Annotated in this window: 48 protein-coding genes; 12 read left to right on the forward strand and 36 right to left on the reverse strand. The window is 37.9% G+C overall.

Annotated features, from left to right (window positions below):
* Window positions 1-1,485: 1,485 nt before the first annotated feature.
* The 5 genes from ACOH2D_RS12205 to ACOH2D_RS12225 all read right to left on the reverse strand — a co-directional run bounded on the left by ACOH2D_RS12205 (window position 1,486) and on the right by ACOH2D_RS12225 (window position 11,115).
* A complete protein-coding gene (locus ACOH2D_RS12205) occupies window positions 1,486-3,426 on the reverse strand; it encodes a putative porin (RefSeq protein ID WP_449535402.1) in 1,941 nt (646 codons plus the stop codon).
* Window positions 3,427-3,564: 138 nt separating this feature from the next.
* Complete coding sequence (locus tag ACOH2D_RS12210) at window positions 3,565-5,523, reverse strand: S8 family serine peptidase (protein WP_449535403.1); 1,959 nt, start codon at window positions 5,521-5,523, stop codon at window positions 3,565-3,567.
* Window positions 5,524-5,643: 120 nt separating this feature from the next.
* Window positions 5,644-6,279: a hypothetical protein gene (locus tag ACOH2D_RS12215; protein ID WP_449535404.1), complete on the reverse strand. Its 636-nt coding sequence runs from the start codon at window positions 6,277-6,279 to the stop codon at window positions 5,644-5,646.
* Window positions 6,280-6,372: 93 nt separating this feature from the next.
* Entirely contained in the window at window positions 6,373-7,848 is a 1,476-nt protein-coding gene (locus ACOH2D_RS12220; protein ID WP_449535405.1) for a RagB/SusD family nutrient uptake outer membrane protein, read from the reverse strand.
* A 12-nt stretch (window positions 7,849-7,860) separates the two neighbouring features.
* On the reverse strand, window positions 7,861-11,115 hold the full coding sequence (locus ACOH2D_RS12225; RefSeq protein WP_449535406.1) for a SusC/RagA family TonB-linked outer membrane protein: 3,255 nt from the start codon (window positions 11,113-11,115) through the stop codon (window positions 7,861-7,863).
* A gap of 601 nt (window positions 11,116-11,716) precedes the next feature.
* On the opposite strand from ACOH2D_RS12225, the gene rnhB reads away from it, so the two are divergent.
* The 4 genes from rnhB to ACOH2D_RS12245 all read left to right on the forward strand — a co-directional run bounded on the left by rnhB (window position 11,717) and on the right by ACOH2D_RS12245 (window position 17,536).
* Entirely contained in the window at window positions 11,717-12,319 is a 603-nt protein-coding gene (gene rnhB / locus ACOH2D_RS12230; protein ID WP_449535407.1) for a ribonuclease HII, read from the forward strand.
* 24 nt (window positions 12,320-12,343) lie between these two features.
* On the forward strand, window positions 12,344-14,773 hold the full coding sequence (locus ACOH2D_RS12235; protein ID WP_449535408.1) for a ribonuclease HII: 2,430 nt from the start codon (window positions 12,344-12,346) through the stop codon (window positions 14,771-14,773).
* A 116-nt stretch (window positions 14,774-14,889) separates the two neighbouring features.
* Window positions 14,890-16,224, forward strand: a complete 1,335-nt coding sequence (locus tag ACOH2D_RS12240) for an OmpA family protein (RefSeq protein ID WP_449535409.1) — start codon at window positions 14,890-14,892, stop codon at window positions 16,222-16,224.
* Between the two features lie 262 nt (window positions 16,225-16,486).
* Window positions 16,487-17,536, forward strand: a complete 1,050-nt coding sequence (locus ACOH2D_RS12245; protein ID WP_449535410.1) for a nucleoid-associated protein — start codon at window positions 16,487-16,489, stop codon at window positions 17,534-17,536.
* A 524-nt stretch (window positions 17,537-18,060) separates the two neighbouring features.
* Here the strand turns inward: ACOH2D_RS12245 and ACOH2D_RS12250 are convergent.
* The 3 genes from ACOH2D_RS12250 to ACOH2D_RS12260 form a co-directional block, all read right to left on the reverse strand.
* The gene (locus ACOH2D_RS12250; protein WP_449535411.1) at window positions 18,061-18,540 is read right to left on the reverse strand and encodes a hypothetical protein; all 480 of its coding nucleotides are present in this window, start codon (window positions 18,538-18,540) and stop codon (window positions 18,061-18,063) included.
* Between the two features lie 2 nt (window positions 18,541-18,542).
* Window positions 18,543-19,259, reverse strand: a complete 717-nt coding sequence (gene lipB, locus ACOH2D_RS12255; RefSeq protein WP_449535412.1) for a lipoyl(octanoyl) transferase LipB — start codon at window positions 19,257-19,259, stop codon at window positions 18,543-18,545.
* Between the two features lie 528 nt (window positions 19,260-19,787).
* Entirely contained in the window at window positions 19,788-19,946 is a 159-nt protein-coding gene (locus ACOH2D_RS12260) for a YqaE/Pmp3 family membrane protein (protein WP_449535413.1), read from the reverse strand.
* A 287-nt stretch (window positions 19,947-20,233) separates the two neighbouring features.
* Between ACOH2D_RS12260 and lysS the strand changes: the two genes are divergently transcribed.
* The 3 genes from lysS to ACOH2D_RS12275 all read left to right on the forward strand — a co-directional run bounded on the left by lysS (window position 20,234) and on the right by ACOH2D_RS12275 (window position 25,753).
* Window positions 20,234-21,922, forward strand: a complete 1,689-nt coding sequence (gene lysS, locus ACOH2D_RS12265) for a lysine--tRNA ligase (RefSeq protein ID WP_348036298.1) — start codon at window positions 20,234-20,236, stop codon at window positions 21,920-21,922.
* A 220-nt stretch (window positions 21,923-22,142) separates the two neighbouring features.
* A complete protein-coding gene (locus ACOH2D_RS12270) occupies window positions 22,143-22,829 on the forward strand; it encodes an endonuclease/exonuclease/phosphatase family protein (RefSeq protein ID WP_348036299.1) in 687 nt (228 codons plus the stop codon).
* Between the two features lie 449 nt (window positions 22,830-23,278).
* Entirely contained in the window at window positions 23,279-25,753 is a 2,475-nt protein-coding gene (locus ACOH2D_RS12275) for a zinc-dependent metalloprotease (RefSeq protein ID WP_449535442.1), read from the forward strand.
* Between the two features lie 1,136 nt (window positions 25,754-26,889).
* Here the strand turns inward: ACOH2D_RS12275 and ACOH2D_RS12280 are convergent.
* Together ACOH2D_RS12280 and ACOH2D_RS12285 are read right to left on the reverse strand one after the other, a co-directional pair.
* Window positions 26,890-27,447, reverse strand: a complete 558-nt coding sequence (locus tag ACOH2D_RS12280) for a GDYXXLXY domain-containing protein (RefSeq protein ID WP_449535414.1) — start codon at window positions 27,445-27,447, stop codon at window positions 26,890-26,892.
* A gap of 10 nt (window positions 27,448-27,457) precedes the next feature.
* Window positions 27,458-28,741, reverse strand: a complete 1,284-nt coding sequence (locus ACOH2D_RS12285; protein ID WP_449535415.1) for a DUF2157 domain-containing protein — start codon at window positions 28,739-28,741, stop codon at window positions 27,458-27,460.
* A 315-nt stretch (window positions 28,742-29,056) separates the two neighbouring features.
* Here ACOH2D_RS12285 and ACOH2D_RS12290 point away from each other — a divergent pair, with 315 nt between their 5' ends.
* Complete coding sequence (locus tag ACOH2D_RS12290; RefSeq protein WP_449535416.1) at window positions 29,057-29,539, forward strand: DUF4890 domain-containing protein; 483 nt, start codon at window positions 29,057-29,059, stop codon at window positions 29,537-29,539.
* Between the two features lie 321 nt (window positions 29,540-29,860).
* Here the strand turns inward: ACOH2D_RS12290 and hemL are convergent, their stop codons facing one another.
* From hemL to ACOH2D_RS12310, 4 genes are read right to left on the reverse strand one after another with little or no spacing between them, the layout of a single operon-like run.
* Complete coding sequence (gene hemL, locus ACOH2D_RS12295; RefSeq protein ID WP_348035172.1) at window positions 29,861-31,147, reverse strand: glutamate-1-semialdehyde 2,1-aminomutase; 1,287 nt, start codon at window positions 31,145-31,147, stop codon at window positions 29,861-29,863.
* Window positions 31,148-31,155: 8 nt separating this feature from the next.
* Entirely contained in the window at window positions 31,156-31,992 is an 837-nt protein-coding gene (locus ACOH2D_RS12300; RefSeq protein WP_449535417.1) for a glucosaminidase domain-containing protein, read from the reverse strand.
* A gap of 5 nt (window positions 31,993-31,997) precedes the next feature.
* A complete protein-coding gene (locus ACOH2D_RS12305) occupies window positions 31,998-32,909 on the reverse strand; it encodes a 1-aminocyclopropane-1-carboxylate deaminase/D-cysteine desulfhydrase (RefSeq protein ID WP_449535418.1) in 912 nt (303 codons plus the stop codon).
* The gene (locus ACOH2D_RS12310) at window positions 32,906-33,238 is read right to left on the reverse strand and encodes a hypothetical protein (protein WP_449535419.1); all 333 of its coding nucleotides are present in this window, start codon (window positions 33,236-33,238) and stop codon (window positions 32,906-32,908) included. Before ACOH2D_RS12310 ends, ACOH2D_RS12305 begins: the two co-directional genes overlap by 4 nt.
* A 49-nt stretch (window positions 33,239-33,287) precedes the next feature.
* Here ACOH2D_RS12310 and ACOH2D_RS12315 point away from each other — a divergent pair, with 49 nt between their 5' ends.
* The 4 genes from ACOH2D_RS12315 to ACOH2D_RS12330 all read left to right on the forward strand — a co-directional run bounded on the left by ACOH2D_RS12315 (window position 33,288) and on the right by ACOH2D_RS12330 (window position 37,921).
* The gene (locus ACOH2D_RS12315; RefSeq protein WP_348035168.1) at window positions 33,288-33,449 is read left to right on the forward strand and encodes a C1orf53 family protein; all 162 of its coding nucleotides are present in this window, start codon (window positions 33,288-33,290) and stop codon (window positions 33,447-33,449) included.
* A 14-nt stretch (window positions 33,450-33,463) separates the two neighbouring features.
* Window positions 33,464-35,458, forward strand: coding sequence for a urocanate hydratase (hutU, locus tag ACOH2D_RS12320; RefSeq protein ID WP_449535443.1), 1,995 nt, complete (start codon window positions 33,464-33,466; stop codon window positions 35,456-35,458).
* Window positions 35,459-35,583: 125 nt separating this feature from the next.
* Complete coding sequence (locus ACOH2D_RS12325; RefSeq protein ID WP_348035167.1) at window positions 35,584-36,123, forward strand: DUF4136 domain-containing protein; 540 nt, start codon at window positions 35,584-35,586, stop codon at window positions 36,121-36,123.
* 127 nt (window positions 36,124-36,250) lie between these two features.
* Entirely contained in the window at window positions 36,251-37,921 is a 1,671-nt protein-coding gene (locus tag ACOH2D_RS12330; protein WP_449535420.1) for a SulP family inorganic anion transporter, read from the forward strand.
* 44 nt (window positions 37,922-37,965) lie between these two features.
* Here the strand turns inward: ACOH2D_RS12330 and ACOH2D_RS12335 are convergent, their stop codons facing one another.
* The 22 genes from ACOH2D_RS12335 to paaE all read right to left on the reverse strand — a co-directional run bounded on the left by ACOH2D_RS12335 (window position 37,966) and on the right by paaE (window position 57,576).
* On the reverse strand, window positions 37,966-38,205 hold the full coding sequence (locus tag ACOH2D_RS12335) for a hypothetical protein (protein WP_348038256.1): 240 nt from the start codon (window positions 38,203-38,205) through the stop codon (window positions 37,966-37,968).
* 62 nt (window positions 38,206-38,267) lie between these two features.
* The gene (locus ACOH2D_RS12340; protein WP_449535421.1) at window positions 38,268-40,394 is read right to left on the reverse strand and encodes an alpha-ketoacid dehydrogenase subunit alpha/beta; all 2,127 of its coding nucleotides are present in this window, start codon (window positions 40,392-40,394) and stop codon (window positions 38,268-38,270) included.
* A gap of 278 nt (window positions 40,395-40,672) precedes the next feature.
* Window positions 40,673-41,989 carry a dihydrolipoamide acetyltransferase family protein gene (locus ACOH2D_RS12345; RefSeq protein WP_449535422.1) on the reverse strand — a complete coding sequence of 439 codons (1,317 nt, stop codon included), beginning with the start codon at window positions 41,987-41,989 and terminating at the stop codon, window positions 40,673-40,675.
* A gap of 272 nt (window positions 41,990-42,261) precedes the next feature.
* A complete protein-coding gene (locus ACOH2D_RS12350; protein ID WP_449535423.1) occupies window positions 42,262-42,876 on the reverse strand; it encodes an acyltransferase in 615 nt (204 codons plus the stop codon).
* Window positions 42,877-42,937: 61 nt separating this feature from the next.
* A complete protein-coding gene (locus tag ACOH2D_RS12355; RefSeq protein WP_449535424.1) occupies window positions 42,938-43,312 on the reverse strand; it encodes a four helix bundle protein in 375 nt (124 codons plus the stop codon).
* Between the two features lie 52 nt (window positions 43,313-43,364).
* A complete protein-coding gene (locus ACOH2D_RS12360) occupies window positions 43,365-44,114 on the reverse strand; it encodes an enoyl-CoA hydratase/isomerase family protein (protein ID WP_449535425.1) in 750 nt (249 codons plus the stop codon).
* 102 nt (window positions 44,115-44,216) lie between these two features.
* Window positions 44,217-44,501 carry a GIY-YIG nuclease family protein gene (locus tag ACOH2D_RS12365; RefSeq protein ID WP_348062723.1) on the reverse strand — a complete coding sequence of 95 codons (285 nt, stop codon included), beginning with the start codon at window positions 44,499-44,501 and terminating at the stop codon, window positions 44,217-44,219.
* 85 nt (window positions 44,502-44,586) lie between these two features.
* The gene (gene paaZ, locus ACOH2D_RS12370) at window positions 44,587-47,085 is read right to left on the reverse strand and encodes a phenylacetic acid degradation bifunctional protein PaaZ (protein WP_449535426.1); all 2,499 of its coding nucleotides are present in this window, start codon (window positions 47,083-47,085) and stop codon (window positions 44,587-44,589) included.
* Window positions 47,086-47,147: 62 nt separating this feature from the next.
* Window positions 47,148-47,480, reverse strand: coding sequence for a type II toxin-antitoxin system PemK/MazF family toxin (locus ACOH2D_RS12375; protein ID WP_449535427.1), 333 nt, complete (start codon window positions 47,478-47,480; stop codon window positions 47,148-47,150).
* Complete coding sequence (locus ACOH2D_RS12380; protein WP_348036901.1) at window positions 47,477-47,722, reverse strand: ribbon-helix-helix domain-containing protein; 246 nt, start codon at window positions 47,720-47,722, stop codon at window positions 47,477-47,479. The genes ACOH2D_RS12375 and ACOH2D_RS12380 overlap by 4 nt, the downstream gene beginning before the upstream one ends.
* A 149-nt stretch (window positions 47,723-47,871) precedes the next feature.
* Window positions 47,872-49,077, reverse strand: a complete 1,206-nt coding sequence (pcaF, locus tag ACOH2D_RS12385; protein ID WP_348036903.1) for a 3-oxoadipyl-CoA thiolase — start codon at window positions 49,075-49,077, stop codon at window positions 47,872-47,874.
* 104 nt (window positions 49,078-49,181) lie between these two features.
* A complete protein-coding gene (ypfJ, locus tag ACOH2D_RS12390; protein ID WP_348036905.1) occupies window positions 49,182-50,042 on the reverse strand; it encodes a KPN_02809 family neutral zinc metallopeptidase in 861 nt (286 codons plus the stop codon).
* A gap of 58 nt (window positions 50,043-50,100) precedes the next feature.
* On the reverse strand, window positions 50,101-50,508 hold the full coding sequence (locus ACOH2D_RS12395) for a PaaI family thioesterase (RefSeq protein WP_449535428.1): 408 nt from the start codon (window positions 50,506-50,508) through the stop codon (window positions 50,101-50,103).
* 85 nt (window positions 50,509-50,593) lie between these two features.
* Window positions 50,594-51,823: a 3-hydroxyacyl-CoA dehydrogenase NAD-binding domain-containing protein gene (locus ACOH2D_RS12400; protein WP_449535429.1), complete on the reverse strand. Its 1,230-nt coding sequence runs from the start codon at window positions 51,821-51,823 to the stop codon at window positions 50,594-50,596.
* A gap of 7 nt (window positions 51,824-51,830) precedes the next feature.
* Window positions 51,831-52,190, reverse strand: a complete 360-nt coding sequence (locus ACOH2D_RS12405) for a four helix bundle protein (protein ID WP_449535430.1) — start codon at window positions 52,188-52,190, stop codon at window positions 51,831-51,833.
* A 53-nt stretch (window positions 52,191-52,243) separates the two neighbouring features.
* Complete coding sequence (locus tag ACOH2D_RS12410; RefSeq protein ID WP_348035692.1) at window positions 52,244-53,023, reverse strand: enoyl-CoA hydratase-related protein; 780 nt, start codon at window positions 53,021-53,023, stop codon at window positions 52,244-52,246.
* Between the two features lie 95 nt (window positions 53,024-53,118).
* On the reverse strand, window positions 53,119-53,619 hold the full coding sequence (gene paaD, locus ACOH2D_RS12415; protein WP_348035690.1) for a 1,2-phenylacetyl-CoA epoxidase subunit PaaD: 501 nt from the start codon (window positions 53,617-53,619) through the stop codon (window positions 53,119-53,121).
* Window positions 53,620-53,705: 86 nt separating this feature from the next.
* Window positions 53,706-54,458, reverse strand: coding sequence for a 1,2-phenylacetyl-CoA epoxidase subunit PaaC (gene paaC / locus ACOH2D_RS12420; protein ID WP_449535431.1), 753 nt, complete (start codon window positions 54,456-54,458; stop codon window positions 53,706-53,708).
* Window positions 54,459-54,573: 115 nt separating this feature from the next.
* Window positions 54,574-54,843 (reverse strand): four helix bundle protein, encoded by a 270-nt coding sequence (locus tag ACOH2D_RS12425; RefSeq protein WP_449535432.1) that lies wholly within the window; start codon window positions 54,841-54,843, stop codon window positions 54,574-54,576.
* A gap of 137 nt (window positions 54,844-54,980) precedes the next feature.
* A complete protein-coding gene (gene paaB / locus ACOH2D_RS12430; RefSeq protein ID WP_449535433.1) occupies window positions 54,981-55,268 on the reverse strand; it encodes a 1,2-phenylacetyl-CoA epoxidase subunit PaaB in 288 nt (95 codons plus the stop codon).
* 87 nt (window positions 55,269-55,355) lie between these two features.
* A complete protein-coding gene (gene paaA / locus ACOH2D_RS12435; RefSeq protein ID WP_449535434.1) occupies window positions 55,356-56,312 on the reverse strand; it encodes a 1,2-phenylacetyl-CoA epoxidase subunit PaaA in 957 nt (318 codons plus the stop codon).
* Between the two features lie 190 nt (window positions 56,313-56,502).
* On the reverse strand, window positions 56,503-57,576 hold the full coding sequence (gene paaE / locus ACOH2D_RS12440) for a 1,2-phenylacetyl-CoA epoxidase subunit PaaE (protein ID WP_348037204.1): 1,074 nt from the start codon (window positions 57,574-57,576) through the stop codon (window positions 56,503-56,505).
* Between the last annotated feature and the right edge of the window lie 95 nt (window positions 57,577-57,671).

Below are 57,671 nucleotides of genomic sequence, written 5' to 3' on the forward strand. Positions count from 1 at the left end.
ACCTTTTCAGGAAACCAAATGCCATAATGAAATTGACTGTTCCTTATATTATATGAGAATTGGAACCCTATCCCTATTATATATAGGAGTTGACAACTGTATGAACTACACGAATGGAACACTGATGACGCTGATTGCTTATGATCATCTATGATTTCTTTCAGAACTGATGGAGAGCAAAAACTACTCTTTCTTGTATCATGATTGGACTTTAGTATAAAGAGAATTCCTCTTTGAATACAATCGCTATCATTTTATAAATGCTGACTAAGCCGCGTTAGCGATGGAGCCCTTTGCTTGAACTCTTTGGGAACGCCGAAGAGCGGACCCAAAAGTGAGGGGCGAGAGCGCGGTGGTTACCCTTTTCGGGAAACGAAACGCCCAAACCAAACAAATACTCCTTATTATATATAAGTGGAAAACTATATGAACTGAACGAATGGAACGCTGACCTTCCGGTCCATTCAGGCGGGTGACGCTGAATGGAACGCTGATGACGCTGATTGCTTATGATTAAATATGATTTCTTCCAGAACTAATGTAAACCAACACGTGCTCATACTTGAGACATGATGGTCTTTAGCATAAAGAGAATCTTACTCTTTGAATACAATCGCTATCATTTAATAAATGCTGACTAAGCCGCGTTAGCGATGGAGCCCTTTGCTTGAACTCTTTGGGAACGCCGGAGAGCGGACCCAAAAGTGAGGGGCGAGAGCGCGGTGGTGGACCTTTTCGGGGAACCAAACGCCCAAATCAAAAAAATACTCCTTATTATATATAATTGGATACCTAAATGAACTTCACAAATGGAACACACTGTTTAGTTATGATCAACAATGATCAATTGCGACAAAAGTATAAATGCCGATAACTAAATGATGGTTTTTATAAATTAATATCGAAACGAAATCAGACATTAATAAAACGGTTCATTTGAATGATTTTTTGAAAAAACTAATTGAAATAAAATAACGAAATGCCAACACCGTGTCCTATAAATAAAAAGACTCCTCAACTTTACACTATTATTAAACGGATTTCAGAACTCAGTTCACTATACCATAAAGCTTTTAAATATATACAGAGTTATAGGCGTTGATGGGCTTCTTTATAAGCCACAAATTACATTTAACATATGCCATTAACGCGCCTCTATCCTGCCTTTATCCTGCCTCTATCCTGCCTCTATCTAAGCATCAAAGATCAAGCTCCTATAAAGTGTTTCTAGCTTATTCTTAAACTGGTCATATTGATGGATATATAAACACTGCAACAAAGTAGTTGTTATTGTGGTACAGATTGACCCAAGGCTCATTTAACGCCTATTTGAGGATGCTATTTTATTGGTCGTAAATTGTGCTAAAATTTGCAGGGTTTTGAGTCTTTAATGTACAAAAAGCTGCAATAAAAACAACTGAAATACACATTAATTAACTGTCAGGCAAATCGTTAAGCATTATTAAGGCGTGAGTAAATAAGAATTTATAGAAAGAAATTCCAAACTAATCCAAATCGGATCGTGAAATCTCTATACGGGTTATTTGGGGCGGAGAAATAATTGTATCCAGTTAACGCAGAGTTAAAATGTTCAGCTTTAAGATAGATTCTAGTTTGTCGCACTTTTGCATTGATAAAGAAGTCCAATCTTGGGAAATTACCTAAAGTCGTTTGATTCTGGACATAAAACTCACCCAACAATGGATCATATCCATCCATGGTGTATTCTGTAAAATAATTAAGCGTGATTCCTGTTTGCAAAAAGAGGGCTTTCTTAAATAAATGATCGGAAAAGTAAATGGTATTTCGGGTTATGATTTGTGGAACGTTTAAAACATCGTCACCATTGATCACATTTTGATACATTATAGTATTGTCTAAAGCAAATTTGCCAAAATGAAATTCTTTGGACACCTTTAGCTTTAGGTAGTTTAATGTATTATCAGATTGCACTGGTTTGACATTACCATTAACATCCTTCGTGAAATAAGCGTGGTTGGCAATGGTGGTATATTCTACTTCAGCAGTGGCTATTTTCTCCGACTCCACCTTAAATGCCAAATTTTGAGTTTGAATATTTTTAAACGTCGTACTATTGTCCCAGTTGTAATTGAGATAATCGCTTTGATAGAGCAACATATTAAAGTTGGCCTGCTTTGAATTGGAATTCAACCGGGCTATGGCTTTGATTTCAGGCGTCAACTTGTAGGATGCGTTGAGATCCAAAAAATTTCCATTAAAATCTCCCGAGAGATTCAGTCCAAATTCCCCATTTAAATTAAATCCCCCGATTTGATTCTGATAAGATCCTCCGATTCCAAATACGCTTCCTTTTAATCGATTTGGAATTCTGATGTCATCAATAACGGTTACGGCATCATAGCCATAATTATAATTGTTATAATCGGCGCTGAATTGAAGGGTTCCTAAAAGATCATTTTTATACTCTGCATAAAATCGATTTGAAAACTCCTCCAAAGTGACCTTATCACGGATATTTGCACTGAGAAAGGCTGCTCCAAAAAAATCATTCTGTTTTCCCTGGGAAAATTGGTAGTATTTATCCTCAAACGAAATGATCTGACCAATGCTTAAATTATTGCTTAAACTATCTGACGCCTTAATAATATTGTATTGATGATCGAGATGAAAACGCTTGCCTTCCAGAATATTTTCGGCATCTTCAAAAATTGGAGCAAATACGGATCGATTTAAAAACTCGGGATCGCCAGAGCGGAACTTTTCAACATCTGCATCCGATAACCCTCCATTTTCCTGATTGAGCAAATCCTGCATGACGATATGGGCGCGCACTTGATAGTTTTCATTCTTAGTCGTGTAATTTGTAGTAAACCTAAAATTACCGGTACTGGTTAAAATATGCTGATATTTCCCTAAAGATCGCAATCCTTTATAAGCTATTGAGAAATTGAACTGCTTTGAGGTATTGACCGTGAAAAAAGCATCCAATAATTGCCCCTGTTGAAATGCGGTTTTATACAAAAGTTCAGTTAGCGGCGTTGGAACATGAAAATAGTTAATATCCTCAATTTCCATATAATTAAAATGTTTAGCGCGGGCACCGAACAAAGGGAGAGAACGGTTGTTTTTAAAGTCGTGCTTTAAACTATTATAGGTTTGACCAATATTGGAAAACGGCATCAACCCAAATTCATCCTTTCTTAGGTAATTGAATTTGTATTCTTTTTTAATCGATAAGGTAGTATCGACGGCTATGGAGTCAGATGTACGATTAAATTGTACATACATATCAATTTTCGCCAACTTAGTTTTGCCTTTAGGTCCATTTGATAAAGAAGAATCTCGTTGCCTATTTGGCATATTTCCACTGTTGAGTTTAATTTGTGCGCTAAGGCTCACTGTGAACAGGAAAAACACAAATATGGTAAAAAATCTAATATACATTTAAGGCCGTTTCATTTTCGAACAAAGTAAATCATAATTTATCGTATACGAATATAAAATTATAATTTACTTAGAACAAAAAAAGACCAACAGTGATTATTGTTGGTCTTTGGGCATAAAAATATTTAAGGCTATTTTTTATTTTATAACGATTTTATGCGTTGTGCTGCTATTGCCTTTAGAGATATTAGCGATGTATATCCCCGGTGTAGCATTATTTAACTGGATAGTTTCATAAAACTGAAGTGAATTATTCATAAAACTATTTTTATAAACCAATCGACCACTGATATCATAAATTGATACGTTCACGTTATCGTTAGTGTTTGAACGAGAATCGAAACTGATTGTAAATTCACCTTGGCTTGGATTTGGAAACACAACCAAACTATTGGATAGAATATTATCTTTAGTTCCAAGGACAACATTATTACCTGTGACTATTAATGAAAAATCCTGAGTTTGTGGATTAAAGGGCCCTCCAACATTTCCTTTCAATTTTCCTTTATGGCTTACGGTCAGGGTATAAACACCAGAAGAGGGAGCATCTAACTCTACTATTTCAATATTATCGACTAAATTATCTCCTTTTGAATTTGAAAAGCCAGTCGTTGCAGAGTAATCCAGTTTCCATGGATAAAATGTATTCCCATCCTTAGTTAATCTTAAATCCAAATCATTCACTAATCTTGGGGTTGGATCGTTCAACACTCCTTGAGATATATCTCCAGGCATGTCGGTCCAACAAATTGTGGCCTTTAATTTATCACCGGCTTGCGCTGTAAAAGTGATATTATAAGTTTTACCTTGAGCTAAATTCAATTCGTCCACTATGGCCACATTGGATTTCGCATTTAAAATAGTTTCGGCAGATGCGCGAGCATCCAAAAATCCCCATCCAAAGGTTGGATCTGGACCTGGCGCCGCAATATCATCGACAGCCGTATGACAAACTAATCCCTTTAGAGTAGAAGAGTTCATATACGAACCATGCAATTGCATATAATATTGCTGTAATAAAGCTAGCGTACCAGTTACATTGGGAGCGGACATGGAAGTTCCTGAATAAGTAGCATATCGCCCATTTAGAACTGTCGAATATACATTTGTTCCATCTGCAGCTAAATCGGGTTTTATTCTTAAATCATCCGTAGGCCCTTGGCTACTGCTCGTATTAATAATTAGGGTTTTAAAATCAGAAGAAAATGGCTTTAAAACTGGATTGGCATTAGCAATGACGAGATTATTCTTGGCATTTTTATCAGTAGTTAATTTATCGAAGTTAGGAAACATTCCACCAGTATAGGAAGTTCTACCATCATTACCGGCAGAAGTCACGATTAAATACTTAGGATTATTTCTGGAAATCTCATCCATATCTCTTGCTTCGTTTGTGTAAGCCCCCATATACCAAGCTGGCAACTTTTCCTTATCCTCTCCTACAAGAGGTACCCCATAAGAGTGATTAGAAAGAATAATTGGATTGGTAGCCGCATTAACCGCAGCAACCATCTCAGCCTTATCATTCGTCCAGTTATAGGAATCAATATTTATATTGGTCGCCATCCCTCTCGCATTCGCATCTACGCCTTTTGCTCCTATAGTTCCAGAAACATGGGTCGCATGATCATTAAAATCGGTTTCTTTACCTACCGATGTATTATCAATATTAGTTACACGAGATACCGTGTTCGTTTTATTTTGGAATTCAGGATGTGCGTTATCAATAGGACCAAAATCCCAAACGCCAATAGTCATTCCAGTGCCATCCAAGTTTACTCCTAGTTTACCGCCAACTTGAAGATCTGACGTTTTTGTAGATTTTGCAGCTTCAAGATTATGCGTCGTTTTATATAATACAACGCCATCAACCACATCATAAATATGCATATAATTCAAGATATCCTTTGAAGTTGTAGTCGCTTTTCTATTGAAGCTTTGAAAAGAATTCACTCTGTTTATTCGCATTTGTTCTTGGTTCTTAAACCGATCCAACAACTCAAGATTTTCTTTAGTTGCGTTTGTCCTCAGGGTATTTTGGCTATAACCAATATTAAGAATAAGTAAAAATGTAATAAATAGTAATTGTTTTTTCATATTTCTTTTGATAAATTCCTCGAACAAGATACAGTAATTTTAGCTCAATTTACGGCGGATAATTTAATAAAAAAAGCCACCATAAAAATTATGGTGGCTATAATATTAAAATAAAATATATTACTGTATTGTAAACTCAGCTGTGGATGTAGCGCTTTTTGAAGTAGTTTTTGGTACGTAGGTTTTAGATCCCGATGTAATGACATAAGTAGCTCCTCCATCACCATAGGAATCATAAACAGCGACACCATACTTACCCGATGCCAAACAAAAGCTTAAAATAGCATTCTTTTGACCATCAAAAGGTCCGCCCTCATAAATAACAACCGGCTCTTCTCCTGATAAATCAAAAAGCTCAACCGTGGTTTCATCTGGATAACCATCAAAAGTAAGTGCTAACCTTACCAATGTTTCTGTACAAAACTCTGTAACATTAATCGTTAGCTTATCACCAAAATATAATCCTCCCTTTCTTTCAAAATCGACAACTAAAGCTTGATTAACATACTTCAGCGTTTCATCATCTGTAACAGACACAGTAAAAGTACCCTTATTGGTATTTGCCGGAATCGTAACTGTAGCCGGCACCTTATAAGCAGATTTCAACTTTGTAGCCTGCGTATCGACGATCAGGTTATAAATGCGATCTTTACTGGAGATATCGCTGGAATAAACAGCAACGTCCATTGTGCTGGTTCCATTTTCAGTTACGGTCATTGCTACGGGTCCTCGTTCAAATCCAACGTAGTCCTTCAATGATGACGACGTATCATCTGATTCACAATTAAATAAAACTGCGGCAATTATTATTGCAAAATATTTATAATATTTCTTCATGATATATTAATCTTAATTCTGAGTATTAATAAAAGGATTGTTCTGGATTTCAGATTCTGGAATCTCAAATGTTAGTCGCTCATCATTATAAGGAATTGTTACTCCAACATTCGACAAGTGGTTAGAACCTCTTGTAGTGGATTTTTTAAATCTCTTAAGTGCTAAATATGATTTTCCTTCACCCCAAAGTTCAATTCGTGTTTGAAGATATATTTCATCAAGTAACGCCGCACCTGATAGTCCATTTAAATAAGCAGGGTCAATACCTCTTTTAGCTAACAATTCTCCTAAACGGGTTCTTGCTCCTGGCTCATCTCCTCCACGTGCTGCTGCTTCAGCATTTAAAAGGTACATTTCTGCTACCCTCATATAAATATAATCTGTGGTTATAACTCTTTGGCCTCCAATCTTTCTTGCAGGATCGTAAAATTTATTTAAAGGCATTAAATAATAACCTCCAGCAACATTATAAAACTGTCCTTTTCTTACATCTTTTGCAGGAATGGCATCAAAAAGACCTTTATCAATAGTCTTAGGATCTCCCGCCCAAGCATAGCTATAGGTAAATAGATCTATTTGGCCCCACCATGATACTAAATCCAATCCTAAGTCTGTAGTAATATCTTGGCCCCACATCCAACCCGGAGTGTTGATGTCATTAAAACCGCCTAGAACTTCCGTAGCATCCATCAAAATAAAACCACCATTAGTGATTATATCTTCAGTTAAAGCTTTCATTTGTGCAGCTTCTCCAGTAACTCCATATACATAAGCCAAGACTCCTTTAGTCACATATTGATTAATCTGACTTTTGTTTGCACGGTCAAAATCTGATAACAAAGAAATAGCATCAGTCAAATCTTTAATCATATAATCAAAAACAACCTTCGTTGTTGATTTTGGCAAAGCCTCCTGAACTGGTTCAATATACAATGGTAAAATCTCTGCAGAAGGGTCATAACTGTTAGCAAAAAATTGTGTTAAATAGAAATAAGCATGCGCTCTAAGCGTTTTGGCTTGGCCTAGAACCCATCTATTTTCTGCAAGTTCAGGCACCGCATCATTGCCACCCAAAGTCGCTATCACCTCATTTGAAGATCTAATTATTCTGTAATAGTATCTCCAAGGTTTATAATTGGTAGTTGAAGTAAAATCTTGGGTTGGCACATACTCCGTTAGCGCTCTATACCATCCGTAATTAGATGCTGCCAAAACCATGTCTGATGATAAAAAGTCTGAATAAATATCGTAGCCTTTTTGACCAAAATCATCATGGTCTAAGTCCGTACCACCCGTACCTGTATTAACCATCGTGGTATAGATACCAGATAAAATACCCGATACAACTTCAGGATTATTCACTGCCGCATTTTGTAAATCATCAGCAGAAATAAATTCTGTGGGCGCTGTATCCAAGTAATCTTCTGCACAGCCAAACATCAAAAAGAGACCGGCTGCAAAAATAGAAAGTTTTATATTATTTTTCATATATACAATTTTTTAAAATTTAACTCTCACACCCATAGTGAATGTGGATAATGGCGAGTATCGATATTGATTTGAGGCACCTGATTCAGAAGTAGAAGGATTAAAACCATCTCTTTGACTGAATAGGAACAAATTATCTCCAGAAACCCAGATATTCACGTTATCAATACCAGCAGCAGCTATCGCATTCGATTTTAAAGTATATCCTAATTTAATATTATTTAAAGCAAGATAATCCGATTTGGTCAAGAAACGTGTTGAAAGTGATGAAAAGCGATTATCTGATGCGTAGTTATCAGAAAGTCTAGGAACATTAGTAATGTCACCTGGTTGTTGCCATCTATTCAATATATCAACATGCCAGTTATTAGCACCAGCTTGTGCGTTTTGCATCAAGTTAGCATAGGATGAATCGTAAGCATAGCCTCCAAAACTATATAGGAATTGTGCACTTAAATCAAATTTCTTATAAGTACTTGCCAATCTGAATGCACCTCTTACTTTTGGAATTGCAGACTTGCCAACATACTTGGTCGTCGCATCAGCATAAACTTTAGTCGTCTCTCTTTGAACATTGGCATTTGGATTTTTGTCTAAATATTCAACAATTGAGCCTGTACCATTATCCGGCGTATTAAATCCTTCACCAACATCAAATTTACCGTTGTTGTTGGCGTCATCGAAATACCTGTACCACATTGCTCTACCATCGGCAGGGTCAACACCAGCCCACTCTCTCATGTAAAAATCAAAAATGGAATGTCCATTGGAATATGCAAAACTATTTGGTGCTGTATCAATATACTTTGGCAAACCAGTAGATGGCTCAATTGGCATTGTTTTGATTTCGTTATCTAAAATCTCTCCGTTTAAAGTTAAATTCAAATTGAATTCTTTGGTTCTAACAAGATGAGCAGTTAAATCAAACTCAATACCACTGTTTAGCAATTCACCATCATTAACAGTAGTGACTGCAATACCAGATGACGGATTATTACGTCTATCAAATAATAAATCTTTGGTTAATTTTCTATAGTAATCTACAGAACCTTCTAAAAACCCAGTTTTACCTAAAGTAAATTCAACACCAGTTTGGAACATTGTAGAAGTTTCCCAAGTTAAGTTTGGATTACCGTAATCTCTATTTGAAAGTGCAAAACCATCATTAAGGTTTCCAACATTATAACTATTGATACCTGGATACAATCCTACACCAGCTTGCTCTCCAACAAGACCATAACTCGCTTTCAATTTCAAGAAATTAATAAATGAAGAATTTTGTAAAAAGTTTTCATTTGACATTACCCATGAAGCACCAACAGATCCGAAGGTACCCCATTTGTTACCTGGAAGGAATCTTGAAGATCCATCACGTCTTACAGATCCTGATAAATAGTATTTTTGATCAAAATCATAATTTACCTGAGCAAAATAACTTTCTAGAATGGCTTTTCTAGTCCAAGATGTTGGAGGAGAAGATACAATTATAAAGTTATTCAAATCATCAACATAAGGACTTACAGCCTTTGACATACTTGCAGTGTTTCGTTTCTGAGTCCAGTCATTCGCTTCGTGAGCAGCTAACACTTCAAAAGAATGATTACCCCAACTATTTTTGTAACGTAATAATTGCAAAAAGTTTTTAGCAAAATATTCTGTATCTCTTCTGTAAATTGAACCACCTTGTCCAGCTGCAGAGCCGTAAAAAGGATTGTTTAAGTTGAAAAATTTATCGTTATAATACTGAAAACCGAATCTTGTCTCAAATGAAAGATTTTTGGTGAATTTTATATCAAAATTAAAGTTACCATTCAATTCGTTTCTCTTAGCGCGACTTCTGTCATAGTTTGCATCTGCAATTGCGTTGGTTAAAGCACCAAATCCTCTTCCGTTGTTACCATAGTCAAATACACTACCACCAAAAATATCATCAGGCACTCTTTGACCATTTCCATCTCTTAGATAAAGCGGATAGATGCTTGGTAAATTGTCAACGAACCAGAAAATACTCCCTGAATCTGAAGATTGTCCATTATTGTTTGTTTCAGAAAGTGCATATCCAAGGTTTGCACTTGTTTCTAACCATTCTTTTGGCTTATGGGTAAGATTAAGTCGGGCTGAGTAGCGTTTGTAATCAGAGTTAATTAAATATCCTTCTTCATCCAAATAACCGAATGAGCTGAAATACTTTGATTTATCGTTACCACCGGCAAAACTAAGGTTAGCTTCTTGTCTGTAAGAGGTTTGGAAACCGTAATCCTCCCAGTTTTCAGGGTCATAACGTCTTGTAACGCCCGGTCTAACTGTACGGGTCGTAGGATCAATAAGTTCTGCCCCATTGGCCACATTCCACATATTATAAAAAGGAGCTATCCCTCCGTTACCAAATAACTCTTGATTAGCATATGCTTCTGGATTTGCCTCTCCACTAGCTACTCCTTTATTATATTTAGCTTCCCAAGCTAAACCAATATACTGTTCAGGAGATCTGATCACTTCATTTCTTGGCAATAAACTGACGTTAAAACCAGTTTTCACATCGACGTTGATAGAAGATTCACCAGCAGTACCCGTTTTTGTGGTAATTAGAATAACACCATTTGCTCCTCTTGCACCATAAATCGCAGTTGCAGTAGCATCTTTTAAAACTGTTGTAGACTTAATGTCCGCTGGGTTGATAGAATTGATATTTTCTGTTCCATTAAAAGGAACTCCATCCACTACATATAAAGGATCTCTGTTACCATTAACAGAACCAAATCCTCTAATACGGATGGTTGCTGCAGTACCAGGCTGTCCAGAAGTATTGATTACATTCACACCCGCTACTTCTCCAGCTAATGCCTGAGAAACGTTTGAAAATGATTTTACTTCTAAATTCTCTGAAGAAACTGTTTTTGCCGACCCAGTAAAAGATTGTTTAGTGGCAGTACCATATCCAACAATTACCACTTCATCAAGTGCAGCAATATCTTCTTCCATCGCCACATTAATAGTGTTACTTGCACCTACTACTACTTCCGTGCTTTTCATACTTACAAAAGAGAAGGCTAACGTTTCGCCCACACGAACATTAATGGTATAGTTACCATCAAAATCAGTTTGAACGCCACGAGTTGTCCCTTTCACAATTACACTTACCCCAGGCAAAGGCAATCCGTCTGAAACAGATGTCACCACACCTGAGACAGCTTTCTCTTGAGCAAGAGAAACCTGCATCACAAACGCCATAAAAAGCGTCATTAACCATGTTAATTTTAATTTCATAAAACAATTATTTGAGTTAGTCTTGCGCAAACATCATAATAATTTATTAAAGAAACAAGTATTTTACTTAATATAATGTTAACGCCAGCAAGGGTTTGCGCGATTTTTAAAGAACATAAAGCACTATTAATCAACACTTATCACACTCCCGTTTCACCGATCAAATATGTTAATCTTTTAACGATTACATAAAATTCTCAATGCCATTCTGAGATTAATTTAAACACAATTCTTTATTGTAGAATATTAAAAAGTATTTATGTTAAATAACTAACATCATCTTAAGTCAAAAACTCAAAAATGCAAATAATTAACATTTCATTCAATTTGTGATGATTTCCCATATTAACCTCAATCTTATGATAATGATTTAAAGAAAAAAATCAGTGTAAAATATTATGATGTTCTATATCCTGCAAGTTTAAAATTCTGTATCGCATTTAATTGTTATTGAATGAGATCTAATCCATGAAAGATTTGAACTAAACAAAGTAACTTTCATGTATCAATTCCAAAAAATCAATACGCACAAACCAACGATAAACCCCCTTAAATTTCACTTCTTACTTTATTATTTTAAATTTGTTGAAACTTTAGCAAATTGAAACTCAAACTCTCTTTTACTTTAAATCCTTTTGAATGCGGGACAGACGAAGCGGGACGCGGTTGTCTTGCAGGCCCAGTCACGGCAGCAGCGGTCATTTTACCCCAAGCGTTTGAGAATTCCATCCTGAATGATTCAAAGCAGCTTTCAGAAACGAAGCGCGATTTTCTAAAGCCTATTATTGAACAGGAGGCCATCTCATTTGCCTTTGCTCACATATATCCTGAAGTAATTGACGAAATTAATATCTTGAATGCATCCATTTTAGCAATGCATCATTCCATCGCCAAATTAAAAACGGCACCCACATTTATAAGTGTGGATGGCAATAAGTTTAAGCCGTTTAGCAATACGCCTCATGAAACTATTATTAAGGGCGACAGTAAATATCTTAACATCGCAGCCGCTTCAATTCTGGCAAAAACATACAGAGACGCTTATATGTGCCTGATCCATGAAGAATTCCCCATGTATAACTGGAAAAAGAACAAAGGCTATCCCACTAAAGAGCATCGCGAGGCTATTAAGAAATATGGTGTTACAAAATACCATCGAAAAACCTTTAGATTATTGCCGCAACCACCACAACTCGTACTTTAACTTTTATATTTGCAAAAAATCAACATGAGAAATATAGGTTTACTATTCACGCTTCTCCTCATTATAAGTTGTAAAAACACCCCGCCTAAGCCTTCTGATCTCGTCACGTTGGTGCCTAACAATGTTTCATTAGTTATAAAAACAACCTCTATAGAAGGCCTGAAGAGCGTTTTTAAAAACAATAGTTTGCTCAGCCAGTTTTCTGAAGGAAATTCAATTAAGCATTTAAACACTAAACTCAACTATCTCAAACATCTAAAACCATCAGAGGAACTTCTATTAGTTTTTGGCAAAGACAAAATTGATAGTCTCCAAATATCAATCATTACAAAATATCATAAAGATCTTTTCAATTTAGATGCTGTTCCAAATCGGTTAATAGAAACCATCACTGCAAATGGAATGTCATTGACCAAAACTACGCTTGATCATGAAATTATTTATAGCATTATTAAGGACAGTGTGTTTTTTGCATCCAATGATCGAACCCTAGTCGAAGCTGCATTTAACCAAAATGAGGCCGATCCCCTATTAAAAGAATTATATCATAAATCAAATAAAGAACAATCCTTATCCATCATCATTAATACCAAACAAAAGTCATTTCAACCAAATTTATTTTTTGATCAAAACCTTAACAAAATCCAGTTTTCAAACTATTTCCTATTAGATGCAGATTTAACACAGGATCAGCTGAAATTTGACGGCATTACCATTGCCAGAGACTCTTCTAAAAGTTTACTCAATGTGTTTAAGAACACATTTCCACAAGACAATCACTTGCCTAAAATTTGTCCGCCAGATAGCGACGGATTTTTAAGCTTTTCATTCCACAGTTTTAAAACGTTCCACGAAAATATCGTCCAATTCAGAAAACAAGATTCTCTAATTGCCGATCCAGTTTTTGAAAGCATTCTGGAAGCCGGCATAATCTACAGAAATGAGCAACAAGCGGTCGTTTTGAATAGCATTGACGCCACTAATATGAACAGCTATTTAGGAACTCAAAACAGCTTAGAAACCTATCGGGATATTACCATTTATAATTTTGATAAACCGAATCTGCTCTCCGATTTATTCGCGCCGTTGATTACCTATAAAGCCGCTACAAACTTTATTAACATTGACGATTTCTTTGTGTTTTCAGATAATATTGAACTACTAAAAGACATCATTAGCAGCTATCAAAACAATGCAACGCTCTACACTTCAAATGCTTTTGAAGACCTGATGGACGAATTGAGTGACGCCTCCTCATTATTGATATATGCCAATGGCAACAATCTCAAGAAAATCATCAACTCAAATTTCGATACAGAAAAACCGATCAATCCTGATGGTTTTAACGCTTCTGCCATTCAGTTTGTATATGAAACAGATTTTGCACACGTGCATGCCATTTCACAGAAAAACAAGAAAAAATCCAACTCCAACTCGGTTTTGGAAGGAGCCAACGTGACCTTGGACGCCGATTTATTAACGGATCCTCAATTTGTAAACAACCACACCAACCATCAGAAAGAAGTGGTCGTGCAAGACGTCAATTATAATTTATATCTGATTTCAAAAGATGGTAAAGTCCAGTGGAAAAAACAATTGGACAGCAAAATATTAGGACGCATTGAACAAATTGACACCTATAAAAACGGGCGACTCCAACTGGCATTTGCCACAGAACATCAAATTTATGTTTTAGATCGCGACGGGAAGAACGTCGGTAATTTCCCTTTAAAATTCAAGAACCCCATTACACAACCTCTTTCTGTATTTGATTACGAAAAAAATCGTGATTACAGACTGATGCTAACGCAAGGCTCCAACCTCTTACTTTACGACAAAAACGGAAAAATGGTCGGCGGATTTCTTTACAAAAAAACAGAAAACGCCATTAACACGCAGCCGCAACATTTCAAAATTGGCAAGAAAGATTATATTGTATTTGTTCAAGGCAAAGAACTCGAAATACTAAGCAGAGTAGGCAAAACGCGTGTGACGATTAAAAATAATATTGACTTTAGCAATAGTGGTATTTATCTATACGACAACATGTTTACGACCACCACGGCCAAAGGCGACCTCATTCAAATTGATGAAAATGGCAAAATGACCAGCAGCAATCTCAATTTAGGAGAAAAACACGCCATTACTGCAACCAGCAAGACCTTGGTAACGCTTTCAGAAAACATTCTACATGTCAGAACCAATAAAATCGAACTGGATTTTGGAGACTACACCCCTCCAAAAATTTTCTATGTCAACGATAAAATCTATGTATCGGTTACCGATTTACAGGCTAAAAAAGTATTCCTTTTTGACAGCTTAGGAAAATCGATTGACAACTTCCCGGTTTATGGAAATTCCACGATTGATCTTGATAATATTGACAAAAACAAAAGTCCTGAATTTGTAACCAAAGGCGACCAAAACAGTATCATCATTTATCAGATAAATTAGCAGCTTTCTACCAACTATACAGTTTTTCATACCAGTTATACAGTATTTTCAATTCATTCGCTTTTTTGGTTTATCTTGAAAACGATATAATCCAATAACAGTCAAGCACATACAAAATGAAAAACTCAATACTCTGCAAAAAACTACTAGGAACTGCTCTGCTCCTTCTTTTCATGATACCGTCAGCAAATGCGCAAATCCTAAAAAGACTGCAAAAAAGCGCCGAACGAACCGTTGAGCGTAAACTAGAGCGGAAAACGGAAAAAGAAACGGGTAAAATGATGGACTCTATTTTAGATCCAAGTCAAAAATCCTCTACTAAAAAAACTCCAACAAAGAATTCTGAGAATTCCGACGAAAAACCAACTTCAAAAGAAGACATTGGAGCAAATACTGCCAAAGAATCATCTGTTAAAAAAAATGTCTCGGAAGGTTTAGAAGTCTATAGTAAATTTGACTTTGTCCCCGGTGACAAAATATTGTTTTATGATGATTTTTCGCAAGATTTTGTGGGTGACTTTCCTTCTAAGTGGAATACCAATGGTTCCGGTGAAGTCGTTAAAATTAATAATGTTGACGGCAATCAGTTTGTGATGAAATCGGGATATAAAATATTTTACATTCCGGATGTTAAAAATCTCCCAGAAGATTACACCATTGAGTTTGACCTCGTGGCTCAAGGTATAGACGGTAAGACCTCCTCAAATGCTGTTATGGGAATTATCCTCAGTGATAATAACAGTTTTGAAAATGGAAACAAACACTTCGTGGAAACTACACTTCCTTTTTGTCAATTCTATACCATACCGATAAGAACAAGTAATTATTTTAACGGCAATTATGGCGCCATTAACAGTTCTATTGATGCGGATATACGCAAAGAAGTTCTAAACAGACCTCACATTTCCATCGCAGTTACAAAAAACAGATACAGGCTATGGGTAAATGAAACAAAATATATAGACATCCCAAGGATGATTCAAGAATTAACTGTGCTGAAGGCTATCAAATTCTACACCTATGGATTTGAAGACACAAATGAAAATGTATTGATAAGCAACCTCAAAGTTGCTGCAGGTGGCGAAGATTTACGAAGAAAATTGCTATCTGAAGGTAAAATATCTACCAATGGCATTCTCTTCGATTCCGGTTCAGCCAAAATAAAACCACAATCTTTAGGTATTGTTTTACAGATTTCACAAGTATTACTCCAAGACGAAAACATAAATCTGAACATTGTGGGCCATACTGATGCTGAAGGCAATAGCGATACCAATTTGAAATTATCAAAAGAACGTGCTCAGGCCGTAAAAGATGCATTAGTGAATCTTTATAATATTCCCGCCAACCGACTTCAAACGGATGGCAAAGGCGCAAGCGTTCCCGTTGCCGAAAACAGCACGGCTGATGGTAAAGCACAAAATCGACGCGTGGAGTTTATTAAGATATAAATAAAAAGAAGTAAAGACCGCTACGCTTTTAGAATATAGAACATAGACTTGTGTCGTGAATACTTTAAAATAGTTAATTTAAAAACACACACAAGTTTCTGAAAAAACCGTGAAAAGGAAGCTTTTCTTATTCGAATAAAGCGAAGACTCTAAAATAATCGCCTCATATTTAGAACGCCAAGGATTTTTTTTTTGGCGTTTTTATTTGATTTCAGTCAAATTTATGTAGTATTGTAAACTTCAAAAAAGCAAGCAGTCTATCATGATCAAACGTACAAAAGCCTCTATTTCAAAAGCCGTTCTTCATAAGGTTGGCAATAAATTCAATAGTACCAAAAACGCATTTTCCGAACAGGAATTGGACTTTGATGAAATCAGTTATGACTTAATATTGCCGTATTTATTACGCCCTTTCGGAAGTTTAGTGGAAAGCTATCGTTTTAACCACCATTCCGACATCAGTCTCAATGAAATCAACACGTATGCGACGCAACTTTTTGCTGACGACAGTGACTTTTTAGAAGTTTCAAAACACATCGCCACACATTTATTTGAACAAAGTAATTCCGCACAAATAAAAACCGGCGATGTCATGGTTTGTATTTTTGAGGACATTCAATATGAAGAATTATTTGTAAAAGCGGTTGGCATCTTTAAAATTGAAAATAGAGCGGAATTTTTTCAGACTTATTTAGAAAACAACAGCTACGACATCATTACCCAAAAAGGAATTCCGATCAAAAAAGTGGACAAAGGCTGTCTGATCCTTAACACTTCCGATACCGAAGGCAATATTGTATTGAGCGTGGACAACAACTCTTACGATACGCAATATTGGATCAAGCATTTTCTAAACATCAAATACCCTGATGATCATAACCAACATACCAAAAACTATATCGAACTCTGTAAGGATTTTTCTGAAGATATTTTAAAACCGAATTTGGGGATTCAAGAAAAAAGCACGTTTTTAGCTAAAACCATCGACTTTTTCAAGGAAAATGAAGTGATTAACGTGGAAAGCTTTAAAGATGATCTTTTTGAGAATGACGAATACAAAGCGTTATTCGAAGATTATAAAAAAGGTTTTGAAACTAATCACGAGCTCATCATACGCAACCAATTTGATGTTTCTGAAAGCGTTTTGAAAAAGGAAAAACAGAAGATTAAAACAGAGATTAAACTCGACACCAATATCCAGATTAAATTAGATATCGACGCGCCTGACGCCTCAGCAGAATATTTAGAACGTGGTTATGACGAGGTTAAAAAAATGCATTATTACAAAGTGTTTTTTAATGAAGAAACCTAGTGTGATTGAAGATTGTCGATTGGAGACTTTTGATTTTTGAAGTTAGGACGGAGGACAGATGACGGAGGACAGATGACGGAGGACAGATGACGGAGGACAGATGACGGATGACGGAAGACAGATGACGGAGGACAGATGACGGAGGACAGATGACGGAGGACAGATGACAGATGACAATTTGGTCTGATGACCGATGAATGAAGCTCATAGATTGAAATAAAAGCCAAAAAAAAATCAGTGAAAATCAGCCAGATCAGCGTCATTAGCGTTCTATAATAAATCTGCCCGATGATTAATGACAACAGTCGGTGGAAAGTGGAAATAAAAAAATTCCTATCTATTTTTTACAATGAGTTAATTGATTAAAAACGGTCAACAATAATCAGGAAAGTTCAGATGTGTAAAAAAATAAATCTCTTGCAGATTTCGCGGATTGACGCAGAAACCCTTTGATATTTAACTCTGATTCTTACTGCCAACTGAGACTGAGACTGAAAACTGAAGACTGCCAACTCATCTAAACCTCACTCCCCAACATCTCCCTTAATATCATCAATCTCAGAATGTCGATTGGCAAACTTGTGGTTCTGAATTAATTTATTGAGATAAAAAGCTTCAAAAACGGTCCATGCACCAGCAACAAGCATGGGAATTATAAAGACCAACAAAACAAGGGTGCTTTTCTTAGTCGGAAAAGCGTACATAAGATAAACCGCATACAACGAGAGAATGATATAGATAATCCCAAAAGCTATATCAAGAATCCAAAACACCGGCTCTACTTTTGGTAAATCCACGTTTTCTTTGAGAAGTTTATAAAAGCCTTTCGTTTTGAAATGAAATATAAAGCTGCAAACACCCAAAATTGACATTCCAATAGGAATCCACATGGCGGTTTCAAATTTTGGCTCATCAAACAACAACACATAAAAAATCAATCCTCCTGGAAACAGCGCTAACGGCACTACTAAAACCAATAAAATGATTTTTTGAATGTTCGCCATATTTAAAACACCTGCTTTTCTTGTTGTGGTACCGCTTCAAAAAGCGTCATAAAATGCTTTAAAACTTTGGCTTTCAATTCGGACTCGTCCACTTCCTCCACGCCTAACTCCACATGTAAGGACGTGACTGCTTTCCCACGAATACCACATGGAATGATGTTGTCAAAATAGCCCAAGTCGGCATTGACGTTCAATGCAAATCCATGCATGGTAACCCATCTACTCGCTCTCACGCCCATCGCGCAAATTTTGCGTACAAAAGGCGTTCCCACACCCAACCAAACTCCAGTTTCTCCAGGGCTTCGCTGAGCATCCAGACCATATTCTGCCAGGGTTAAAATGATCATTTCTTCTAATAAGCGGAGGTATTTATGAATATCTGTAAAAAAGTTTTCCAAATCGAGAATGGGATACCCTACAACTTGTCCTGGTCCGTGATACGTAATGTCTCCACCTCTATTTATTTTATAATAGGTTGCTCCTTTTTTTGCGAGCTGCTCTTCGTTCAATAAAAGATTTGAGAAATCGCCACTTTTACCCAAGGTATAGACATGAGAATGCTCCACCAATAAAAAATAATTTGGTGTTTCTAAATTGGCATTCTCTCTTCTGTTCTTGATTTTCGTGTCCAGAACTGATTTGAATAATCCTTCTTGATAATCCCAGGTATCCTTATAATCTTTATGCCCTAAATCCTGTACGGTAACTATTTTATTCACAATCTTAGTCTTCTAGTGTAATCTTCAAATTCATCAAATCTGAATCATGGCTGACTCTATTTAAATCGGTTATGATTCTGATCTGTAAAATTACGGATTTTCGGATAGATGGTGGGACATTGTTTCATGGAGATTCATCTATTGAGACCGATGACCGATGACGGGCGAAAAAAAATTAGTTTCACAGAGATTCATTGAGAAACACTGAGATACACAGAGAAAGTTATTTGGGTTGAATGACAGATGACCGATGACCGATGACGGGCGACAAAAATTAGTTTCACAGAGATTCACGGACAAACACTGAGATGCACAGAGAAAGTTATTTGGGTTGAATGACAGATGACCGATGACCGATGACCGATGACTGAATTATAAATTTTATATAGTTCCAAAGTCAGCGACTCATAAGACCATCAACTGAATACTGAGACTGAGACTGCTTGCCCGTCCAGAGCTTTTGCGAAGGCGGGAAAACTGAGACTGAGACTGAGACTGAGACTGAAAACTGAAAACCGAGACTGAAAACTATTTTTTAGGGTTATTCAAAATTACCAAAGCAGCTATAACTCCCGGCACCCATCCGCAGAGCCATAGTAAAAAAACAATGATAATAGATCCACAACCTTTATCAAGGACCGCAAGTGGTGGACAAAAAATAGAAAGAAGAACTCTCCAAATACTCATAATTGATGATTTTTAACGACCACTACTTTTGCGTGGCTGATTAATGTATTTATTAAGACGCAAAACTATTCAATTTGTTACGGGATAAAAACTATATCATCATCTTCAAAAATATAATTCAAGCAGCTAAAACTAGCTCAAAATCAAAATTCATCTTTCAAACTCACCAATTTCAACCCTTCGCAAAAAGTTTCATCCCATAAACCATCAAAAACCCAATCTATCGTTGAAATTACTACGTTAATTTTTTTAAATATCGTAATTTTGCATATCAAAAATTTAACAGCATGCAACTTTCAGAACAAGAACTCATCCGAAGAGAAAAATTAGTCAAATTACGTGAATTGGGAATCAATCCTTATCCAGCCGATTTATATCCTGTGGACCACACTTCGAAACAGGTTAAAGAGCAATTTGAAGAAGGGAAACAGGTCGTTATTGCTGGTCGATTGATGTCGATGCGGGTGCAAGGAAAGGCTAGTTTTGCTCAAATTCAGGATTCTGAAGGAAAGATTCAAGCGTATTTTAACAGAGATGAAATCTGTCCTGGCGATGATAAAACTTTATATAATGAGGTTTTCAAAAAACTATTGGACTTTGGCGATTTCATTGGTATCGAAGGCGAATTATTTACCACACAAGTGGGCGAAAAAACAGTGAAGGTCAAAAACTTCAAATTATTGAGCAAATCCTTAAAGCCTTTGCCATTACCTAAGGAAAAAGACGGGGTTATTTATGACGCCTTTACCGATCCTGAACAACGTTACAGACAACGTTATGCCGATTTGGTAGTGAACCCTCAGGTTAAAAATGTATTTATAAAACGTACCAAGCTATATAACGCCATGCGTCAGTTTTTCAACGACGCCGGTTACTTTGAGGTGGAAACTCCGGTGTTACAACCAATTCCTGGAGGCGCGGCGGCACGTCCGTTTATGACCCATCACAACAGTTTGGACATTCCTTTGTATATGCGAATTGCCAACGAACTTTATCTAAAGCGTCTTATTGTTGGCGGTTTTGATGGCGTTTATGAATTCTCAAAAAACTTCAGAAATGAAGGTATGGATCGCACGCACAATCCAGAGTTTACGGCTATGGAAATATACGTGTCCTATAAAGATTACAATTGGATGATGCACTTTTGTGAAGAGCTTTTAGAACATTGCGCCCTTGCGGTAAACGGTTCTACAGAAGCAACTTTCGGCGAACACAAAATCGATTTCAAAGCTCCGTATGCTCGGGTAACCATGACGGATTCCATTAAGCACTTTACCGGATTTGATATTACTGGAAAATCTGAAGATGAGATCCGCAAAGCTGCTAAAGACATGGGCATTGCAGTAGACGACACCATGGGCAAAGGCAAATTGATCGATGAAATTTTCGGTGAGAAATGTGAAGGCAACTATATCCAACCAACGTTTATTACAGATTACCCGAAGGAAATGAGTCCGTTGTGTAAAGAACACCGCGATAATCCAGAATTGACCGAACGTTTTGAGTTGATGGTTTGTGGTAAAGAAGTTGCCAATGCGTATTCTGAATTGAATGATCCTATTGACCAACGTGAACGTTTTGAACACCAAATGGAGTTGGCTCAAAAAGGTGATGATGAAGCTACCGGAATGATCGACTATGATTTCTTACGTGCTTTAGAGTACGGCATGCCTCCAACCTCTGGAATGGGCATCGGAATGGACCGACTTATCATGTATTTGACCAATAATCAGTCCATTCAGGAAGTGTTGTTTTTCCCTCAAATGAGACCGGAAAAGAAGGCAGTGGCTTTGACTGAAGAAGAAAAAGCAGTTTTCGCTATCCTAAAATCCAATGCTCCGATAGATCTGAATAACTTAAAAGAACAATCCGGACTGAGTAACAAAAAGTGGGATGCCACTATAAAAGGCTTGACAAAAAACAAATTGGCCAAAGTCGAAAAAACCGAAGAAGGTCTATTTGTGCATGTTGTATAGAGTCGCGAAATTTATTTTTTTAACATTAAGAGCATGTGCAGTAATTGCATATGCTTTTTTGTTAATAATACATTTCATCCTAAAGGATCATTTCCGAATTTTACAAATCTTTTTTTACGCCTTCCCGCTACCTTTAATCATCTTATTGGGAGGTTTTATCACTCTTCTGTTTTTCAAAAGAAAACGGTATTTTATATTTTTTATCTGTACCACTTTAGGTTTGACTGGTATTTGGCTCAATAATTCCTATATTTTCCCAAGCCCTGTGGAAATTCCTAAAGATGCAACGTCCATTATATTCTGGAATGCCGCCGATCGGCCAACAATCCATATGGATATCCTTACAGAAAACATCCAAAATATCCAGCCTGACATTATCGCACTTACCGAGACGGAAAACGCTTCCGCAGAAGATATACAGCAACTGTCACAAGATTTCCCAGCTTACGAATTTCGAATCCTTGAAGGCAATATGCTGATTGGCATAAAAGGACGTATAGAAAAAATAACGTATACTATTGAAGAACAAAGCTATGACATCAATTTTGTAGAGGCACAACTAAAGTCTGGCCCTATTTTAATGGCCTTTACGGATACTTTTCAAAGTCCAACCATGGATAAAAGAAAAACTTTAGGAACGATATTGCAATTGGCCACTCAAAGAAATTCAGACATCATTGTTGGCGATTTTAACACGCCTTATGAAAGTGTTCACTTCAGAAAGTATGAAACAGATTATACTAGTTTTCATGATTACGGTGAAGGTTTTAGTGCAACTTGGCCATTTGGAATTCCTTTACTTGAAATTGACCAAATTTTCACAAGCAAAAAGCTCAAACCTATACGCCTTCAAAAGTTTTATTATAAAGTTTCTGACCATGCTATGCTCGTCGGATATTTTAAATAAAAATCATTGTTGTCCGATTAAAGTTGGTTTGATCTTCTAAGAACAGAGATCAATGGTTCTTTCAACGTTTTTGATCCTCAATCTCCTTCATTTCTCTGTTTTTGAAAACTATTGCTAAAACATCATAATCCATTCTAATTATTGAATTTCACAGCCCATATTTTCAATTAATTACGTGTTTAGTCTTTGTTCTTGATTCTATCAGCGCAGCGGCAGTTACTGAGCTTGTCGAAGTGTCTTAATTCTTATCCGGATCATAGTGAAGAAAAATCCATAACCTATCAAAATTCTCTTTAAAAGTGGCATCGTTATGTTAAAAAACTACGTTTTAAATAGTTAAAGAAATACTAAAATATATTACAATCCACTATCAACGTTATGTATTGCGTATTTTCACTTCCTTAAATTTTTAAACCCCTAACATTTTGAAAAAAGTTTCCTTAAGCGTGATGTTTTTGGCGTCTTTCCTTTTTGTCGTGTCTTGTTCCACTACAAAAAAAGCGTCCAAAACACCAGCAACCGCTACTACTGCCTCTGATGCAACAAAAAAAACTGGAAAAAATGACATCCAGCCTTACAACAAAGTCATAACAAAAGATGCCAAAAGTGACCCAGGATTGTTCACCATCCATAAAATAGACGAGTCCTACTTTTATGAAATTCCAGATTCCCTTTTTGAACGTGAAATGCTCATGGTGACACGTATCGCTAAAACCGCCAGTGGCATAGGTTTTGGCGGCGGAAAGCAAGACGAGCAAGTTTTGCGTTGGCAAAAAAAGGATAAAAGAGTATTGCTCCGTATGGTTTCCCATAGTGTAGTAGCCAATGACTCCCTTCCTGTATATGAAGCTGTGGTCAATTCAAATTTTGAACCTGTGCTATTTAGCTTCCCTATTAAAGCTATCGGCAAAGATTCATTAACTACAGTTATTGATGTGACTGATCTGTATATGAAAGATGTGAAGCCATTTGGTTTGCCAGATCGAAGTAGAAAACAATATAAAGTAACCCGTTTAGACGCAGATTTATCTTATATCGAAAGTCTTAAAAGCTATCCTTTAAACATTGAATCACGTCACGTAAAAACCTATAGTGCAAGTGAACCACCTTCAAATGCAGCAAGTGGCGCTATTTCGATAGAAATGAGCAACTCTATGGTTTTATTGCCAAAAGAGCCAATGAAGCGACGCATATTCGACCAACGCGTAGGTTGGTTCACAAGTGGACAAATTGATTACGGTTTAGATGCTCATGAAAGCAAAAGAGTCACCTATTTAGACAGATGGCGCCTTGAAGTGAAGGATGAAGACATCGAAAAGTTTAAGCGTGGCGAATTGGTTGAGCCTAAAAAACAAATCGTTTATTATATTGACCGTGCAACTCCAGAACAATGGCGTAAATACATCAAACAAGGTATTGAAGATTGGCAAGTAGCTTTTGAAGCTGCCGGATTTAAAAATGCCATTATCGCCAAAGATCCTCCAACAGTTGAGGAAGATCCGGGATGGAGCCCAGAGGATATTCGTTATTCTGTAGTTCGCTATTTAGCTTCTCCAATCCCTAATGCTAACGGCCCTCACGTAAGTGACCCAAGAAGTGGTGAGATTTTAGAAAGTGACATCAACTGGTACCATAACGTAATGACTTTGTTGCGCAACTGGTTCTTCGTACAAACGGCAGCCATTAATCCTGATGCACAAAGTGTGAAATTTAAAGATGAAATCATGGGACGATTGATTCGTTTTGTGTCTTCGCACGAAGTTGGTCATACCATAGGTTTACCTCATAACATGGGAAGTAGTGTTGCTTACAAAGTGGACGATTTACGTAACCCAGAATTTACTAAAAAGTATGGAACTGCACCGTCTATTATGGATTATGCACGCTTCAATTATATTGCACAGCCAGGTGATGAAGGTGTTGCTTTAATGCCGAACATTGGTATTTATGACAAATATGCCATCTCATGGGGTTACCGTCCAATTTTGGATGCCGCGACACCAGAAGATGAAAAGAAAACTTTAGATAGCTGGATTTTAAAACACGCTGGAGATCCAATGTACCGTTTCGGAAGACAGCAAAGTGGTGGTGTGATCGATCCAAGTTCTCAAACCGAGGATTTAGGTGATGACGCCATGAAAGCTAGTGCATACGGAATTGCGAACTTAAAGCGTATCGTTCCAAACTTGATCAAATGGACTGCCGAAGATGGTAAAGATTATAGCGATCTAGGCACTATGTATGGCGAAGTATTAGGACAATACAACCGTTATATGGGCCACGTGACTGCCAACATTGGTGGGGTTTATGAAATTTACAAAACCTACGACCAAGAAGGAGATGTCTACACCCCTGTTGATAAAGCCAAACAAAAAGAAGCCTTACAGTTCCTTCAGAAAGAATTGTTCGCTACACCAGAATGGTTATTAGACAATGACATTTTCAATAGAATCGAATTTGATGGTAATTTAGAACGCATCCGCGGGACGCAAACGAGAACGCTAAATGACATCCTTGATTTTGGAAGAATGCAACGTATGAGCGAAAACGAAACGGCCAACGGTAAAAACGCTTACGGTTTATTGGACATGATGCAAGATTTGCGCAAAGGTGTTTTTAGTGAGTTAAATAGTGGGAAAGCAATAGATGCCTACAGAAGAAATCTTCAACGTGGCTATATTGATAGAATGGCCTATTTAATGACCAAAGAACAAACTCCTGTGCCGGCAAATTTCAGACGTTTTGTTTCAAGAACAAATGTTGATGTGAGCCAATCTGATATTAGAGCGATCACAAGAGCAGAATTGAAAACTTTAGAAGGCACAATCAAATCTGGTTTAGCAAGAACCAATGACAATATGAGCAGAATCCATTTAACGGATGCGCTGCAACGTATTGACGCTATTCTAAATCCAAAAAGCTAACAAGTTTGTTTAATTTATAAATAAATGCTTCAAGGTTTCTTGAAGCATTTTTTATTTAATTGCAATTGGCATCTCAACGTTTAGACAGATGAATGATTCATTTTATTGGAGTGCTCTTTAAATTTATAAATCCATTTTAGGAAAGTCTACAATTTCGATACCTTATTAACAGATTTATAAGCTAGTCTTAAAAATCCAGTTATTATGATAAATACAATCCCAACGACAGTGCGATATTTTTGAAAAACAGTATCTGGATATACATTGGTCAGAGAGATGATTAAAATAATCAAAGCTATAAACCAAATTAAAGCAATGATAATTAGTCCTGTTTTTTTTATAATCAATTCCATTTTAAAATTACAATTTCACATGCCATCCGCCACAAGGAATATCACTTCCTATCATTAAAATATAAGACTATTTGCTTCAATTATAATTTAAGTAAATAGAGTGATTTGGTGTCGTATTTCATAAATCAGTTCGTTGTTGTCCGATTAAAGTTGCGTTGATCTTCTAAGAATATTGACCGATAAAGTTCTTTTAAACGTTTTTCATCCTCAATCTCCTTCATTTCTCGGTTTTTGAAAACTATTTCTAAAACATCCTAATCCATTCTAATAATGAATTTCAAGCCCATATTTTCAATTAATTACGTGTTTAGTCTTTGTTCTTGGTTCTATCAGCGGAGCGGCGGTTACTGAGCTTGTCGAAGTGTCTTAATTCTTTTCCGGACAATAGAGAAATCAATTATAACCATACATTTGTTAAAAATAATACACGAATTGTATTGGTATAACTACTTAAATCAGTGTAAATCTGCTCCATCAGCGTCATCAGTGTTCTACCAAGGAAAGGAACGCAGATAACGCTGATTTCTTATGATTAAAAAGGATAAACTATTAATATCGGGGTTTATATTTTTGAGGCCATACTAGTAAATAGAATGATTTGCTAACGTATTACAAAAATAAACCAACTATACCCAAATCAATTTTAAACACATATATACTAAAAAACAAAATACGACATTATATCATTTTAAAAACTCAACTCAGCCTTATTCAAAATACATTATCCTCTTGGAAATAGACCAAAACCGTCCCAAATAAAAAAGATTTCCTAACCTCCAACCTCTACTCCTTCTCAACATAATCCGCAATTGGAATATCATTGATAAACACATTATCCAAAACAGCTTTTCCCTTAAGAACATAAACCAAAGCATACGTATTGTTTGGCAGAGAATCTCTTTGTGCCTGAGCATGCGCTAATTCGGCGTCATAAGCTTTTGTTTCATTCATGTAAAACTCATTAAATGGAAAGGAAAAACCAACACTATTGTCAAAACGGTTGTACCAAGTGACTTTTGTTTTTAGATAGTCACCCGCTTTCGGATCATCTTTGGATACCTCTTTGACCATTGCAAAACCAAGACTATCTGTTTTAAATGTTATATAAATAGGCGCATTAGTTACCCAAGTGGTATCGTTGGTAGCCGCAAAACTTAAGTCGTAATTTAAATAAATATATTTCCCTTTAAATGGATCTGACGGATCCACAGGCTGCGTTCTGAATTTATAAGCAGTTCCGCTAGCAATGGTGTTTTCTTGATCAAGAATCATTTGAGTCGGAACAAAGAGTTGCGCCAAAACGACCACTACGAATATTGAAAATATATGGATTGATTTCATCTTCTTAATTTTAAACTTTCACAATTGATTTTTTCCTTTTGAGCATAATATAATTAGCCAAAAAGAAGCCCACTCCAACACATACAAACAGGAGGCCTCTAATGACGTAGCTCATATCCGTATCAAAAAAGCGACACACAATCAGCGCGGTAATTATGAGCAATCCATAATTAAGAATTCCGAAATGATATCTATCTGCCCCCAATTTTATCGTGACAAGCCCAAGTACCAAAACAAGAATATTTACGAATATGGCAGCGATTAAGCCATATAAGATGCCGCTGAAAAAGAACACCGTAAATATGATAAACACAAAATGAAATAAGTTAAACCCTTTTAACCTTTGTTTTGAATACGAGTAAATTAGGAGCGCCAAAGTGACACCAAATAATAACAGCATCATTAAGAACTCCTTAGATACAAATAAATCGGATCCACTATCGAAATTCCAAATCCCAATAAAGCTGCAAATCAAAAGCATCACAACCGTTCCGACAGACCCAAATATGAGGTACCCATTTCGTCTTAATTTCCGATCATCAAAAATGGGAAGCTTCCCGATATTATAAAAAAGACCAAATAAAATCACATAGTTTAAATACCCTAAGTCACCATAACGCTTTAAAAACGTCCCTAACGTAATGATAACACTTAACGGCAGCAACCAATTAAAAATGGAGGTCACATTGGCTTCCGGTTGATGCTTTAGCAATTGCAAATAATGAGGCATTACCAATGCAAGCAACAGCACATATATCCAAGGCGCTTCTGAAAGACCATTAAATCCATAACCTATACTTACCGCGTAAAAAGTCGAAAAGGCAATATGAAGCATGGCTACGGCGTTGGATTTTAATAGATAGATCAACGGCAAACACAGCAAAATCCAAATCAATACATAAGTACTTAAATCGCCAGGGATATTATAAATCTGGCTTACCAAACCAATACTGGAACCCACTGTAAAAAACAGGAATGTGCCAGACGCCTCTTTCCAGGTCCCACTTTTCTTTTTAAGAATGGCATAGCCTGCCAATACTTGTCCTAAAATCAAAGGAAATAAAGCAAGACCGGTTTTCAATGCCCGTGAAAAATAATCCCAATTATGGGCCAAAATCAGAATGATCCCCAATCCCACTAATAAGGATCCTAAAACACCAAATATTGCAAATAATTTGTTAGGCGTTTCTGATTCATGACTTTGATAATAGCCGCGAATTTTTATGGCAACTTCTTCCGAAATAACTTTATTTCTTACCAATTCTGGCAATTCGTCAACAAGTCTTGATTTCATTCGAATTAATTTTTATGTTAAATGTAATCTTTTATTTCTTATGCTTTTTTCAGATTTTCCACCGATAGATGTTTCGTTTTAAACCCCACAATTAGAGTTAAACAAAAACCTTCTAAATGAACATTTGCCAAGTAATATTAGTAAAAATGAACTTTCCACTAATTTGCTTCATTGAAATTAACTGCATTATTAAGCAGGATAATTTATCTGACTAACAATGAACAAACAATTGTTAAAATTTCCAACATCTTATCCCATCTTTAAACCATTCCTTTCACTCTCAGTCCTAGAAGTGTAACCTTTAAAAATAGAGACATGAAAAAAATAGTAATGATAATAATCGCAGTCGCAACTTTACAAGTATCTGCACAAGAACAAAAAAGAGAAGTTAGAAAACAGCGCATGGAGTCTAAAACCTCATATTCTCCTGAAGAAATGGCACAACTCCAAGCCAAAAAAATGACTTTAATTTTGGATTTAAGTGACAAACAACAAAAGGAGATGTCCGCAGTATTCTTGGAACAAGCCAAATTGAGACAAAGCAAAAAAGAGGCTTATTTAAAATCTAAGGAAAAAGCAGAAGTCAAGACTTGGTCAAAAGAAGAGCGTTTCAAAATGGCCAACGCACGATTGGATCAGCAAATTGAAATGAAGAAAAAAATGAAAAGCATTTTATCTTCAGAACAATATGAGAAATGGGGAAAAATGAATGAAAAACGTGATCAGCATAGTAAAAGATATGCCAGGCATTCTAAAAACAAAAGCCGCCAAATGACCCCAAAAGAAGTCATAAAATAAGCTTCAACAGAGCATCATTAAAAATCAAAAAGGGAATTTCTAATTGGAAACTCCCTCTTTTTTTATATGAAAATTGTTGTTTGATTAAAACATGCAGTACTCAGCGTTACCTGATGGGAATAGAGGTTTTTAAAGTTTTGTTCAACAATACACTTCTTCTATTCTTTAATACAAACGCTTATAAAAATCAATAATTGGACGGGGTCTTAAATTTTAAGCCCAATGCTTAACGCTTTACGGCACAAATCTATATTCTATGTTCTATCAACACAGTGGTCTTGATTCTTTTAGTTGACAGTATTGATTACAAATCTGTGTAAACTAAAGCGTTTTACAAACTTTATCCACTGCATTGATGGTCGCATCCAAATCTTCATAACTTAAGGCATCGCAAATAAACCAGGTTTCAAATGCACTTGGTGCGATATATACACCTTCATTCAGCATACCGTGAAAAAACTTTTTAAAGGTTTCATTATTGGCTTTTGCAGCGGTTTCAAAATCAAACACTTCATGCGCTTCAAAATGAATGGAAATCATGGATCCCATACGGTTAATGGTATGTTTAACATTATTGGCCAACAGCACTTTTTCCATCCCCTGATGTAAGTATTCTGTTTTTTCGGCTAAACGCCTAAAGACAGTTCTGTCCTTGTTCAAATGTTGCAACATGGCCAAACCTGCAGCCATTGCCAATGGATTTCCGCTTAAAGTTCCTGCTTGATATACTGGGCCAATCGGCGCCAGATAATTCATAATTTCATTTCGGGCAGCAAAAGCGCCTACTGGAAGACCGCCACCGATTACTTTTCCAAAGCAAACAATATCAGCATCCACCCCATATAATTCTTGCGCACCACCTGCCGCCAATCTAAAACCGGTCATGACCTCATCAAAAATCAACAGAATTCCATGTGCGTCACATAAAGTTCTTAGTTTATGTAAGAAATCATCTTTTGGTGGAATACAGCCCATATTTCCTGCAACAGGCTCAATGATGATACAGGCGATTTCGCCTTTGTTCGCCACTACTAATTCCGTAACGTTTGAAATATCATTATACTTTGCTAAAAGCGTGTCTTTGGCTGTTCCTTGAGTTACTCCTGGACTATTAGGTGTGCCAAATGTGATCGCACCAGAACCCGCAGCAATTAAAAATGAATCACTATGACCGTGGTAACATCCAGCAAATTTGATGATTTTGTCCTTCCCGGTAAATCCACGCGCCAAGCGCACCGCACTCATACAAGCTTCTGTACCTGAGTTGACAAATCGGATTTTATCGATATTTGGCACCATCGAAATTGCCAATTCTGCAATTTCAGTTTCTATGGCCGTGGGCATTCCGAAGGAAGTCCCTTGTTTTGCCTTTTCGATTACGGCATCGACCACGGGATCAAAAGCGTGACCAAGAATCATCGGTCCCCATGAATTGATATAATCAATGTATTTGTTGCCATCTTCATCATGCACATAAGCACCTTTGGCAGATTTCGCGAAAATTGGCGTTCCACCTACGGCACCAAATGCTCTTACAGGCGAATTGACGCCTCCTGGAATAACTTTTTCTGCCTCTTTGAATAGGCTACTACTACGTTGGTATAACATGAATAAATTTATTTTACAATGAGAATTTGACCTAACTGTAAATTACTGTTGGTCATTCCGTTGAGTTTTTGCAATTCGTTTACTGAAAGATTATAGCGTTTTGAAAGCGAATACATCGTATCACCCTTTTCAACTTTATGTGTTAAATTAGAGGTGATATCAACGTTTTTAGGTCTAGAAGACGTTTTTCCTAAAACTTCCTGATCATATTTATACAACTGAAAACGCTCAATCAAACTGATTAATTTGTCAGGATATTTTCTATCGGTAGCATAACCTGCCGCTCTTAAACCTTTTGCCCAGCCTTCGTAATCGTCAAGATCCAATTCGAATAATTTTGCATAGCGACCTCTGGAAGTTAAAAACTCTGAATGGTCATCAAACGATTGCTCGGCATGTTTATATTTTCTAAAACATTCTTGTGAGGCATCATCATCATGAAATATCTTATCGCCAGACCAGCCATGGCATTTTATTCCGAAGTGATTATTGCCTTCCACCGCCAATCGTCCTCTACCCGATCCCGATTCTAAAATTCCCTGGGCCAAAGTAATGCTCGCCGGAATTTTATGTTCTCGCATTTTTCGCTGAGCGATAAGGCTAAAATCTGCAATATAAACTTCAGTAATATTGCCACTGCTCGAAGGTTTAGGAGCCGTTACAATGGGAGCGTTATTAACAGGTTCCTCGCGTTCTTTAACGGAAGGCTCTGGTTTTTCATGTTTCTTGACAACATGCTCGGTTTTTGCTTTTTTCTTTTTGGTCGTTATCTTCTTCTTGGAACCACAACTTACAACGGTCGAGACCAACATTAAAACCATTACTATTCTTACAAAAAACTTCATATTTATTAACTAATTAAAGGCATTTGCTTTTGTTTTAAACGTTCATTCATTCCCGAAATTCCTTGTAAACCACCGGTATGTATGACCAAAATTTTTGAATGTGCGGGAAAATAACCCTTTTTCAATAAATCCATAACGCCAAACATCAACTTTCCGGTGTACACAGGGTCCAGAGGAATCTGATAATTTCGCTTAAACTGATTCATAAAACTGATTAATTCGGTATTCATTTTTGCATAACCGCCAAAATGATATTCCTTAATAAGTTGCCAGTTTAACTTTTTTGCAAACTTACTAATTTCTTCTTGTAAAAAATCACCTTTTAACGCGGGAAAACCCAGAATCTTCTGATGTGGTTTTGAGGCATTTATAATTCCAGAAATAGTGCCTCCCGTCCCAACAGAACAGCAGATATAATCATAGTCAAAATCTTCATCACTTAAAATTTCCTCACAGCCTTTGATCGCATAATCATTGGTGCCACCTTCCGGAATTAAATAGAAATCACCGAACTCATCTTTTAAATTGCTGATAAAGTCTTCTGAAGTCTTTTCTCTAAAGTCTTCCCTCGACACAAATTTGAAACGCATGCCACAGCTTTCGGCAAATTTCAAGGTCGCATTTGTATTTACTTGATCTACCAACTCCTCTCCGCGGATAACGCCAATCGTATTAAAACCGAATGCCTGACCGGCAGCGGCCACAGCAGCAATATGATTTGAAAAAGCGCCTCCAAAAGTTAATAAGCTTTGCTTATTTTCAATGCCTGCTTTCTTTAGATTGTATTTTAATTTGCGGTATTTGTTTCCCGAAATGAAGGGATGGATAAGATCTTCTCTTTTTACAGAAAGTACTTGATTAAAATTTGGACCTAGATTTAAGGTCTGATTTTCCGAAAGATGGACTTTGAAATTCATGTTTTACAAAGATATTTTAAAAAATTCCAAAATGGACGTTTTTTAAGATATTCTAAGTCCTGTTCATTTTGATAGGCCTCACGCTCAAATGAAATATTCCGATAGGCTTGATGCCAATTTTTATAATGAAGATATCGCACTAAAAACTCCAATCCATACCAGATAAAAAATGGAAGAATCAAAAGTTCCAATTGCTGCTTGAGATGAATGCGTTCATGATTTACAAAAACTCTATTATGCTTGAGATGTGCGTGTTTAACAAACACAAACGGAAATAAAGTGATGCCAGTATAACCTTTGGGAACCATATATTTTGAAACTAAAATCATGTGTATCGCATTTCAAAAATCTTTCTAATTTACACTATCTTTGTTAGATATGAAGAAAATTGTGCCAGTTGAAGAAGGCGATTATTACTTAACACCTGAGGGCTACCGTTGTTTTACCGAACAATACCATCTCAAACGTGGCTATTGTTGCGAAAGCGGCTGCAGACATTGTCCCTATGGTTTTGATAAAACTAAATTAAAAAGAAACTAATGCAAATCACCTCCATTTCTTTTAAAGATCAAATTTTAGAAGGCATCCCAAGCGTTTTACCTCCAGTGAAACCTTATGATGACACCATCAATCATGCGCCAAAACGCAAAGAAATTTTATCTGCTGAAGAAAAAAAGTTGGCCCTACAAAATGCACTCCGTTATTTTGATCCAAGTCAACATGCTGAATTACTTCCTGAATTTAAAAATGAATTAGAGACCTACGGACGGATTTATATGTACCGTTTGCGTCCCGATTATAGAATGTACGCGCGACCTTTGGATGCCTATCCTGCGCAATCCAAACAAGCGGCCGCTATCATGCTGATGATCCAAAACAATCTCGATTATGCCGTGGCACAACATCCTCATGAACTCATCACTTATGGTGGTAATGGCGCCGTGTTTTCAAACTGGGCACAGTACCGATTGACCATGAAGTATTTGGCCGAAATGAATGATGAGCAGACGCTGACCATATATTCTGGCCATCCCATGGGTTTATTCCCTAGTCATAAAGAAGCACCGAGAGTCGTGGTTACCAATGGGATGATGATTCCAAATTATTCAAAACCTGACGATTGGGAGAAATTCAACGCTTTAGGAGTTACACAATACGGACAAATGACTGCCGGAAGTTATATGTATATCGGTCCGCAAGGCATTGTGCATGGCACGACGATCACGGTTTTAAATGGTTTTAGAAAAATAAACAAATCGCCAAGAGGCAATCTATTTGTCACATCTGGATTAGGCGGGATGTCGGGAGCGCAACCTAAAGCAGGAACGATCGCTGGTTGTATAACAGTTTGCGCTGAAGTAAATCCGAAAATTACACAAGTGCGCTTGGATCAAGGTTGGATTGATGAAAAAATCACCGATTTAGATCAACTTGTAGCTCGTGTTAAAAAGGCCAAAGCCGATGAAGAAACCGTTTCCATTGCTTATTTAGGAAATATCGTTGATGTATGGGAAAAGTTTGATGAAGAAAACATACATATCGATTTAGGAAGTGACCAAACCTCACTTCACAATCCTTGGGCAGGCGGCTATTATCCCGTAGACATCTCTTTTGAAGATGCCAATACGATGATGGCAAACAATCCAGAACTCTTCAGGGAAAAAGTACAGGAAACTTTACGTCGTCATGCCAAAGCAATTAATAAGCACACCAATAAAGGCACTTACTTTTTTGATTATGGCAACGCCTTTCTTTTAGAAGCCTCGCGCGCAGGTGCTGACGTAATGTCTGATCATCCAACCTTGGGCCGTGAATTTAAATTCCCAAGTTATGTTCAGGACATTATGGGACCTATGTGTTTTGATTATGGTTTCGGACCTTTTAGATGGGTTTGCACCTCAGGAAAACCAGAAGACCTAGCAAAAACAGATGCCATTGCCTGTAAGGTTTTAGAAGAAATAAAACTCAATTCTCCCGATGAAATCCAGCAGCAAATGACTGATAACATCCAATGGATTAAAGGGGCTCAAGAAAATAAATTGGTAGTCGGTTCTCAAGCCCGAATTTTATACGCAGATGCTGAAGGCCGAATGAAAATTGCCCAAGCTTTTAATGATGCCATTGCAAAAGGAGATATCGGCTATGTGGTATTAGGTCGTGATCATCATGATGTATCAGGCACAGATTCCCCATACCGTGAAACCTCAAACATCTACGACGGCTCGCGCTTTACGGCAGATATGGCCATCCAAAACGTCATCGGAGATAGCTTCAGAGGCGCCACTTGGGTAAGCATTCACAATGGCGGCGGCGTTGGCTGGGGCGAGGTTATTAATGGTGGATTTGGTATGATTCTTGATGGTACTAAAGGCGCCGAACGACGTTTAAAGTCCATGCTTTTTTGGGATGTTAACAATGGTATTTCAAGACGTAGTTGGGCAAGAAATGAAGGCGCCATTTTCGCAATAAAACGCGCCATGGCAATTGAACCCAATTTAAAGGTCACAATTCCAAATCTAGTGGATATAGATTTATTGAACTCATTATAAAACTAAATAAAAATGCTATGAAAAATTTGAAAAATTTTCACGAACACCTAAACAATATATGCGGCGTGAGTAAAAAATTAAAAAATGTTTATGAGTACCTTAATCTAAGCACCTTTAGCACAAGAATGATTAAAGCAATTCCAGTTTTGATGCTGTTTGTTTTAATCGCTTCTTGCAGCTCCGTAAGGGTTGCTACAGATTATGACAAGAATGCAGATTTCAACCAATACAAAACCTTTGCTTTTTTCAAATCGGGTATTGACAAGGCTGAAATTAGTGATCTTGACAAACGTCGTATCTTAAGAGCGATAGAAACTGAATTGCTGGCGAAAGGGTTTACAAAATCTGAAAACCCAGACCTTCTGGTCAGTATTTTTACAAAATCCCGTGAAAAAGTCAATGTTTATAACAATAGCTTAGGCTACGGTCCTTATGGATACGGATGGGGTTGGAGTCCGTATTACTGGAATGCTGGATATAGCAATGTATCTACCTCAACTGAAGGAACCCTTTATGTGGATTTAATAGATGCCAAGAAAAAAGAATTGGTATGGCAAGGTATGGGAATTGGCTATTTAACCCAAAGTACAAACAAGAAAGAAGAGCGCATTAATGAATTTGTGGCTAAAATCATGGAGAAATATCCTCCAGGAATGTCGAAATAAGAAAATTCAACAGAAAAAATCAAAGCATCAATCCTCAAGATTGATGTTTTTTTTATAGTTAAAATAGCCAACAAAAGCAGTGCTCTTTTCAAATACTTTATCTTTACCCCTCTTAATTCAGAAAGTAATGCACGCAGGTCAAGCCTTTAGAACCTATTTCACTCAAAATCCAAAAAACGATATTCTCGCTGGTATAACCGTATCACTAGCCATGGTTCCAGAAGTGGTCGCCTTCGCTTTTGTGGCGCAAATTGACCCTTTAGTGGCATTGTCAGGGGCCTTCATCGTTGGTTTAATTGCTGGAATTTTCGGTGGCCGCCCTGGATTAGTCACGGGTGCTGCCGGTGCCGTAGCCGTTATTTTTGTGAATCTTATTTCAGAAGGACATTCCAAAGGCCTATTGTTCGACACACCTGTTGACAATATGGGTTACTTTTATTTATTGGCGGCGGTTATATTAATGGGATTAATTCAAATGGGCGCTGGTGTTTTAAAACTTGGCCGGTTTGTGCGTTTGATTCCGCATTCTGTGATGATGGGTTTTGTCAACGGATTGGCCATTGTTATTTTTCTGGCACAAGTCCGCATGTTTTCTCATAAAGAATTGGAAATAGGTGCTGATGGCTTAAAAAAATATATAAACGTTCCAATGCAGGGATCTGAGTTATATACCATGCTTGGCCTCGTAGGACTTACGATGGCCATCATTTGGTTGCTTCCCAAACTAACTACTAAAATCCCTGCAGCCTTAACCGCAATTCTCATTACCACCGGAGTCGTTGTTTTTAGTGGTCTCGATGTAAGCACCGTTGGTTCGTATATTATAGAAGGTGGTGGCGAAGGGCTGAAAGGCGAATTCCCTACCCCAAACATGGGACTTTGGCAAAACTTACCGTTCAATTTTGATACGCTCAAATTTATTCTGCCTTATGCCTTTTTAGCGGCATCCGTAGGCCTTATTGAATCTTTATTGACCATGAATTTGGTGGACGAACTCACAGATACGCGAGGCGACGGGAATAGAGAATGTGTAGCCCAAGGGGCTGGAAATATTTTAAGCGGCTTATTTGGCGGTACTGGAGGATGTGGTATGATCGGTCAAACTGTAATTAATCTTAATGCGGGTGGTAGAGGGCGATTATCAGGCATTATGATGGCATTATCTTTATTGACCTTTATTTTATTTACAGATAAATATATCGAACAAGTGCCCATTGCTGCTTTAATAGGCGTGATGTTTATGATGGTTCTTCAAACATTTGCTTGGTCAAGTTTCAGGATTATGAGAAAAATCCCTGTTCCAGATGCGGTCGTGCTGGTCACGGTGTCTGCCGTAACTGTCATATTTGATCTTGCCATTGCTGTATTTATTGGTGTTATTTTGTCTGCGCTTGTATTTGCATGGAAAAATGCGATAATGATTAGAGCACGTAAACGCATCAAAGAAGACGGCACAAAAATTTATGAAATATGGGGCCCGTTATTTTTTGGTTCCATTCAAAATTTCAATGAAAAGTTTGACATTAATGAAGATCCTCAAAACATCGAAATAGATTTTGTAGAATCACGTGTGAGTGATCACTCAGCTATTGAAGCTATTTTTAATTTGGTCAATAAATATGAAGCTGAAGGAAAATCCATTAAGCTGAAACATCTTAATGAAGACTCCAAAACCTTACTCTATAAAGCACATCCTAAGTTTAAAGATGTAATTATTGAAACTGTTGATGACCCACGCTATTATTTAGCTGAAGACCCTGAGAAGTTCACAAAACCGCTTTCAGAATATCGTTTATAAAACAAAAACGACTCTTTACAGAGTCGTTTTTGTTTTGAATTTAATTATTCATTATCTTTTGTTTTCTTCTTGATCTTGACATCGCCATCACTATCGGTCTTGATTTTCACCTTTTTATCGTCAGTTTCCATTTTTATCTTATCACCATCTCTTTTCACTTTGACTTCGGCACCTTGATCATTCATCTCCTTGATAACTTTTTCTTTTTCTGTTTGCTCTCTACATGATGTAAAAGACAGAGATAAGAAAAGAGCCATAATCGTCATAAAAATTACTTTTTTCATAATACTGAGTTTTAATGTTCACTGTAAAACTACTAAGTATCAAGACGTAACTTTAACTCTAATCAGTAATTGAGTAACTCATTTATTTTCAATTTTACCTTCTCCGTTGAGGGAATCATCGTTTCCTCTAATATGGAATTCAGCGGAATCGCAGGCATATTCTCACTACCAATAGTCATTACGGGCGCATCTAAAAACCTAAAACATTCCTCTTGAATTTTACCTGCCAACGCTCTAGCAAAAGAATTATTGGAAGGTTCTTCCGTGACGACCAGACATTTTCCTGTTTTTTTGACCGATTTCATAATGGTATCCTCATCTAAAGGAAATAAGGTCCGCAAATCTATGATTTCGATTTGGTCTCGCATGTCCATTTCCCCCGAAGCATTATACGCCCAATGGACGCCCATGCCATAAGTGACAATGGTTAAGGTTTCGACATTTTCTTGCTTCCAGATTTCTTGTAAAACCCAAGCCTTTCCAAATGGCAATACGTAATCTTCTGCCGGCTCAACCGAAGTCGCCCCTTTAGTTCCTGGCACTTTACTCCAATACAAACCTTTATGCTCCAAAATAATCACAGGATTTGGATCGTAATACGCCGCTTTCATCAAGCCTTTTAAATCAGCACCATTACTTGGATAGGCGATTTTTATCCCTCTGATGTTCGTTACAATACTTTCCACTGAAGACGAATGGTAAGGGCCACCACTGCCATAAGCACCAATCGGCACCCGAAGAATCATGCTTACTGGCCATTTTCCGTTGGATAAATAACAGCTCCTACTGACTTCCGTAAACAATTGATTCAGTCCTGGCCAAATATAATCGGCAAACTGAACCTCAACGATTGGCTTTAATCCAACTGCGCTCATGCCTACCGTCGAGCCCACGATAAAGGCTTCTTGAATGGGCGTATTGAACACGCGATCATCCCCAAACTTTTGGGCCAAGGTTGCTGCTTCCCTAAATACGCCTCCTAGCCTTGCACCAACATCCTGTCCGTATAACAAACATTCTTTGTGTTTGGCCATTAATTCTTCTACGGCAAATAAGGCACAATCTACCATTACGACTTTCTCGGCACCTTTTGGGGTGCGTTCGCCTTTTTCTTCCGTGATTGGTGTGGGCGCAAAATCGTGCGTGAATAGATCCTGTGGTTTGGGGTCTTCGGCTTGCAGAGACAGATGATAATCTGTCTCTACGGTTGCTCTGCATTCCTTTTCTATGGATTCGATTTCTTCCACAGAAAATCCATGATCCAACATCTGTTGTTTCAATACTGGATAAGGATCCCGTGATCGTGCTTCTTCCAAATCATCACGATACCATTCCATTCGTACGCCAGAGGTATGATGATTTAACAAAGGTACTTTTGCATGAATCAAAAATGGTCGGCGTTCTTTACGAATGGTGGCAATGACTTTTTCAACGGCCTCATAGCTTTCTATAAAATTGGCACCATCAATTGTGATAGCTTCCAAGCCTTTGAATCCTTTAGCATATTCAAAAGCATCTTGTGCTCTAATCTCTTCAGCATTGGCCGAAATATCCCAACCATTATCTTGCACCAAATACAAAATGGGCAACTTTTTCAAGACGGCCATCTGAAAAGCTTCTGCGACTTCTCCTTCAGTAACCGAGGCATCGCCTAAAGAACACACTACAATGGGTGCATTACCGCGAAGGCGGGAATCTCGTGAATGAACAGACGCATCGTAATCGATTTCAAAATTTTCTTTAGTGCTGTTATCATCTTCAGAGAAAGTAATACTTTCGCGGTACTTAAAACCCAAGGCAACTCCCGTAGCAGGAATTGCTTGCATTCCGGTGGCAGACGATTGGTGCGGAATTTTTGGCTTGTCGATATCTCTCAAACTCGGATGCGCATAATAAGTACGCCCGCCAGAAAACGGGTCGTCTTTTTTAGCTAATAATTGCAACATCAAATCGTAAGGTTTTAATCCAAAGGCTAATATCATCGCATCATCTCTATAATATGGAAACGCATAGTCCTGTGGCAATAGTTGCATTCCGAGTGCAATCTGAATCGACTCATGACCTCTTGAAGTGGCGTGCACGTATTTGGACACTTGCTTAAAATTGGCTTCGTACAACTCGGCCATGGCTTTGGCGGTACAAAGGTTTGCGAATGCTTTATGTAAAATTTCTTTGGTTATATTACTCATGATTTATTTTTTGGGCGTTCGGGCGGGCTTTCCGTTACAAGTCCTCGCTTCGCTGTGGGCTTTTCACTGCAATCCCTAACGCAGCGTTATCAAGAATTCCTATTTTTAAAAATAAGCTTGGATTCGTAATCCCTAACGCAGCGTTATCAAGAATTCCTATTTTTAAAAATGAAATTGGATTCGTAATCCCTAACGTAAATGGGATTCAGACCTGACAGGTTTTCCTACTTCGCTGAAACTTCGGCGGACAAGTAGAAACCTGTCAGGTCTTATCATCACTATATGTTTCTACTAATATCAAACTGTTCAAAATAATCGGCAACCCGACGCACAAAACTCCCTCCTAAAAAACCATCAACGACGCGATGGTCAAAAGACAGCGAGAGATACATCATGCTTCTAATTGCAATTTCATCGCCTTTGTCGGTTTCAATGACTTCGGGACGTTTTTTAATAATTCCTAAGGCCAAAATGGCCACTTCGGGTTGATTGATAATGGGCGTTCCCATGACACTTCCAAAAGTTCCTACGTTTGATATTGTAAAGGTGCTGCCTTTAATGTCGTCGCCTCCTAATCTATTTTCTCTTGCTTTTGCTGCTAATTCATTGACATTTTCGGCTAAAGCTTTTAAATCTTTGGTGTCTGCGTTTTTTACCACTGGAACTATTAAGTTTCCACTCGGCAAAGCGGTGGCCATTCCGATATTGATATCCTCTTTTAAGATGATGTTATTACCATCCACAGAGGCATTGATATTTGGAAAATCCTTGACTGCTTTGGCGACTGCTTCCACAAATAATGGTGTAAACGTTAAGCGTTCCCCATATTTTTCTTGAAATGCATCTTTATTGGCATTTCGCCAATTGACCATATTGGTCATATCGGCCTCCACATACGCCGTAACATGTGGCGAGGTATGTTTGGAATACACCATGTGATCGGCAATCATTTGGCGCATGCGGTCCATTTCAATGATTTTACCTTTGCCTTTATCGAAACTCAGTTGTGGAATTCGATAGGCTGTTGGGTCTTGAATTATAGGTTGCGCAAATTTGTACGGTCGTCCGTCTTCAATATAACTAAATAGATCGCTTTTACGGAGTCTGCCTTCGTTTCCTGTGGCAGGGATTCGTGCTAATTCTTCAAAACTGATGTGCTGTTCTTTGGCAATGGCAATGATTAATGGCGAGAAGAAAGTATTTGAAGTTGAAAATGAACTCGAAGTTGAAACTGAAGCTGTTGGCTTTGGTTTGGAAACATTCTTTTTCTCTTGATGTGATTTCTCACTAGCGTTCGAAATGACAACTTCCTTTTTTGGAGACGTCGCCTCTTCAGAAACTTCCAAGATAGCCATCACTTGTCCAACGGGAACAACATCTTTAGCTTTGCACATGGTTTTTACCAACTTTCCAGATACTGGCGCTGGGACTTCATTATCGACCTTATCAGTTCCTACTTCCAAAATGATGTCGCCTTCTTCAAACGAATCGCCTTCGTTGATGAGCCAGTTGATGATGGTTCCTTCGGTTATTGATTCGCCCATTTTGGGCATTTTTAATTCCCACGAAAGTGGGAATCTCTCTTCTTTACTCATTTTCTTTATTTTTGAACCTGAAAGTTTTAAAATATCAGTGCTTATGAAACTTTTATGAATATGATGACTTTTGCGTTAAGGATTACTCGTTCACTATTATTTTAATAAGAAGTGCTCGTGAATGCTTCGCATTTGCAGCGACATCCTTTTTTGTTTTTCACAAAAAAGATATAGCGGAAAGCCTGACCCTTTAGGGTAACGCCCAACTACTTCAACTTATGTTCTTTATCCTTTTCTTGTATGTAATGCGTCGTACACTCATAATTCAGCATTTAATCACGAGATTCCTGCTTGCGCAGGAAGTAATCCCTCAAAGTATCATAAACGCCTTCCTGCATTTTCATATGCTCAGGCACTTCCCTCAACGGCTCCACTTCCCTTAAACTTTCATGACAATCGGCAGGTAATTGCTGATAAAGCTGGGTGCCTTTGGTTTTCCATGCGATCATCTCATCACTGACTTCTTTAATCACTTTTGCCGGATTGCCAACGACCAAACTTCGATTTGGAATAATGGTTTCGGCTTTGACAAATGACATAGCTCCGACGATGCTTTCATCGCCAATTTCGGCATCATCCATGATGACGGAATTCATTCCAATCAAACAATTTCTACCTAAATTAGCACCATGAATAATCGCGCCATGCCCAACATGGGCACCTTCTTTTAGAGTAATCGATTTCCCAGGAAACATGTGCACCGTACAGTTTTCCTGAACGTTGACGCCATCTTCTAAAATAATCTGTCCCCAATCGCCGCGAATCGCCGCTCCAGGGCCTATATAACAGTTTTTCCCGATGATGACATTGCCCGTGACGGCTGCCAAGGGATGCACGAAACTGGATTCGTGGATGACCGGGGTGTAACCTTGGAATGAATAAATCATAACGAACAGTTGATTAGAGGGTAGTTTTTAGAGGGTAGATGTGAGAGAATTGATTCATAGTTTATTTATTTTTATTTGCTAAATGTTTCATTAAGGATGCTATCATTTTATTTATTTCGACAAGAAGTGCTCGATTCTCTTCACGCTGTTCAAAGGTTATATAATTTCGTAAATGTGCCTTGGTTGCTGCTGCGACGCATTCACGAGAACTATCTCTTGCAATTCTCAAGTAATTTAGAAAACCTGCATCTGAACTACCTGAACCTTCAGCAATATTGAATGCAATGGAATCCGCTGCTCGGGCAAACTGTGCTGACAATCTATAATCTTCAATTTTAGGAAAACCATTAAGTTGTTCATGAACCAATTCGCCATATTCGATAGCCTTTTGATACACTTTCAAATCCTCAAAATTAAAATGATATTTACTTTCCATCCTAAATTTAATTTTTAGCTTGCCTATCTAACAACTACCCTCTACCCTCTAATCACTTATACTCCTTAAGTTTCTCCTTCGTAAACTCACTCAACACCAATCGCCCGCTAATTTTAGCACGTTGCGCCAATAACTGATCCCAATCTTCAGTGCCACGCCAGAACATGGTTTTCATTTCAGCCATTGCTCTTGGATTGTAAGTGCATAAACCTTCGGCAAATGTGGTTACCGCGTCATCCAATGCTTCCACCGAATCAAATACATGGGTATACAATCCTTTTTGCATGGCCCATTCGGCAGTATAAAAGGTATTGGCATCCATGGCAATTTGCGACATGCCACTCAATCCCAATTTGCGTTGAACCGCCGGACCAACCACAAACGGACCGATACCAATATTGAGTTCGCTTAACTTGATTTGGGCGAATTTAGTGGCCATACAATAATCGGTTGCTGCTGCCAAACCTACGCCGCCGCCAACAGTTTTTCCTTGAATGCGACCGATGATGAATTTTGGACATTTGCGCATCGCATTAATGACATTGGCAAAGCCTGAAAAGAATATTTTACCGGTTTCTTCATCGTTGATGTCAATGAGTTCGTTGAAACTTGCGCCAGCACAAAAGGTGCGCTCGCCTCCACTTTGAAGCACGATCACTTTAATATTGGTGTCTTCTCCAGCAGCCGTGATAGTTCTTGCTAATTCAGACAAGATATTGCCGGGCAATGAATTTTGTGCAGGATGGTAGAATTCAATGTATCCTACTCCGTTTTTATTTTTTATTGATACGTATGGGTTCATGTTTACTTTCCGCGAAAGCGGAAATCTTTTAATGGTTAAACTTTATTTTATTAAAATTCCTTATCCTGAGTAATATCCAACTGAATCCTCTTAGAATCACACTTATAAATCGTGATATAAATCCCTCCACTCTGGATTAGAACTTTCAATCAACTCAACTTTCCACGCCCTATTCCATTTTTTCAATTGTCTTTCTCTCAACATAGCATTATCCTTTACTTCATGATTTTCAAAATAAACGAGTTTATCTAAATTGTATCTTGCTGAAAAAGTATTGGGATGAACTTTCTTTTTATGTTGATATATCCTAGTCTTTAATCGTTTAGTCTCTCCGATGTACAGAACGCCATTTGGTTTATTCGTCATTATATAAACGCTCCATGTCATATTTATTTCTATAAAAACAGCAAACTCATTAATTAGATTTTATTTAAGAGACACCCGATTTCTCGGGCGCTTTGAACAGTTTGGGCTACAAAAGCCCAAACTGTTCAAAGTGATGATTAAGGTGTTTCCTCTCTAACAAATAAGATTCATATTTGTTAAGTTCTCCAAACACCAAGTTTTTCAATTTAGCATCTGGGTGCTCTTTGAAATACACCACATACTTTTCTCTTTGTTCGTTGAACTTTGCTTTTGCCGTTTCCAAATCAGGATATTTTAAATCAAATAGCTTGTCTTTCTCGAGCGATGGGAATTTAGAATTTCGTGGAAATTTCTCATAGTTATAAAGACTTGCATGGACTTTTTCCAAAATCTTTTCTGGTGTTGCCACTTCAAAATCCTGAATCTCGCCTGAAGCTATTTTATAGGTGTATTCCAAATGCTCCAACATGTGCTGTGGCGTCATAATGCCCCAATTTGGCTTCATATCTGGAGTTAATTTTGAAAGATATTCCTCAATTTTCTCATCCGTCATTTCAACAAAAGTTTCTTGTTTTTTCTGAACCATGGTTAAGACTGTAGCTACGGCTACCAATTCGTCCGTGGCATCAAAAATTTCAACAAACCATTTGACGATGCCACTTGGGTGTTCTGCGGAAGCGACATCTCTATCTGCTTTTTGCTTACAAGTCAATCTTACATATATGGTGTCATTATGATATAATGGCCGCAGGAAACGGCAGTCTTCCAATCCATAATTGGCGGCCACAGGACCTTTATTAGGATAGACAAACAATCCGGCGGCTGCAGCAATGATCAAATACCCATGAGCAGTTCGCTTTTCAAAAATGCTCCCGTCTAAAGAGGTCGTGTCGGTATGGGCATAGAAATGATCCCAAGTAAGGTTTGAAAAATTGATAATGTCCGTATCTGTCAAGGTACGCTTATGGGTTTTTAGTGACATTCCTGGTTGGATATCTTCCCAATGGTATTTGAATGGATGCTGTTCAGCTTCTTTATATTTTGCATTAGCTTGATAAATGCCTGTGATTTCTGTTAAGGTTGTTGGCGTCCCTTGAATAGCGGTGCGTTGTAAATAGTGTTTGATACCACGTACGCCACCCATTTCCTCTCCACCTCCAGCACGTCCGGGACCGCCATGAACCAAGTTTGGCAAGGGCGAACCATGGCCGGTACTTTCTTTGGCCATCTCACGGTTGATGACTAAAATCCGTCCGTGATGACTGGCGGCATTGATGACATAATCTTTCGCAATTTTATCGTTATAAGTAGCAATGGAGGATACTAACGATCCTTTCCCCATTTGCGCCAACAAGATGGCTTCCTCTAAATTTTTATAAGGCATTATGGTACTTACGGGGCCAAAAGCTTCAGTTTCATGAACTGCTAAGTTTTTGAACGGATGATCTTCTCGTAGCAAAATCGGACTTAAAAACGCCCCTTTTTTTGCATCAGCTCCGATGGTTTCGATTTTATCTAAATCGCCATAAACGATACTTGCCGTTTTAGCCAATTCCTGAACGCGATCTCTCACTTCAGCGGCTTGATCTTTACTTATCAAAGCACCCATGCGGACTTCTTTGAGACGTGGATCGCCAATAGTGACTTTATCTAAGGCCATTCCCAATGCAATTTGAACGTCTTCAACAAGATTCTCTGGCACAATCACTCTGCGGATGGCAGTACATTTTTGTCCACATTTCACGGTCATTTCGTTACGAACTTCCTTAATGAACAAGTCGAATTCTGGAGTTCCAGGAATGGCATCTTCTCCTAAAACAGAAGCATTGAGCGAATCCGCTTCCATATTGAATGGCACAGATTCTTCAATGATTCGTTTATGGGATTTTAAAAGTTGACCTGTAGTAGCGGAACCCGTGAAGGTTACGACATCTTGAGATTCGACGGTATCTAAAATAGTTCTAGCGGAACCTGTAATTAATTGTAATGCACCTTCTGGCAATATTCCAGAGGCGATGACTTCACGCACGACCGCCTCTGTCAAAAAAGAACCATTTGTTGCAGGTTTTACCACTGCAGGAACGCCAGCCATCCAATTGGTAGCGCATTTTTCCAACATGCCCCAAACCGGGAAATTAAAGGCATTAATATGAATAGCCACGCCTCGTTTTGGCACCATAATATGATGTGCCATAAAGCGTCCGCCACGTGATAAATCAATAGGTTCGCCTTCTACGTGATACGATTGATTAGGGAATAATTTTCTTAAAGATGCATTAGCGAAAAGGTTACCAAATCCGCCTTCAATATCGATCCAACTATCTACTCTGGTAGCGCCTGTTCTATAACTTAATTCATAAAAAGCTTCTTTTCTTTTGACCAGATATAAGGCCAAGCTCTTTAACATATTTCCACGTTCCTGAAAGGTCATATTGCGAAGGATTTGACCACCTACGGTTCTTCCATAATGAAGAATTTCGGCGAAATCCAAACCTTCGGTATCTGAAAGTGCTACGACTTCTCCAGTAACAGAGTCAAACATAGGAACACCTTCTCCTTTACCTTCTAGCCATTGTCCTGTGACGTAATTTTGTATTTTTTTCATTCTATTCTTTTATTTTTCAACAAAGGAGATTGTAGTAACCATTACACTTTTAATAGTAAAGGTCACAATCTCAAAATATCATCAAGGGTTTCTTTTATTTTTGAAACATCTTCTGCGGAAGCTGTTCCTATCCTTTTCTTGAACCGTAGTTTTGATAGTGTTCTAATTTGAAACACTAAGACTTCTGATGTCACTTCTAAACCATTGGTTTTGTTTGGTTTTAAAATAGGATGACCCTTATAACCCTTTAACGAACTTGTCAACGGACAGATAATCGCTAAATCAGAATTCGCATTCATCAAATTGCCGCTAATAACAATAGCAGGCCTATTTCCAGCTTGTTCGTTTCCTTTAATAGGATCGAGATATACATTCCATATTTCCCCTTGTCTCATTGCTTCTCGAGTTCCTTTAAAATTCGCATATAATCTTCCAAACCTTCTTCAGCAAGTGAAAGCATTTCTGGATCCTTTGCAGCACGTTGAAACGACTTGGCGTACTCAGCGCGCTTTATTTGGTCCAAATAATATTCCAATGCCTTCTCTATAATTTTATTCTTTGGAAGCTTTAACTTTTTTGCTGTCTCAGCGAGATCTTCCAGCAATTTATCTGGTAATGATGATGTGAATGTTGCCATTTTATATTTATTTATTATAAATATAATCAATATTTATGTTATTTAATTCAATCTTAAATCTCAATATTTCCAAAAAAACTATTTATAATGGAATGCGCATGAATTAGTGGTTTCTACTATTTATCATGAGATTCCTGCCTTCGCAGGAATTAGACACGTTCTATTATAGCCGCATAACCCTGACCCACGCCAATACACATGGTAATCAACGCATAGCGTTTTCCGGTTTCTTTCAACTCCAAAGCTGCGGAATATGTTATTCTAGTTCCCGTGACACCAAGCGGATGGCCAATAGCGATGGATCCACCGTTGGGATTCAATCTTGGGTCATCGTCTGCCAATCCCCAAGCTCTTGTGCATGCCAACGCTTGTGCTGCAAAAGCTTCGTTGAGCTCGATGACATCCATGTCGGCCATAGTTAATCCAGCTTTTTTCAATGCTTTATTCGAGGCTTCCACAGGGCCAATACCCATGATTCTCGGCTCCACACCAACAACGGCCGAACTTACAATGCGCGCCAATGGCGTTAGATTATATTTTTTTATAGCATCTTCCGAAGCTATAATTGTAGCGGCCGCACCATCATTTAATCCAGATGAATTTCCAGCGGTAACACTTCCTCCTTCAGATTTGAAAGCGCCACGCAATTTTCCTAAAACTTCTAAAGACGTACTTGGTTTTACAAATTCATCTTTTGAAAATTTTATTGGATCCATCTTTCGTTGTGGAATTTCAACCGTTATGATTTCTTTTGATAAACGTCCATTTTCTTGTGCTTTAGCCGCTTTCATCTGACTCCAATAAGCGAATTTATCTTGATCTTCTCTTGAAATATTATATTTCTCGACCAAGTTTTCCGCCGTTTGGCCCATGCCATCCGTTCCATATAGTTTTTGCATTTTCGGATTGACAAATCGCCAACCAAAACTCGAATCATACATTTGGGCATCTGTACCGAATGCACTCGACGGTTTTGCGACAATGTATGGGCCGCGGGTCATATTTTCAACGCCTCCAGCAATAAACACATCGCCATCGCCTGCTTTTATCGCACGATTGGCATGAATGATTGCGGACAAACCTGAACTACATAAACGGTTGACGGTTTCGCCAGGAACTGTAAATGGCAGTCCTGCCAAAAGTGCGGACATTCTAGCCACATTTCGGTTGTCCTCTCCTGCTTGATTGGCACAGCCCAAAATAACATCGTCATAGGCATCTTTTGGGATATTCGGATTTCGCTTTACGATTTCCTCAATGACTAATGCTCCTAAATCGTCAGTTCTTACAACGGATAATGTGCCTTGATAACTTCCTATTGGTGTTCTGATTCCGTCTATGATGTATGCTTCCATTAAATATTGTTGATTGTTGATCAATGATTTCTGATTTTTGAAGTAAGCATTCAAGACCTCTTCAATAAATAAATTCCCATCATTAATTTTTTAATTTCTAGATTTTATCGATTCAATTCCGAAAACGTATCGCCTTGTTTGATATCGCCAGTTTTGTATCCTTTTAAGAACCAAAACTTACGTTGTTCTGAAGTGCCATGGGTAAAGCTATCTGGTTGCACATTACCCTGAACTCTTCTTTGAATGGCATCATCGCCCACCGCATTTGCAGCACTCAAAGCCTCGTCAATATCGCCTTCTTCCAAATACTTCTGATTGTAATGCGCCCAAACTCCTGCGTAAAAATCGGCTTGAAGCTCTTGTGCTACTGATAATCGATTGGCTCCTGCAGCATTAGTTTGTTGTTGCATTTGACGGACTTTCTGAGAGGTTCCGAGCAAGGTTTGGACGTGATGTCCAATTTCGTGAGCGGTCACATAAGCCATCGCGAAGTCGCCACCTTTAGCTCCGAATCGCGATTGCAATTCGTCAAAAAATGCCAAATCCATATACAGTTTTTGGTCTGCCGGACAATAAAATGGCCCCGCAGAAGAACTTGCATTGCCGCATCCCGTACTGACAGCATCAGTAAATAAAACCATACCTGGCTTATCATAATTACCAATATTATTTTCTGTAAATATTTGGCTCCAAGTATCCTCGGTACTTGCCAAAATTCTCTTAAAAAGAACGCCCGTCTCCTTTTCTTTTGCAGTTAACTCCCTTTGTTCTGTTGGTTGGGAAACGGGTTGTCGGGATACGCCTTCAAGAATCGGCGCTAATTGCTGACCGGTTTCGCCGCCAAAAAGCTGGAGCAAAACTACTACAATAGCGATGATTCCACCACCAGCAGCTAATTTCCCTTTGGAACTCATCCCACGACGGTCTTCCAAATTCCCACTTTGTCTTCTACCTTCCCATTTCATATGATTTATTGTTTAGTGTTTATACCTCTAATTTACTAAATTCATAAAAATTTATAGGCTATTCTTCCCAATTTTTGCTGGTTCGATAGACCACACCTTTAAAAAGAGCAACCAATTCATCGCCTCGTTTGACTTCAATAATATTAAAGCCCAATTTATTTTTAACGTTTTCAATCACCGATTCAGCGATTAAATAATCCCCTTCAATTAATGCTTCAATATGGTTGATGCTGGTTTCAATGGAAACCGCATATTTTCCATGCGTATTTGCAGCAAAACCAAAAGCGGTATCTGCTAATGAATAGCTAATACCTCCATGCGCTTTCCCCATACTGTTGAGCATTTCTTTACGAATGGTCATAGCGACTTTACATCTGCCGATCTCACATTCTAGAATTTCGATGCCGAGCCAGGAGCTGAAGGGATCGAGTGATAGCATTTTATAGGGTATTTTATTTCCGTTCATTTAATTTATTTTTGATTGAAGATTAACGATTTTTGATTGTTGAAGTGTATAACTTCTTAAATCAAAAATCAGCATTCAGCAATCGTTAATCAAAAAACCTCAAACCTGATTTATTCATTCTCCTCAACAACGGACTACAGCGGTACCTATCTTCTCGATATTCATCGTACAATTCGTCCATTTTATTGACACACCAATCGATTCCCTTTTCATCTGCCCAAGCCAACAAGCCTTTCGGATAGTTGACGCCTTTGGTCATGGCGTTATCAATATCTTCTGCGGAAGCGATATTCCAGAATAAAGCATCGGCTGCTTCGTTAATGAGCATGACCAGGACACGGTCGAATATTTGTTGTGGCAAGTTTTTATCATGTGAGCCCTTCCCTTGATAGTAATCACGTTCAAGAATGACGATCGCTCCATTTTTATCATAATCATAATAGCCTTTTCCTGATTTCCTGCCCAAATAACCCGCTTCTGAAAAACGTTTTTGAGTGAAGGATGGCTTATATCTTGGATCAAAATAAAATGCAGTGAACACCGTTTCTGTGACCGTATAATTGACATCATTCCCAATAAAATCCATGAGTTCAAAAGGCCCCATTCGGAAACCCCCTAAAGTTTTCATGCTCTCATCAATGGTATGAAAATCGGCAATGCCTTCTTCATAAATCCGTAGAGCTTCTCCATAAAATGGTCTTGCCACACGATTCACGATAAATCCAGGAGTATCTTTTGCAACGGCGACCACTTTTTTCCAATCAGAAATAATCTTTACTGATTTTTCAAGAACTTCTTTTGAGGTTTGTATAGCCGGAATAACTTCTACCAACTGCATCAATGGCGCGGGATTGAAAAAATGAATCCCAATACAACGTTCTGGTCTATTTAAGGAAGCCGCAATCGAAGCAATGGACAAACTTGAGGTGTTTGATGCGATGATACAGTTATCAGACACATAAGTTTCCAATTCGGAAAAGACTTTTTTCTTAATGTCCAGATTTTCAATAATAGCTTCAATTGTCAGATCGGAATCTGATAAATCCTTTAAATTATTTACGTAAGAAATGTTATTTTGAATTCGTGCTTTTTCTGTAGAATCAATACGTTTTTTTTCAACTAATCGCGACAGAATTTTCTCCAAAGCTACTTTTGCTTTATCCAAGGCTTCTTGATTGGTGTCGTATAATTTCACTTGACAGCCAGATGTTGCTGCTACTTGTGCGATGCCGCTGCCCATGGTTCCTGAGCCGAGAATTCCGATCAATTTGATTGTTGATTGTTGATTGCTGATTTTTGATTTTTGATTTGTCATAAATATATTATTTCAGCTTTAAGGATGCAGTTTTTATACTAACAACAAAAATAGAAATGAGTTCGTCGTTTTCTTTTATTAATTTATCTAAGCCTTCAATGTCTAAAATAAGCTGAGCACCTTTTTGGATTTTCATGTTAACTAAACACTCGCGAAGTTCTTTCAAGCAAATTTTCATTTTATGAAGAAAATCTCTAGAAGATTCGCCACCTCTCGCCTCTCCATAATTTAAAGCTGCTGAAGTTGCAGATCTTATGAGTTGTTTTGCCAAATGTTCTGATGCGAATGAATTGTCGATCTTCTTGCAAATCAGAATGACATCGATAGCAAACTGAATAAGTCGCTCTTCTAATTGGTTTGGTCTCATATTCCTAATTTATTACTTCAAAAAATCAAAAATCGTAAATCTTCAATCACAAATCATTTACCTTTAAAATTAGGCTGTCTTTTTTCAATAAACGCAGCAACACCTTCGGCATAATCTTCAGTTTGCGCGGCTTCAATTTGCAATTTAGATTCTAAAGCTAATTGAGCTTCCAAATCATTGGTCATCGATTTATTGAATAATTCTTTAATCAGTCCTAAAGCTTTTGTTGGCATATTAGCGAGTTTTAAAGCTAGTTCGCTGACGTCAGCCTCAAAAAACTCTAAAGGAATAACTTTATAAATCATTCCCATTTTTTCAGCTTCTTCTGCAGATACTTTATCGCCTAACATGGCAATTGCTAAAGCTTTTTGAAAACCAATCAATCGTGGTAAAAAGAAGGTTCCAGCGCTATCGGGTACCAAACCAATAAGACTGAATGCTTGTATAAAACTTACTTTTTCGTGAGCGACAACAATATCGCAGGCCAAAGCAATATTTGCCCCTGCTCCTGCAGCAACACCATTTATAGCGCCAATGATTGGTTTTTTAATAGATCGAATTCTCGTGATTATAGGATTGTAATGCTCTTCGAGAATCTTTTTGAAACCTGGATTTAATTCTGGCGATGTGACTTCTTTTAAGTCTTGACCCGCACAAAATGCTTTTCCGTTTCCTGTAAGAACAATTGCTCTTACGGCATCATTTTTCTCACAAGCATCTAAAGTATCCTGAAGCAAAAATGCCATTTCACGATTGAAACTGTTGAAGACCTCTGGCCGGTTGAGCGTGATGGTGGCGACACCGTTTTTAATATCTAGTAAAATTGATTTCATTTTATATGATTTTTGATTGAAGATTAACGACTTTTGATTGTTGAACTATCTCACTTCTTAAATCAACAATCATAAATCAGCAATCGTTGATCTTTTTATTTTAAACATTTAAAGTAATCAAAAGGCTCATGACAATCGTTGCACTGAAATTGTGCTTTGCATGCCGTTGAACCAAATTGACTTACCAATCTCGTATTTATGGATCCACATTGTGGACATTTAACTAAGCGCTTTCCGTGCAATAACACATCTTTATCCGCTTCTGCGTTTAATGGCGCTGCAATGCCATAATCTTCCAGAGACTTTCTTCCTCTTGGGGTAATCCAATCTGTTGTCCAAGCTGGCGAGAGAATTAATTCGACTTCTGAATGGTATCCTGCTTTTTTTAAAGCTGCTTTAATATCATCGCCAATCACATCCATTGCTGGGCAACCACTGTAAGTTGGTGTGATTTGAACTTTCACGATGTCATTTTCAATAACCGCAGATCGTACCACTCCCATATCCATTATTGAAAGGACTGGGATTTCTGGATCGGAAACCGCTTCCAGGATCGCGATCAGTTTTGGGTCGATATGTTGTTCTGTGCTTGTCATGATTTATTTAAGATTGAAGATTAACGATTTTTGATTTTTGAAGTCCTTCTAAAATCAACAATCAAAATTCAGCAATCAACAATGCTCTACCATTCCATATTAGGATACGTGCGTTGCATGTATTGCAATTCGGCCAATAAAAACCCCATGTGTTCGGTATGAATGCCCTGCTTTCCTCCTTTTTGGAAGTATTTTGATTCGGGAATAGTCAAAGTGGCTTCTTCCAAAACGCTATTTATTTTTGTGTAATATTTTTCTTTTAATTTTGTGACATCTACACCAATTCCTTCCTGAACCATGGCTTTATCGGCTTCGGTTTGATGGAATAACTCATCGGTATATGTCCATAAGTCGTTGATGGCATTTTGTGTTTTTTGTTGACTTTCATCGGTTCCGTCGCCCAATCGCTTGATCCAATCGGTTGAAAAACGCTGATGATAGCTCACTTCTTTAACCGATTTTGTAGCAATTGCCGCCAACGTTAAATCCTTGCTTTTCTGTAATTCGGTTAAAAACAGTAAATGATACACATCAAATAAAAAATGACGCACCATGGTGTAAGCAAAATCTGTGTTAGGCTGTTCCACCAACAAGACATTTACATACTCGCGTTCTTTGCGAAGCATGGCGATATCGTCTTCGTTCCGACCATCTCCTACAAGTTTTGCCGCGTATTGGTAATAGCTGCGCACTTGTCCAAATAAATCGAGGGAGATATTTGTGCAAGCGATATCAGTTTCCAAACTTGGCCCATGTCCGCAGAGTTCGCCCATGCGTTGACCGAGGATGAGACTGTTGTCGGCGATTCCGAGGATGTAGTTATATAAATTATCTTTCATAATTAAATTGAAGTTGAAATCGAACTTGAAATTGAAGGGCTTCGTCTAATTCTTCTAAATTGAAATTGAAGTCGAAATTGAACCTAAAAAAATCCAGTTGTTTCTTTTATATTTTCTATTTAATATTTTTTATTCTTGTTACTATGATTCTGATCAGTTGGTCATTTTCATCTTTTAATGACACTAGACTATCTTCAGAAAACAATTTTGCTTTCGTTTGAATATTGAGATTTCGATGACATTCTCTTAATTCCTTTAAGCATATTCTCAACTTATTTATTTTATCCTTATCAGTTCCGGCACCTAAAACCTCTCCATAATTCAAAGCTGACGAGCAAGAGGAACGAATGAGTTGTTTTGCTAAATAATCTCCTGCGTATGACAATGGTTTTTTGTCATAGAGCAGAATTATTTTGTCGCGAAATCCTCTAAACGCTCACTCAAATCAAATTTATTCTCGCTCATTTTTTGAATTTCAATTTAACTTCAGTTTGAATTTCAATTTCGATTTCAACTTCTTTGTTACATATATTTCACTTCATCAGGCAACTCGTAAAATGTTGGATGACGGTAAACTTTATCTTGTGCCGGTTCAAATAATTCGCCGTTGTGTTCTGGATTTGAAGCTGTGATGTTTTTGGATTCTACGACCCAAATACTGACACCTTCATTTCTTCTGGTGTACACATCGCGTGCGTTTTCCAAGGCCATTTCTGCATCTGCTGCGTGCAGACTTCCGAAATGACGATGTTCCAATCCGTTTTTACTTCTGACGAAGACTTCCCAAAGTGGCCACTGTTTCGTTGACATATATTATCTGGTTAAATTGAAATCGAAATTGAAGTTGAAATTGAACATCCTTCGATTTCAACTTCAATTTCATTTTCAAGCTCTTTATTAGACTACTTGTTTTTCTTTTCTGTTTGCTATCTTTTCGGCATGTGCCATGGCCGCATCACGAACCCATTCGCCACGCTCCCATGCGCCTACTCTTGCTTTCATGCGTTCTTTGTTCATTGGCCCATGACCTTTGACGACTTGCCAAAATTCGTCCCAATTAATTTCTCCAAAATCGTAGCTGCCACGTTCCTCGTTCCATTTTAAGTCGGGATCAGGAATGACCAATCCGATTAAATCTGCTTGTGGAACGGTTTGATCGATAAATTGTTGACGTAATTCATCATTGGTTTTACGTTTCAATTTCCATTTCATGGATTGCTCGGTATGCACGGATTCTGCATCTGTTGGCCCTAACATCATCAAACTTGGCCACCACCATCGGTTTAAGGCATCTTGCGCCATTTCCTTTTGTTCGGGCGTGCCACTCATCAATTTTATCATGATTTCATAACCTTGACGTTGATGAAAACTTTCCTCTTTACAAACCCTTACCATTGCTCTCGCATAAGGCCCGTAAGACGTGCTACACAACGGCACTTGATTGATAATAGCTGCACCATCAACCAACCAGCCAATGGCGCCCATATCGGCCCAAGTAACAGTTGGATAATTGAAAATGGAAGAGTATTTTGCTTTTCCAGAATGGAGTTGTTCGTATAATTCCTCACGGGAAATCCCTAAAGTTTCGGTGGCAGAATATAAGTATAAACCATGACCAGCTTCATCTTGGACTTTTGCCAACAAGGCTACTTTTCGTCGTAATGAAGGCGCTCTTGTAATCCAATTGCCTTCTGGAAGCATGCCCACAATTTCGGAATGCGCATGTTGAGACATCTGACGAATATGGGTCTGACGGTACTTTTCGGGCATCCAATCTTTAGGTTCGATTTTTTCGTCTCTTGCGATCCGTGCTTCGAACTGCTTTTCTAGATTTAAAATTTGTTCTTCACTCATGGTTCTTAATATTAGTGAAATGTTATTTAATGTTCGGAGTTGCGTTAGGGATTACTCGCTCATTCTTATTTGATATATAAGAGCTCGTGAATGCTCCGCATTTGAGGCCACATCCATTTTTGTTTTTCACAAAAAAGATATAGCGGAAAGCCCGACCCTTTTTAGGGTAACGCCCAAGTTAATATTCTAATTATACATCAAAATCAACCACGACCTTTTTACTCGTCGGCACGGCTTGACAGCTCAACACATAATTCTGCTCGACTTCCTTGTCGGCAAGTGCGTAATTCTTTTTCATTTTCACCGATCCTTCGATGACTTGACACTTGCAGGTGCTGCAAACGCCGCCTTTGCAAGCGAACGGCAAATCGGCTCCAGCAGCCAAGGCACCATCGAGAATAGTATCGAAATCGTCATCCATAATGAAATGAAATTCTTTTCCGCCATCAATAATGGTTACCTGCGTGCCATCAATTCTTTGTTCGAGGATATCGGCAATATGTTTATTTTCTTCAGCTGAACTGCCTGTAAAGAACAGTTCGTAATGAATATTATCCTTGGACATTCCTGCCGCTTGCAATTCGTCGCGAATCAAGAAAATCATCTCTTGAGGCCCGCAAATAAAGGCGTGGTGCGTATCGGGAACATCAATAAATGTGCGGGTCAATATTGCCAGTTTTTCTTTGTCAAAACGACCATTCAAAAATGGAATATCACGATGTTCTCTAGTTAAAAAATAAAACACCTGAAACCTGTCAAAGAACTCGTTTTTAAGTTGTTCGATTTCCTCCTTAAAGATAATGGATTTTACAGTTCGGTTCAAGTAAAACAGCTTAAACGTGCTGTTTGGCTCCTGGTGCAAATGGGTTTTGATGATGGATAACAACGGTGTAATCCCGCTCCCAGCAGCAAATGCGATGTAATTATTATGCGCTGCAACGTTGACACCCACCGTAAATTCGCCATGTGGTTCCATGACCTCGAGGGTGTCGCCTTTTTTTAATTCATAAAGCGCATAATTGGAAAAAACTCCATTGCGAATGGTTTTTACGGCCACTTTCCACTCACCATCCAAAGGACTTGAGCATAAAGAGTAATTGCGCCGAATATCCGCGCCATTGATTTGCTTTCGCAGCGTCAAATGTTGACCGTGTTTGTATTTGAATGCCTCCTTGAGATGATCAGGAACTTCAAAAGAAATGACGACGCAATCCTTTGTTTCCTTATAAATGTCGGCCACTTTCAGCTTGTGGAATTTTGCCATAATCCTGTCCCTAAGCCTTTCCAAAGGAAAGGACATAGGCGTTAAATTTAATTAGTTGTCCTTTTATCAAAACCTACAAGGTTAAAAAAGCTTGT

It is taken from the genome of Gelidibacter sp. (assembly GCF_053579655.1).

Coding starts and splice junctions, on each gene's coding strand:
- ACOH2D_RS12260 (WP_449535413.1), bottom strand. CDS start 19,946: ATGAGTATTTGGAGAGTTCTTCTTTCTATTTTTTGTCCACCACTTGCG.
- pcaF (WP_348036903.1), bottom strand. CDS start 49,077: ATGGAAGCATACATCATAGACGGAATCAGAACACCAATAGGAAGTTAT.
- ACOH2D_RS12275 (WP_449535442.1), top strand. CDS start 23,279: ATGTTTTTGGCGTCTTTCCTTTTTGTCGTGTCTTGTTCCACTACAAAA.
- ACOH2D_RS12300 (WP_449535417.1), bottom strand. CDS start 31,992: ATGAAGTTTTTTGTAAGAATAGTAATGGTTTTAATGTTGGTCTCGACC.
- paaC (WP_449535431.1), bottom strand. CDS start 54,458: ATGAAAGATAATTTATATAACTACATCCTCGGAATCGCCGACAACAGT.
- ACOH2D_RS12410 (WP_348035692.1), bottom strand. CDS start 53,023: ATGAAATCAATTTTACTAGATATTAAAAACGGTGTCGCCACCATCACG.
- ACOH2D_RS12325 (WP_348035167.1), top strand. CDS start 35,584: ATGATTAAAGCAATTCCAGTTTTGATGCTGTTTGTTTTAATCGCTTCT.
- lysS (WP_348036298.1), top strand. CDS start 20,234: ATGCAACTTTCAGAACAAGAACTCATCCGAAGAGAAAAATTAGTCAAA.
- ACOH2D_RS12285 (WP_449535415.1), bottom strand. CDS start 28,741: ATGAAATCAAGACTTGTTGACGAATTGCCAGAATTGGTAAGAAATAAA.
- ACOH2D_RS12345 (WP_449535422.1), bottom strand. CDS start 41,989: ATGAGTAAAGAAGAGAGATTCCCACTTTCGTGGGAATTAAAAATGCCC.
- ACOH2D_RS12380 (WP_348036901.1), bottom strand. CDS start 47,722: ATGGCAACATTCACATCATCATTACCAGATAAATTGCTGGAAGATCTC.
- ACOH2D_RS12405 (WP_449535430.1), bottom strand. CDS start 52,190: ATGAGACCAAACCAATTAGAAGAGCGACTTATTCAGTTTGCTATCGAT.
- ACOH2D_RS12245 (WP_449535410.1), top strand. CDS start 16,487: ATGATCAAACGTACAAAAGCCTCTATTTCAAAAGCCGTTCTTCATAAG.
- ACOH2D_RS12310 (WP_449535419.1), bottom strand. CDS start 33,238: ATGATTTTAGTTTCAAAATATATGGTTCCCAAAGGTTATACTGGCATC.
- paaD (WP_348035690.1), bottom strand. CDS start 53,619: ATGACAAGCACAGAACAACATATCGACCCAAAACTGATCGCGATCCTG.
- paaB (WP_449535433.1), bottom strand. CDS start 55,268: ATGTCAACGAAACAGTGGCCACTTTGGGAAGTCTTCGTCAGAAGTAAA.
- ACOH2D_RS12340 (WP_449535421.1), bottom strand. CDS start 40,394: ATGAGTAATATAACCAAAGAAATTTTACATAAAGCATTCGCAAACCTT.
- ypfJ (WP_348036905.1), bottom strand. CDS start 50,042: ATGAAATGGGAAGGTAGAAGACAAAGTGGGAATTTGGAAGACCGTCGT.
- ACOH2D_RS12395 (WP_449535428.1), bottom strand. CDS start 50,508: ATGAACGGAAATAAAATACCCTATAAAATGCTATCACTCGATCCCTTC.
- ACOH2D_RS12400 (WP_449535429.1), bottom strand. CDS start 51,823: ATGACAAATCAAAAATCAAAAATCAGCAATCAACAATCAACAATCAAA.
- ACOH2D_RS12240 (WP_449535409.1), top strand. CDS start 14,890: ATGAAAAACTCAATACTCTGCAAAAAACTACTAGGAACTGCTCTGCTC.
- ACOH2D_RS12250 (WP_449535411.1), bottom strand. CDS start 18,540: ATGGCGAACATTCAAAAAATCATTTTATTGGTTTTAGTAGTGCCGTTA.
- ACOH2D_RS12330 (WP_449535420.1), top strand. CDS start 36,251: ATGCACGCAGGTCAAGCCTTTAGAACCTATTTCACTCAAAATCCAAAA.
- ACOH2D_RS12290 (WP_449535416.1), top strand. CDS start 29,057: ATGAAAAAAATAGTAATGATAATAATCGCAGTCGCAACTTTACAAGTA.
- ACOH2D_RS12360 (WP_449535425.1), bottom strand. CDS start 44,114: ATGAACCCATACGTATCAATAAAAAATAAAAACGGAGTAGGATACATT.
- ACOH2D_RS12305 (WP_449535418.1), bottom strand. CDS start 32,909: ATGAATTTCAAAGTCCATCTTTCGGAAAATCAGACCTTAAATCTAGGT.
- ACOH2D_RS12205 (WP_449535402.1), bottom strand. CDS start 3,426: ATGTATATTAGATTTTTTACCATATTTGTGTTTTTCCTGTTCACAGTG.
- ACOH2D_RS12350 (WP_449535423.1), bottom strand. CDS start 42,876: ATGATTTATTCATTCCAAGGTTACACCCCGGTCATCCACGAATCCAGT.
- ACOH2D_RS12225 (WP_449535406.1), bottom strand. CDS start 11,115: ATGAAATTAAAATTAACATGGTTAATGACGCTTTTTATGGCGTTTGTG.
- paaE (WP_348037204.1), bottom strand. CDS start 57,576: ATGGCAAAATTCCACAAGCTGAAAGTGGCCGACATTTATAAGGAAACA.
- paaZ (WP_449535426.1), bottom strand. CDS start 47,085: ATGAAAAAAATACAAAATTACGTCACAGGACAATGGCTAGAAGGTAAA.
- ACOH2D_RS12375 (WP_449535427.1), bottom strand. CDS start 47,480: ATGAGACAAGGGGAAATATGGAATGTATATCTCGATCCTATTAAAGGA.
- ACOH2D_RS12335 (WP_348038256.1), bottom strand. CDS start 38,205: ATGAAAAAAGTAATTTTTATGACGATTATGGCTCTTTTCTTATCTCTG.
- ACOH2D_RS12365 (WP_348062723.1), bottom strand. CDS start 44,501: ATGACATGGAGCGTTTATATAATGACGAATAAACCAAATGGCGTTCTG.
- ACOH2D_RS12235 (WP_449535408.1), top strand. CDS start 12,344: ATGAGAAATATAGGTTTACTATTCACGCTTCTCCTCATTATAAGTTGT.
- hemL (WP_348035172.1), bottom strand. CDS start 31,147: ATGTTATACCAACGTAGTAGTAGCCTATTCAAAGAGGCAGAAAAAGTT.
- ACOH2D_RS12280 (WP_449535414.1), bottom strand. CDS start 27,447: ATGAAATCAATCCATATATTTTCAATATTCGTAGTGGTCGTTTTGGCG.
- paaA (WP_449535434.1), bottom strand. CDS start 56,312: ATGAGTGAAGAACAAATTTTAAATCTAGAAAAGCAGTTCGAAGCACGG.
- ACOH2D_RS12355 (WP_449535424.1), bottom strand. CDS start 43,312: ATGGAAAGTAAATATCATTTTAATTTTGAGGATTTGAAAGTGTATCAA.
- ACOH2D_RS12315 (WP_348035168.1), top strand. CDS start 33,288: ATGAAGAAAATTGTGCCAGTTGAAGAAGGCGATTATTACTTAACACCT.
- ACOH2D_RS12210 (WP_449535403.1), bottom strand. CDS start 5,523: ATGAAAAAACAATTACTATTTATTACATTTTTACTTATTCTTAATATT.
- ACOH2D_RS12220 (WP_449535405.1), bottom strand. CDS start 7,848: ATGAAAAATAATATAAAACTTTCTATTTTTGCAGCCGGTCTCTTTTTG.